This window comes from Nonomuraea sp. NPDC048892, from assembly GCF_040649735.1.
Lineage (GTDB): Bacteria > Actinomycetota > Actinomycetes > Streptosporangiales > Streptosporangiaceae > Nonomuraea > Nonomuraea maheshkhaliensis.
In genome coordinates, this window is the sequence record NZ_JBEZFZ010000010.1 from 56,394 (window position 1) to 110,723 (window position 54,330).

Sequence of the window (54,330 nt, forward strand, 5' to 3'; positions counted from 1 at the left end):
AGGGCGCCTTCCGCCTCGCCGAAGTCTACGGATAGGCCCCTTCTGCCCAGCGGATCCGTCACTGTGCCCACGACCTTGGTGGTCGGCAGGCCGGCCAGGACGCGGATGATCGCGGCACGCTGGGCGGGGCTGAGCGGCATGCCCAGGAGGTTCACGGTGGTAGGCAGAAACGTCTCGAACGGCTGCGTGAAGCCGCGGCCGTTCCAGATCTCGTGGTAGGCGCGGAGCTGCTTCGTGAGCTCGGCCGGATCGGTGGGGATCGCCGCCAGCTCAGCCATGGTGAACTCGCTGATCGTCGTGTCGGGATAGGTTCCCGCGGAGTCCAACCTCAAGGTGTACCTGCAGTCCTTCGGCTCGTCGGCGACCGGAATCGAACCGCACGGCCCGCTGGTCTCGCAGTGCCCCTTGACCCGGGCGGGAGCTCCCGCCCGCCTGCCAGGCGCGCTCGTCCTCGGCCGTGACCGGGCGGGCACTGACCTGCCGCCACACCTGCGTGAGCACCAGATCAGCGGGGTCGCGCGGCAGCCGGGTCTCGCGGCGGCCGACCACCATGACCCGGTAGCCGCCGGTAGACAGGTGGTTACCGTCGATCCTCACATCGCGCCAGTAGGCGCCGCCCTCTGCGGGGAGCTTCTCGATCCTGTCGGCCAGGTCGAACAGTTCCTGATTGGTCCTCGGCGGACTGAGCACGGCAGGGGCCGATGCCAGGTTCGTCACCAGCGCGAAGACCAGGGCCACGATCGCGGCCGTGGCCAGCGGCGCCCACAAGGCCCACAGGCGGGGCGGTCTCGGGCGCAATGGCCTGCGCGAGGGTTCTCCTGGCGCCTCTGCGGTGGCCATCGACAGCTTCGATCGCCGACTGCAGTCGGCGGCGCGCTCGATGCAAGCGGATGAAGAAGGCGGTCTTGGTGCAGCCGAGTACCTTGGCCGCTTCTGTGGTGGACAGGCCATGCCAGGTGGTCAGGGTCAGGATCTCTTTGTCGGCTTCGGACAAGCCGACCAGGGCACGGAGTACGGCGACTCGCTCGGTGGCGTGTTCACCCACGTCGGTGCGCGGTGAAGCGCTCATGGGGGTTCGGCAAGCCGGTTCCTTCGGTTGGGGGACAAACGTTCATTGAGCAAGTGGTCCGAAGGAAGGCCTTCTTACATCCCGATTCCGCATCTTCCCAGCAGTTCGACCTCGGGCCCCTGCGCGGACCCGACCCCGAGCGGGGCCGGCTGAACAGTTGCATGGCGACCAATACGTTTGTATAGACTCTTGGACGTGCGACCAATTTCTGAAGAGGACCTGACGACGCGCGCCCGCATCCGCGACGCTGCGATGGCGCTGTTCGCCGAGCAGGGGGTCAAGGCCACCACCATCCGTGGGATCGCCGAGGCCGCAAAAGTCTCGCCCGGCCTGGTGCAACACCACTTCGGCACCAAGGAAGCGCTGAGACAGGCTTGTGACGAGTACGTCCTCGGCTACCTGCGCGAGCAGGCCACCGTAGGCGTCACCGACCACAACCTGGAGAAGCCCGAATTCATCGAGAACGTCCATCGAACCGCGCCGCCCCTGATGAAATACCTCGGCCGCGCGCTCGTGGACGGTTCCCCCGCAGCCGCCGCCATGTTCGACGAACTCGTCCGTGTGACGGAGGAGCATCTCGCCGACGACGACCGCTCGGAGGCCGACCATCGAGCCCGCGCGACCGTGCTGACCGCGATGAAGCTCGGCATCACGGTGCTGCACGAGCACGTCTCCCGCGCGCTGGGCACGGACCTGTACGCCTCACAGGGCGCAGTACGCGTCGGCAAGGCCCAGCTCGATCTGATCAGACCGGAATTCCTCGGCCGCGAGCTGTTCGACCAGGCGCGGACGGGCCTCCAGAAGTTCGAGGAACAACGATGAACGCCGCAGTGCACGTGGGCGGTCTGGTCAAGAGCTTCGGCCGGGCCAAGGCCCTGGACGGGCTCGACCTCACCGTCAAGACGGGCGAGGTGCACGGCTTCCTCGGGCCCAACGGCGCCGGCAAGACCACCACCATCCGTATCCTGCTCGGCCAGATGCGCGCCGACGGCGGCCAGGTCGCGTTACTCGGCGGCGACCCCTGGCGCGACGCCACCGAACTGCACCGAAGGCTTGCCTACGTGCCCGGCGACGTCACCCTGTGGCCCTCGCTGACCGGCGGCGAGGTCATCGACCTGATGGGCAGGGCCCGCGGCGGCCTGGACCCCGGGCGGCGCGCCGAGCTGCTGGAGCGCTTCGAGCTCGACCCGCGCAAGAAGTGCCGTACCTACTCCAAGGGCAACCGGCAGAAGGTGGCGCTGGTGGCCGCGTTCGCCTCCGACGCCGAACTGCTGATCCTCGACGAGCCGACCTCGGGTCTGGACCCGCTCATGGAGGCGGTCTTCAACGAGTGCGTCATGCGGGAGAAGCGCAGCGGCCGCACCGTGCTGCTGTCCAGCCACATCCTGTCGGAGGTGGAGACGCTGTGCGACCGCGTCAGCATCATCCGCGCCGGCCGTACCGTCGAGTCCGGCAGCCTGGCCGACCTGCGCCACCTCACCCGCACGTCGGTGACCGCCGAGCTGATCGGGCCCGCTCCCGGGCTGGCCACCCTGCCCGGCGTACACGATCTGAGCGTGGACGGCGCGCGGCTGCGCTGCCAGGTCGACGGTGACGCGCTCACCGCCGTGCTCGCCGAGCTCGCCAGAGCGGGCGTACGTACGTTGACCACGCAGCCGCCGACGCTGGAGGAACTGTTCCTGCGCCACTACGAGGGAGCCGCCAGATGACCGGCACCATGACCGGCACAGGGACACTGATCCGGCTCATCCTGCGCAGGGACCGCGTGCTGCTGCCGGTGTGGATCGTGATCAGCGCACTGCTGCCGGCGGGCATCGCCTCCGCCACCACCGACCTGTACGCCGACCAGGCCGCCCGCGACTCCTTCGCGACCGCCTCGGCGGGCAACCCGGCGCAGCTGGCCATGCGCGGCCCCATCTACGACGCGAGCGTGGGCGGCCTGACCGCCTGGACGCTCGGCGCCTCCCTCGCGCTGTTCGGCGGGCTCGTCAGCATCCTGCTGGTGATCAGGCACACCCGGGCCGAGGAGGAGACCGGCCGACGCGAGCTGCTGGCCTCGGGTGTCATCGGCCGTCATGCCCCGCTGGCCGCCGCGCTCGTGGTCGTGCTGGCCGCCAACCTGCTCCTGGGCCTGCTGTCGGTGCCCGCCCTGGTCGCGGACGGCCTGCCTGCGGGTTCCTCGCTGCTGTTCGGGCTGTCCACCGCCGGGGGCGGCTGGGCGTTCGCGGCCGTGGCCGCCGTCACCGGGCAGCTCACCGCCTCCTCCGGAACGGCGCGCGGCATCGCGATCGCGGTCGGCGGCCTGCTGTTCGCGCTGCGCTCGCTAGCCGACGCCGGTCATGTCGGCTGGCTGGCTTGGGTGTCGCCGTTCGGCTGGGTCCGGCTGACCAGACCCTACGCCGGGGACCAGTGGTGGGTGCTGGGGCTGATCGCGGTGTTCGTCGCCGCCCTGACGGCGGTCGCGTTCGCGCTGTCCATACGGCGTGACGTGGCCGGCGGCCTGATTCCCGTCCGCCCCGGACCCGCCGGCGGAACCCTGCCGGGCGCGTTCAGCCTGGCCGCTCGCCTGCACCGCAGCACGCTCGCGGGCTTCGCGATCGGATTCGGAGCGCTGGGCGCCCTGCTCGGCGTGGCGGCACGCGGGCTGAACACCCAGTTGGACACGCCGCAGTTCCGTGAGCTGGCCGCGACCCTCGGCGGCGCCGAGGCCCGGCTCTCGGACGTGTTCTTCACCTTCGTGATGTACGTGCTCAGCCAGCTCGTCGCGGGAGCGGCACTGGTGTCGGCGCTGCGCGCCCGTACGGAGGAGGCGGCGGGCCGGGCCGAACTGCTGTTGTCCACCCCTGTCGGCCGGCTGCGCTGGGCGCTGAGCCACCTGGTACTCGCCGTCGTGAGCCCGGTGCTGCTGCTGACCGTGCTGGGCGCGGCGGCGGGATTCACCTTCGACGGCGACGTGGCCCGCGTCACCGGGGCCACGCTGGCCTACCTGCCCGCGGTCTGGACCATGACCGGGATCGCGACGCTGATGTTCGGCCTGCTGCCACGGCTGGCGGCGGCCGTGAGCTGGACCGCGCTCGGCCTCTTCCTGGTCGTGGACCTGCTGGCGGAGTTCAAGCTGGCCACCGGGATCGTTCTGGGCCTTTCGCCGTTCGTACATGTGCCGGCGATGTTGCTGAGCGGCGCCTCGTCACCGGTTGCGTCGCTGCTGGGGCTGACCATAGTAGCCATCACCCTGACCACGGCGGGGCTGGCGTTCCTGCGCCGCCGCGACCTGATGCCCTCCGCCTAGGCGGTGAAGCCGCCGTCGATGGCGAGGGTGGCGCCGGTGATGAAGGCGCCCTCTGGTCCGACGAGGTGGGGAACCAGGGCGGAGACCTCTTCCGGCGTGCCGATCCTGGGCAGTGCCAGCCATTTGGTCATGGCCTGGGCGGCGGGACCGTCGGCGCTCATGCTGTCGTCGGCCGTGGGGCCGGGTTGCACGTTGTTCACGGTGATGCCGCGTGGCCCGAGGTCCCTGGCCAGGCCGCGCACCAGGCCGGCGACGGCCACCTTGGTCATGCCGTAGGCGGCGGCCCCGGCGAAGGGTGCCCGCGCGGCGTTCACGCTGCCGATCGTCACGATGCGCCCGCCGTCGCCCATGTGGGGCAACGCGGCCCGGATGGTGTACACGACGCCGCGTACGTTCACGTCGATCATCCGGTCGATGTCTTCGGCGGGGAGGGTGTCGATGCCTCCCGCGCGGGCCACGCCCGCGTTGGCCACCACGACGTCGAGCCGCCCCAACGTCTGCACGATGTACTCGGCCGCCCTGGCCATGGCGGAGGCGTCGGCGCTGTCGGCCTCCAGGCAGAGCGCGTGGCCCTGGTGCGCGGCGACTTCGCCGACGACCTGCTCCGCCCGGTCACGCCTTACCGCTCTCCATGTCATGACCCCGATTCGATAGGTAACGAACACATCGATGATCATCGAACTGTACGATAGCCTTCGAAATGAGGGCAAAGCGACGTATCCGAGGAGCACCGTGGTGATCGACGAGACCCATCCAGCCGCTGCCGACCTGCGGCTGCCGAAGGTCCTCGCGGCCCTGGCCGACCCGGCGAGACTGCTGGCCGTGCGTGCCCTGGACCGGGTGGGGGAATCGCCCTGCACCCGGCTCCAGCAGGCGGCCGGCCTGACGATCAGCCGGTCCACCTTCTCCCACCACCAGCGGGTGCTGCGCGAGGCCGGGGTGATCCAGGTCAGGGTGCGCGGCTCCCAGCGCATCCTGAGCCTGCGCCGCGACGACCTGGACGCGTGCTTCCCCGGCCTGCTGGACGCCGTGCTCGACACCGCCCCCGGACTCATCGAGACCTGACCCGGACGATTACGAGAGATCGAAGGGGGCGGGGGAGTGGCCTTCCCAGATCTGGCGGGAGGCTTGTTCGGGGTAGGGCAGAGTCTTCGACTCGGTGTCCAGGACGCGGGTGAGGTGCTCGCCGGGCCGGTGGGCGGACCAGCCCGCGTCGCCGGTGGTGACGAAGCGGACCCATGCCTCCTGGAGTTCGCGGGAGAGCGCGACGGCCTCGGGATTGGGCTCCTCGCCGATGAGCTGGGTGGCGACGGGGCTGTCCAGCGTGCCGAACGCCAGGGGCACGTCGAGGCTGTGGCAGGCGCCCAGGATGCCGCCGAGGGCCGGGGCGACCCAGCGCAGTTCGAACAGGTACGAGGTGCCGCCGGCTGCGGCGTTCGCCTCGGCCAGCTGCTGTGACGGCATGCGGAAGAGAGCGTCGGAGTACACCGTCTCCACCAGCTCCTCCGGGCCTGCCTGCGGGAACGCGGCACGGTAGGCCCTGGCGCCGTCCGGCTGCGGGGCGAGCAGTTCCAGGGCTGCGTGGGCGTCATCCTCGGTGAAGGTGCCGTACCGTCCGCTCATGACACTGAAGTACCGGAATTCGTCCCGGGCGTGGCCGACGAGCAGTTCGGTCCCGCTCGCGCGCGCGCCGGCCAGCGCGGGCCAGGGCGTTTCCGGGAGGACCTCGCCGTCGACGACGGGGCACAGCGCGGTGCCGGCCTCCGTGAGGCGTCCCCAGCTCTCCCGGTGCGCGTGGAGGCCGGCGTTGAAGGAGGTGAGTTCGGCGGCCAGGTGCCATGGGTCGATGTCGCGCAGGGCCTCGGCGGTGGGGGCGGCCGCGCCGAGCCGGTCCGCGAACGCGGCGGTGACCTGCCGTGCCAGCGCGGGGGTGCTGTGCAGCCCCGGCACCGAATGGGCCATGGCCCGCCGGAACAGTCCGCGCGCGGACTTCATCGTCAGCAGGGCGGCGACCGACCCCGCCCCGGCGGACACCCCGGCCACGGTGACCCGGCCGGGGTCGCCTCCGAAGGCGGCGATGTTGCGCTGCACCCACTCCAGCGCCGCGATCTGGTCGAGGAATCCGCGGTTGGGCGGCGCGTCGTCGAGGAACGCGAAACCCTCCGCGCCCACGCGGCAGTTGATGGTCACCACGACGAGTCCCGCGTCGGCCAGCGCTGCCGGGTCGAACATCGGGTCGCTCGACGCCGCCGAGAGGTAGCCGCCCACGGGGATCCACACCAGCACCGGCAGTCCCGCCGCGCCGGGATCCGGAGTGCCGACGTTGAGCGTCAGCCAGTCGGTGCCCTGCGGGGGCACGTCGATCGGCAGGGACAGCGGCACCACGGGGCCGAACTCGACCGCCTGCCTCGTCCCCTCCCAGCGGTGCGGCGGCGCGGGCGCGGCGAAGCGGAGCGCGCCGACCGGGGGCTGGGCGTAGGGGATGCCGCGGAACACCACGTGCCCCTGCCGCCGGCGCCCCTGCACCACGCCTTCCGTGGTCCGTACCTTCGGCTGTTCGGACATGACGATTCCTTCCCTCGAGTGAACCCAAGGATTATAAGTCAGATGTATTATGTCAACTGTATTGGAACAGTTCCGGGGGTAGGGAGTCGGCGATGCCGAAACAGGTGGATCACCGCGAACGCCGCGAAGCGATCGCCCGCGCACTGTGGCGGGTGGTGGAGCAGCGCGGTGTCACACAGCTGACGATGCGCGTGGTGGCGCAGGAGGCGGGCATGTCACTCGGGCAGCTGCAGCACTACTTCGCCTCCCGGACCGCCATGCTCTCCTTCGCCATGGACTTCGCGTCCGAGCAGACCTCGGTGCGCGTACAGCAGGGGCTCGAAAAGCTCGGTGACCGTCCGCACCCCCGTGACGTGCTGCGACTGACGCTCGCGGAAATGCTCCCCCTGCATGCCGACGCCCGCGCGACCAGCCGGATGAGCGCCGCCTACGTCCTGGAGGCGCTGCACGACGAGGCCGTGCACGAGCAGGCGCGCCGCGGCCTCGTCCAGGGGCGGGCCCTCGTCGAGCAGTTGGTCCGCCAGGCGATCGCCGACGGGCACATCGACTCCGGCCGCGACCCGGCGACCGAGACCAACCTGCTCCTCGCCCTCACCGGCTTCACCTCCCTGATCGAACTCGACGTGATCGAGCCCCAGGACGCGCTCGCCGCGATCGACGTACATCTGGACCGGCTGTTCAGGAGTGCGTGACCTGTCCCCGGACACGGGGCAGGTGCAAACAAGATCCGGCGTGGGTGGGCCGGCTCATGGGTTGGGTCGGGCAGCCGGCGTAGCCAGGTGATGCGTGCGTCGAGCATGGGATAGAACAGCATCTGGCCGAGCGCCGACGGCCCCTGCCGGCCTCGGGCGAGCAGGCGCGTGCTTGAAGTCGTTGGTCCGCCTCCGTGCACGGTCACGTCGCGCCCGGGGATACCAGCCCGGTCTCGTACGCGAGCACGACGGCCTGGACCCGGTCCCTGAGCCCGAGCTTGGCCAGGATGCGGGCCACGTGGGTCTTCACCGTCGCCGGGCTGAGGGTCAGCCGTTCGGCGAGCTCGACGTTGCTCAGCCCGGTGGCCAGCAGCCGCAGCACCTCCAGCTCCCGCGCGGTCAGCTCCGACAGGTCAGGGTGCGGGGCCGGAGGACCGGCGTCGTCCCGGCGGGCGAAGCGCTCGACCAGGCGCCGGGTGATGGCCGGGGCGAGCAGGGCGTCGCCGGTGCGCACCAGGGTCACCGCGGCCACCAGGTGCTCGGGGGTTACGTCCTTGAGCAGGAAGCCACTGGCCCCGGCGGCGAGCGCGGTGTAGACGTAGTGGTCGAGGTCGTAGGTGGTCAGGATGAGTACGCGGGTGCCGCCGGCCGCGTCGTCGGCGAGGATGCGCCGGGTGGCCTCGATGCCGTCCATGCGCGGCATCCTGATGTCCATGAGGACGACGTCCGGCCTGGTACGCCGGGCCGCCTCCACCGCCTCGGCGCCGTCTGCCGCCTCGGCCGTCACCTCGACGCCATCAGCGGCCAGGATCAGCCGGAACCCGGTGCGTACCAGGGCCTGATCGTCGGCGATGATCACGCGGAGAGGGTGGCTCATGAGGCTCGCCACAGTACACGGGCCAAGATTCGGTAGCCTCCCGCAGGGGTGTGTTCCGCGTTCAGGGTGCCGCCGTAGACGGCCAGCCGTTCGCGCAGCCCGATCAGCCCGCGCCCGCCCGGGTGCGACGGGCCGCGCCGCGCACCGCCGGTGTCGGTGACCTCGATCTCCAGCCGGTCGCCCTCGTGGCGGATCGAGACGGACGCCGCCGCGCCCGCCGCATGCTTGATCGTGTTCGTCAGGGCCTCCTGGACCACGCGGTAGGCGGCCAGATCGACTCCGGCGGGCAGCGGGCCGGTCGGCAACGACAGCTCGACGTCGACCGGAATCCCGGCGGCCCGAACCCGGGTGACCAGCGCGTCGAGCTGATCGAGCCCGGGTTGCGGACCGGGGGGCCCGCTCTCCTTGACCTCGTTCTCCATCCCCCCGTGGCCCATGGCCTCGTTCTCGGTGGCCAGCAGGCCCATGACGTGACGGAGTTCGGACATGGCCGCCCGGCCGCCCGCCTCGATCGCGAGCAGCGCCCGCTTCGACTCCGCGGGCTCTGCGTCCATGACCTTGCGCGCCGCCCCGGCCTGGATCACCATCACGCTCACGTTGTGGGTCACGATGTCGTGCAGTTCGGCGGCGATCCTGGCTCGCTCCTCGTCGACGGCCGCGCGCATGGCCTCCGCCTGGGCCCGCTGGAGCGCGTCGATGCGATCCCGGCCGGCCCGCAGCCGCCCCTGCCAGAAGCGGACGGCCACCGCCAGCACTCCCGCCCCCGCCAGCACGACGGTGGGGCCCAGCCAGGACGGCAGCGCGGGGACGACGTCCTGGAAGACCACACCGGTCAGCACGGCCGCCGCCGCCAGCCCGCCCGCCGCCGCCAGCCGGTGACGGCTGTAGGCGAGCGTGCCGTAGGCGGCCACGGCGCACGCGAGCACGGTGATCCACGTCGCGGCCTCTTGGGTGGCCAGCGCGGCGAGCACGACCGTCCAGAAGACGGCCAGCGGGTACCGGCGCCGCACCGCCAGTGGCAACGCGGTCAGGACCACCAGCAGCGGGTGCGGCCCCTGTTCTGAGCCGGACCGCGGGCTCGGCTGGGCCGGGCTCACCGGCCGGGCGGGTGGATCGGGACGCAGCCGCAGGGACACGGCCGTCGGCCCCTGCCGTCCCTCGGTGGACGCGTCGTGCAGATCGGCCACCGCGGCCACCGCGAGCACGGTCAGCAGCAGCGCGAGCACGACGTCGACCACCAGCGCTCCGCGTGACGGCCGGGCGCGCGCCTCCTCCGGACGCAACACCTCCCGCACGTACTGCCGCCACATCCGCCACCTTCGTTCCACCGTCATCGGGACATTGTCACGGCTGCGCGACCGGCCACGCATCCGTCCCGATGACGGCAGCGCCGTCCGCCGGGACTACATCGCAGTGATGACACCGGGCTCGGATCGTTCCTCGGAGCTACCCAGATTCGGTACGACGGGCGACGCGCCCGCCGCATGACCGCGCCTAGCGTCGTCCCGTCCGCGGACGACCGCGGCCTCCCGAGAACAGGCGACACACTGATGCATCTTGCGAGAACGACGGCCCTCGCCCTGGCCGGGCTACTCACCCTCACGGCCCCCACTCCCGCCGCCGCTGCGGCGCCGGCGGCACCGCGGCTGCCCGCGCCGACGGGCCCCTACGCGGTCGGCGTCACCTCCCTCCATCTGAAGGACGCCTCCCGGAGTGACCCATGGGTTCCGGCGGCGAAGTCGAGGGAGCTGATGATCTCCCTGTGGTACCCAGCGGCCGGGACGCGAGGCAGGCACCAGGCCCCGTACGTGACGCCGAAGGAGTCCGAACTGCTGATCAAGGACGCGGAACTGCCCGTCGCGCCAGACACGTTGAGCAAGGTGCGGGCCAACGCCTTCACCGACGCCGTGCCTGCAGGCCGCAAGCACGGCCTGCCCCTGGTGGTGCTCTCCTCCGGCCTCGGCTCCCCGCGCAGCTCACTCACCAGCCTGGCCGAGGACCTGGCCAGCAGGGGCAACGTGGTGGTCGGGATCGACCACACCTACGAGAGCGTCGCCACGGCCTTCCCCGACGGGCGGGTCACCACGTGCGTCGCCTGCGGGAACAAGGACCCGGACTTCGGGGAGCAGGTGGTCCGCAGCCGCGCGGCGGATGTCTCCTTCGTCCTCGACCAGCTCACCGGCGCAAAGCCGAAATGGCGGGGAGCCGCGCTGATCGACCGGTCGCGCATCGGGATGGCCGGTCAGTCCGTCGGCGGCGCGAGCAGCATTGCGGCCATGGTGCGCGACAAGCGCATCCGCGCCGGGGTCAACCTGGACGGCACCACCTTCGCCCCGATCCCTGAGCGCGGCCTGGCCCGGCCGTTCCTGTTCATGGGATCGCCGACGATGCACAGCCCCGGCGGCAAGGACGGGAGCTGGGGACGCGACTGGAAGCAACTGACCGGCTGGAAGCGGTGGTTGGTGGTGACCGGAGCCGAGCACGCGTCCTTCACCGACGTCCCGCTGCTGGCCGAACAGCTCGGCATCGATCTCGGCTTCGCCATGACCGGAGCCCGCTCCGTGGAGATCACCCGCACCTACGTCGCCGCCTTCTTCACCCGCCACCTCACGGGGAAGCCGCAGCCCCTGCTGGACAAGCCGTCCGCCCACTATCCCGAGGTGACGTTCGGCGGCCAGGCCTGATTTATCCAAGCCGGGGCCGCCGGGGTGGTCGATGGAGCGGCTGGTCAGCGCCCGCAGCTTGGTGAGGCGGGTGGCGGACCGTGTTGCGGTGGCGAAACATCGCCTTGACCGCGGCGGACGCCAAGCCGGCTACTCCGCCATTTTGAGGTGGCGGTCCAGGTCGTCGAGGGTCAGTGGCTGCCGGCGCAGCGGCTCGGAGGCGTCCAGCGCCGTGGCGTGGAGGCTGCCGAGGAGCAGCTCCAGCTGCTGGTCGGTGATCAGCTCGTTGAGCTCGGCGCCGATGACGGGTAGCGGGCGGGACAGTTTGATGACGCCGAGCCAGATGTCGATGGGGTTGATGCCTTGGCGAAGCTGCCCGTCCCGCTGGGCGGCACGGGTGAGTCGTTCCATCTGCTCGTAGAGCTGGTTGCGTCGCGCCTTCAGCGCTCCCCCCTCACCGCGCGCGTCCTGCTCCAGGCCGGGGAGCAGCACCGGCATGATGACGTTGAGCCGCAACTCCACCAGGCGGCGTATGAGCTGCGTGAGCGCGCCCCAGGCGTCGGGGTGCGCGGCGGTGGCGCGGTCCAGTTCCTCGCCGACCAGGGTCAGGTTGTCCAGGGCGACCTGCCGGACAAGTGTGTGGCGGTCGGGGAAGCGGCGGTAAAGGGTGGCGATGCCGATGCCGGCGCGGCGGGCGATCTCCTCCAGCGGCGCGTGGATGCCCTGTTCGAGGAAGACTTCGCGGGCCGTGATGATGATCTGCTCGCGGTTACGGCGGGCGTCCGCCCGCAGCCGGGTCGTGTTCTCGGTCAACCGGTACCCATCTCCTTGGAATGCGGAGGGAAGTCCTTCGGTTGTGCTAGCTTATCGTCCACAGCAATCGAAGGGTTTTCCTCCACTTATTGAGGAGAGGCTGATGTCCGAGACCCCCACTCCTGACAGCCGGAGCTTCCCGCTCCAGCGGCAGTGCCCGTTCGCCCCACCGCCGGAGTACGACCGGCTGCGCGTCGAGGAACCCGTCTCCAAGGTGCGGCTACCCACCGGCGGCGCCGCCTGGCTGGTGACCCGGTATGAGGATGTCCGGACCGTGCTGAGCAGCCCGGCGTTCAGCGCCGACGGCACCCGCCCCGGCTTCCCCACGCTCCTGCCGGGGCAGACGCAGGTCCTGCGGCGCCCGCCGTTCATCCGTATGGACCCGCCGCAACACAGCTTCTACCGGCGTATGCTCATCCAGGAGTTCACCCTCAAGCGCGTCAAGACGATGCGGCCCGGCATTCAGGCCACCGTCGACCGGCTGCTCGACGACCTGCTAGCCATGACCCCGCCGGTGGACCTGGTCGAGGCGTTCGCGCTCCCCATGTCCTCGCTGGTGATCTGCCAGTTGCTCGGCGTGCCCTACGACGACCACGACTTCTTCCAGAGCAGGAGCAAGGTCGGCGTGTCAGGGCAGAGCACCGCGGAGCAGTTCGCGGCCGCGCTGGGTGAACTGCGCGCCTACATGGATGGCCTGATCACCCGCAAGCAGCAGGAGCCCGGCGACGACCTGCTGAGCAAGCTGGTCACCGAGCACCTGGAGCCCGCCGGCGAACTCCGCCGCGATGAGCTGCTCATGATGTGCCTGATGCTGCTCAACGCGGGCCACGAGACCACCGCGAACATGATCTCGCTGGGCACCGTGACGCTTCTGGAGCACCCCGGCCGGCTCGCCGCCCTGCGCGAGAACCCCGAACTCCTCCCCGACACCATCGAAGAACTGCTGCGCTACCTCAGCATCGCCGACCTGGTCACCACCCGGATCGCGGCCGAGGACACCGAGCTCAGTGGCACCCGGATCCGTGCGGGCGAGGGAGTCTTCGCCCTGCTGGCCGCGGCCGACTGGGATCCCGCGGTGTTCCCCGAGCCCGAACGGCTCGACGTTCACCGCGGCAACCGGCACCACGTCGCCTTCGGCTACGGCGTGCACCAGTGCCTCGGGCAGAATCTCGCCCGGGCCGAACTGGAGATCGCGTTCGCCACCCTCTTCGAGCGCATCCCCACCCTGCGGGTCGCCGTGCCGGTGGACGAACTGCCCTACAAGCACGGCAATCTCGCGTACGGCATCCACGAGCTACCCGTCACCTGGTAGGTGGAGCATGCGGATCACCGCCGACACCAGCGTCTGCGTCAGCGCGGGCATGTGCGCGCTCACCGCGCCGGGGGTCTTCGACCAGGGCGACGACGACGGACTGGTCGCGGTACTCCTACCGGACCCTCCCGAGGAGCAGCGCGAGGCCGCGGCCGAGGCCGTCCGGCTGTGCCCCAGCGGGGCGCTCGACATCAGACCTCGTTTTCGATGACTCGACTCAACGAATCGACGAACAACAGAAGGGGACGAGTATGTCTGGTCTGCGGGAAAAGGTAGTGATCGTGACAGGTGGCGCCCGCGGGATCGGTGCAGCCGTGGCCACCCGCATGGCTCGGGACGGAGCCACGGTGGTGGTCAGCGACCTGCTCGACGGACAGGGCGCGAAAACCGCCTCCAAGATCCAGAGCCTGTTCCTCCGCCACGATGTGACCAGCCAGGATGACTGGAAGAGCGTGGTGGAGGCGACCGTCGAGCGCTACGGCCGGGTGGACGGCCTGGTCAACAACGCCGGGATCGCCGCGGGACTGCGCCATGACCATTCTCAGCGCCAACCGCTGTTCCTGGGCCGTACCACGTTCGTCGCCCGCTATCTACGAGACCGCGACCTGCAGCGGGAGATCGAGGAAGGGCTGAACGTGGTCGAGGCGTGGAACCGCGCCAACGCGGTGATCTGCTACAGCCGCGGTGGTGCGATCTCCACCAACCGGCGCGATGAGGTGGAGATGACCGCGCTGTGTCTTCGGATCTTGCAGGCCTCGCTCGTCATGGTGAATGTCCTGATGCTTCAAGACGTCCTCGCCGAGCCCGAGTGGGCCGCCTGCTCACCCCGGTCGATCGGCTCGGCCTGACCCCGCTGTTCTGGCTGCATGTCCGCCCTTACGGCGAGGTGCGCCTCGACCTGAACGCCCGGCTGAGTATCGGCGACCTCGGTTCGCCCGGAACCGGCACGTGACCCTCGACGCTCGGGTCTACTGATCGGTGGCAAGCTTGGCGACCGCGGCCTTCAGGTCGCCGTGGGTGGGCAGGGTATAACGGCGGGTGGTGTCCAGGCAGGCGTGCCCCATAAATTCGGCGACCACGACGATGTCGACGCCCTGGCGCAGCAGGTTGGTGGCGAAGGTGTGGCGCAGGGTGTGCGCGGAGGCGGTGGGCGCGCCGTTGTCGTCGACCAGGTCGGCCTCGGCTGCGAGCTCGTCGAGCAGCTGGTCGACGGCGCGGGCTGAGAGCCGGCCGCCGCGGTAGCGGTTGAGGAACAGCGCCGGGCCGCCCGAGCCCGGCCACTGGCTCCGCTCGGTCTTCCACTCCTTGACGGTCTCGCGCACGGTGGTGTCCAGCAGGGGCACCTCGCGGGAGGTCTCGCCCTTGCCGTTGCGGACGATGACCTTGCCCTTGCGTGCTGATAGCGGCACGTCGTCGACGTCCAGGGCGACCAGCTCGGCGACGCGCAGCCCGGAGTAGAACAGCAGCCGGCCGATGGCGCGGTCGCGGGCGACCCGCCGGGTCTCCACGGCGCGCAGGAAGCGCCGCTGCTCGCGGGCGTCGAGAGCCTGGGGGGCGAGCTTGGGTGGGGTGTCGCGGCGGACCTGGACCGGGCCCAGGCCGCGGTGGCTGTAGAAGTGGTCGAGCGCGGCCAGGTGGGCGTTGACGGTGTTGGCCTTCCGCTTGGCCACCGTCTTCAGGTACGTCTTGTAGTCGCGCACGGCGAAGTCGCGGCTATGAGCGTCGCTCAGCGGGTCTGCGTTGTCGAGGGCGGCGGCGTCCAGCCAGGCGAGGAAGGCGCGGACCCGGGAGGCGTAGGCGCGGCGGGTGTCAGCGTCCAGCGGGGCGCGCTCGAGCGCCGCGGCGTAGTCGTCGTGCTCCGTGGTGAACGCGGCCGGTACCTCCTGGCGTCGCCCCACCGTCGCCCCTCTCCCTGATATCAGAAGTGATTTCGGGCTCCAATCCTAGCGCCACTCTTGCGATATCAGAAGTTCCGACCGAGCAGTATCAGCTGTTTGTGGAAAGAGGAGCTTTGCGGACATCCCCCGTCGCTCTTCCGGCAAAGATATGCAGAAAGGGGGACGCGCGATCGGTACGACCCCCGCGATCCTTCCGGCATGAACATGATTGCCTCATTCGTCATCGGCGCGGTCACCGCCATCGCCCCGGTCACGACCACGCCGCTGTCGTGGCAGGACTGCGGAGACGGTCTGCAGTGCGAGCAGATCCAGGTGCCGGCCGACTGGGCCCGTGGATCAGGGCCGAAGGTCACGATCAGCCTCGCCAAGCTGCCCGCCCAGGATCAGGCCGGCAAGAAGGGCGTGGTGTTGGTCAACACCGGTGGCCCTGGCGAGCAGATAACGCTTCTCCGCCAAGGAAAGAAGTACTTCGCAGATCTGACCAAATGGTTCGACGTGGTGATTTTCGACCCGCGGGGGTTCGGCAAGTCCACTGCCATCAACTGCCCTATCCCCGCACCGTTCGCCACCGAATGGGCGTTTCCGAGCAAGTCGGCCTACGACGCGTACGCTGCGAAGAATCGCACGTTCGGGCAAGCGTGCGCCAAGGAAGCCGGGCCGCTGTCGGGAAACCTCAACTCCTGGCAGATCGCACACGACATGGAGGCGATCAGAAAGGCCCTGGGCCAGGCCAAACTGACCTACGTGGGCAACTCGCACGGCACCGTGCTCGGGCAGGCCTACGCTGAGTTGTTCCCCCGCAAGGTCGGCCGGATGTACCTCGACAGCGTGTGGGACCACACCACACCCGACCTGCATGAGTGGCTTCGCCGGCGCGCCCAGGCCCTGGAAGCCAATGCCGAACGCTTCGCCGCCTGGTGTCAGAGCACCACGACCTGCGCGCTGCACGGCAAGGACCCCATGGCCGTCTGGGACAAGGTGATGGCCAAGGCCCGCCGCGAGCCCATCCCCGCGCCCGAGGCCGGTCCCGAGGTGCGCATCAGCGACACCCAGATCGCCTCCCGAGCCAACTTCACCTACGAGGCCACCTGGGAGCGCCTGGCCGCCGGACTCGCGCGGGCGCAGGCCGGTGACGCCTCGTTCTTCGCCAAGGTGGAAGGAGCGCCGGACCCCAACCTGTCGCGCGTCATCCTCTGCGCGGATCTGCCCTACCCCGGCTACGACAAGCTCAAGAAGCTGGAGACCACGCTACGTCGCGATACGCCCCACATCGGATGGCGGATGGTGTGGCCGATGGCCAACCATTGCGCGGGCCTGCCCCCGACCAGGACATACGCGCCCCATCCCATCAAGGCGCCGGGCCTGCCGTCTGTGCTCATCGCCAACGGCGAACACGACGACAACAGTCCGGCCGCCGACGGCCGCCGGCTGGCCGACCAGCTTCCCCGCGCCCGCTACCTGAAGGCTGTGGGAGGACATGCCCTCTACTTCTCCGGCCACCCGTGCGTACGCGAGCACGTGCACCGCTACCTGACCACGGGCAAGATGCCGCCGCGCGGCGCCTCCTGCGGACCGGCGAAGTAGCGTAGCCGACGTGTACGTCAGAGAGGGGTTGCTCGTGCTCGCGGCCACGGCCGTGCTCGCCGGGTTCGCCATGCTCGACGGCGGGCCGCCGCGACCCGGGCTGCCCCTCCTGGCGGGCGCCAGCCTCGCCGCAGCCCTGCCTTTGACGCTGCGCGCACGCTTCCCGCTGCCGGGAGCGCTGCTGTCGGCAGCGATAGCTTTGCTCGGCCTGGTGATACCGGGCTGGCCTGGCCGACTGGTGACCATGGTCATGTTCGGCTCGGCGGCCTTCCACGTGCCGCGCCGCCCATGGCTGGTTATGAGCCTGTCCATAGTCTGGACCACCGGCTACGGCCTGCTCATCCCGCAGGCCTACAAGGGCCTGTCCGTGGTCACCGACCTGGTCATCATGGGCGTGGCTCCGGTCGCCGTCGGCCACGCCCTCCGGCTGCACGGTGAGCGGGTCGCGCAGGCGGCGCGGCTCGACCACGCCGAGGCCAGGCGCGCCATGGCTGAGGACCGCGCCGCACTCGCCCGCGACGTCCACGACAGCGTCGGCCACCACCTCACCGCGGTCCACATGCAGGCCACCGCCACCCGCCGTGCCCTGCGCGGCCAGGCGCCGACCGCCGACAGAGCACTGGGTACCATCGCCGAGCTGTCCTCTGCCGCGCTGAAAGAGGTACGCGCCTTGCTCGACACCCTGCGCGAGGTGCCCGCCGGCCCGGGCTTGGAAGAGATCGAGGACCTGGCCGCGCGGCTCTCCACTCCGCACCTGCGGATCTCGGTCCACCGCGTCGGCCCCGGCACTCCGCTGCCATCCGGCATGGGTCATACGGTCTACCGCGTCGTGCAGGAGGCGCTCACCAACGCCGCCCGCCATTCGGGTGCCACCAAGGTGGAGGTGCGAGTGCGGCGCAGCCGGACCGCGGTGACGATGTCGATCACAGACAACGGCTGCGGCCTTGCCGGAGCGGAGGGGCGAGGCATCAGGGGCATGCGCGAACGCGTACACCAACATGGGGGAACGTTCACGGCAGGCCCGGTCCCGCAGCACGGCTGGCTGGTGGAGGCCATCGTGCCGATCGCGAAGGGGTCGGCATCACCGAAGGGTCAGGGACAGCCCTCCAGCGCTGCGGGGAATCCGACGTGAGCGACCGGGATGACGGATGGTTCGACATCGACAGTCCGGCATCACGGTGTACATCGCATGCCGGTCCGGCCGACCTGGATGAGGAGGGCGCTGTGATCGTTCGGGTGGTGATCGCCGATGACCAACCGGCCGTACGCGAAGCACTACGCGTGACGCTGGACGGCGAGCCCGACATCGAGGTGGTCAGTGAGGCGGCCGATGGAGCCGAGGCTGTGCACCAGGCGCTGTGGCGGCGTCCTGACGTGGTGGTGATGGATCTGCGCATGCCGTATGTCGACGGGATCTCCGCGATCCGGCAACTCGCCGACGTGGAGACACCACCGAGGGTGCTCGCGCTCACCACTTTCGACACCGACGAGTACCTGTTCGGCGCGCTCCAGTCGGGCGCTGCGGGATTCCTGCTCAAGGACAGCGACCCTGAGCTGCTGCTGCAGGCGGTGCGGGCGCTACACCGCGGGCACGGGCTGGTGGACCCGCAGGTCACCACCCGGCTGATCCACCGCTTCGCGAGACTGTCGCCCGGGCCCGCCACGGACGCGCAACAACGGCTCACCACTCGTGAGCTCGAGGTACTTCGGCAACTGGCCCGAGGGCTGAGCAACGCGGAGATAGCCCAAGCCCTGACCATCGAGGAGGGGACAGCCAAGACCCACGTCGCCAGCCTCCTGCGTAAGCTCGGGCTGCCCACTCGGGTGCGCGCCGTCATCTATGCCTACGAGCACGGACTGGCCCCGCGCGACTCAGACACCTGACCCCTCAACGAGGTGCTCCTGCCGCGCATCTGCTATGCCACCCAGACGGCGTGAGCTTGTCACCTGAAGAGTGATACCCCCGACGGCGTCGCCTACGAAGTCCCAGCTCAGGCTTGGTTTGGCGGCTCATCGCATATTTTTTTAACGGCACCCCGACTTGCCCGAATGAACGGGCTACCGGCACCCACCCCCCGCGACCGGAAGATCCTCAATGAATCTGGCCTGATCAGTACTGCCAGATGACGTTGCGACGGTGTCGCGCGGGGTGGACTTCGAGATCATCGAAAGCGTCGACGGCAAGAGGGCCATCGGTTGTGGCGTTGACCCTCTGGCGGATGGCTTCGAGCCTGAGGCGCAGGCGTTGGCGTGCCTGGCGCTCCTCGATGCCGGCCCACTCTGACACCGACTGGTCCCGCGGGGCGGCCCTGGCCCGGGAGTAGACGTCGACTTTGCGGCGAAGAGACGTCGGGAGCGGCCGGTGACCGGCCCGTCGTGCCTGTCGCAGGCATGCGGCACTGTAACGGAGATCAACTAGCGTCACTGATCGCCATGGGAGTCCCCTCAGGTCACCCCTGTCGAGAGTCGGACGATCAATGTGATGGGCAGTGTGGGGCATGAGGCTCTCTGGGTTGCACCGCCAGGTATTTCCTGGCGCACTACTGGAAGCCGGTCGGTCCCGTTGATCGCTGGTGAGTCATGGCGGGACCATAGCACCGCGGACGTCGAGGTAGGCGCTCCAGCCGCTTCCTCGCAGGTCGGAGCCGGATGATCTTGTTGGGCGCGTAAGGCACGTTGACGCTCATCCGTTCCCCTGATAATCGGTGGTGGCGTGGCCTGTGTCGAAGGTTCGCCGCCCGCCTTCGAGGTGCTCGGCTCGTTGCGGGTGTGGATGGATGGCCAGGAGCGTGCGGTGTCCCAGCCGGCGGTGCGTCGGCTGCTGGGCGCGTTGCTGCTCACGCCGGGCCGGCTGGTGGATCGGGCGCGGTTGATCGCGTTTGTCTGGGGGCCGTCGGGGTGCGAGCCTGCGGCGTTGTACAGCGCTGTGTACCGGCTGCGGGAGTGGCTGAGGCCGACCGGCATCGCGATCGTGCGGGAAGGCGATGGCTACCGTATCCAGGCGCCGCCGGAGCAGGTGGACGCGTCCTGCTTCCGTCTCGCCGTCGCCGGCGCGCGCGAGGAAGCAGATCCGGATCGCCGGACGGATGTGCTGTTGGCGGCGCTCGATTTGTGGCGTGGGCCGGTGCTGGCCGCGGACCTGGAGTGGCCCCACGAGCTACCTGCGGTCGCGGAACTGCAGCAGGCCAGGATCGATAGTGCGCGGGACCTGGCGGAGGCCGCCATGGGTTGCGGGCGTGCCGCCGATGCCGTCGACCCTCTGCGGCGGCTGGCCGAGGCGCTGCCCTACGACGAGTCCATCCACACCCAGCTGATCACGCTGCTCGGGCACGCCGACCGGCGTGCCGAAGGGTTGCGCCGCTATGAGCAGATCCGGCGCCACCTGGCCGACGACCTCGGGGTGGACCCGGGCCCGGGGCTGCGCCGGGCACATCTGGCCCTGCTCGGCGACGATCTGCCGGCGCCTGGCCCGCCGCCGTCGCCGGTCTGCCTGCTGCGTCGTGCTGGACAACGTCGCCGACACGGTCCAGATCCAGCCGCTGCTGCCTACCGGCCCCTCTTGCGCGGCCCTGCTGACCAGCCGGTCCAATCTGGCGGCGCTGTACGGCATGACCCGCATCAAGCTGCCCGTCATGCCGCTGCCGGAGGCGGTCGCGTTGCTGGGGCGCCTGATCGGCGGCGCCCGTACGGAGGCCGAGCCCGATCAGGTGCGGCGGCTCATCGAGGGGTGCGGCCGGCTGCCGCTGGCATTGCGGATCGCCGGGGCGCGGCTGGCCGCCCGCCCGCACTGGACTGTGGCGCGCCTGGCGGACCAGCTCGAACGGGCCCATCGTCCGCTCGATCACCTGGCCCTGGGCGCGATGGAGGTGCGTGCTGTCCTGGCCGTCGGCTACCGCGCGCTCGATGCGCCCGAGCGCCGCCTGTTCCGGCTGCTCGGCCTGCTGGAGGCGCCTGATATCGCGGCCTGGGTCGCCGCCGCGCTCCTGGACGGACCGCTGGCCGAGGCCGAGGAAGCGCTGGAGCGTCTGGCGGACGCGCAGTTACTGGAGGCGGTACGGTCCCCGGCGGGCGAGCAGGTCCGCTACCGCCCGCACGATCTGGTCCGCGCGTTCGCCCGGGAACGCGCCGAGGCCGAAGAATCGCCGGCGAGCCGAGAAGCCGCGCTGCTGCGCGCCCTGGGCGGCTGGCTGGCGCTGACCGAGGACGCCTACGACGCGCTGTGGGGTGGCGGCTATATCGCGCTGCATGGACAGGCTGCACGGTGGCGGGCGCGGGAGGGCGTCGGCCTGATGGCCGACCCGCTGGGCTGGTACGACAGCGAGCGGGTCAACATCGTGGCGGCGGTCGAGCAGGCCGCGCGGATCGGAGCCGTCGAGTTGTGCTGGGATCTGGCCGGTTCGGCTGTGCCCTTGTTCGAGGCCCGTTCGCATCACGATGAGTGGCGGCAGACGCACGCCGTCGCTCTGGCGGTGGCGCTGCACGCGGGTGATGACCGGGGCGCGGCGCTGACGAGCGCGAACGAGGCAATGCTGGACAGCCACCACCGGGGCGACTATGAGCGTGCCCGCGCGAAGCTGGCCACGGCCATGAAGCTGTGCGAGCGGACCGGTAACCGAGGCGGCTGGGTTCTGGCGCACACATTGGAGGCCCGGATCGATCTGATGCAGGGCTGTTTCGATGGCGTCCTGGCCCGGTACGAGCGGACCCTGGCCCACATGCGGGAGGTGGAGGACCGCGGAGGCCAGTTCCTGTCGCTGGGCGACATCGGCGAGTTGCACCTCGTCCAGGGCCGCCCGGATCTGGCTCTGCCCGTCATGGAGCAGGCCTTCGAACTGGCCCACACCGCCCCCGTGTTCGGCCCGCACCTGCGTGCCAGGTCGCTGTGGTTCGTCGGGGAGGCCCGGCTGGCGATGGGTGACCTCGACGGTGCCGAGGACGTTCTGGCCGAGGCCCGCCGGCATGCGGAACAGGTGCGTACTCCCCGGTTGCTGGTGTTCGTGCTGCACGGCCTCGGGCTGATTCGGCTGCTTCGCGACCGCCTGCCGGAGGCCGAGCCGCTGCTGAGCCGCGCCCTCACCTTGTCCGTGGACATCGGCGAGCCGGTGGCCCAAGTGCGCGTTCTGCGGACTCTGGGCAAGCTCCATCGCCGCCGAGGCGACGTCGACCGGGCCGCCCATTGCTTCACCGAGGCCTTGGCAGTGAGCCAGAGCATGCGGGCACTGCTGTGGGAGGTACGTGTGCTCAACGACTTCGCGGCCCTGCACGAGGAGACGGGCGATGTCGAGGCCGCGGCGGCCGAACGGCTCCCGGTCCAGGCCCTGATGCAGCGGAGCGACCACTACGCCGCTGGGTGAGATCCTGGTCAGTTCTTGGTGAGTCCGGCTTGCCAGCATCGTCCATGCACACCTCGACGTGCGAACGCCGGATTGGTCAGGTGAGGGCTTCGGTCGCCGGCGTACCAGCGTCGCGAGCATGTCGGCGTGCGCACGTGCGGCTTTTCGTTCCGACCGTGACGACCATCCAGGAGAGCACCATGCATCCAGACCTCTACCTGTGGGTCGAACGCGTGCGAGCCCGTGAGCTGTGGGAGGAGGCCGACCGGCAGCGCAGGGCGCGTCTGGTCGCCCGCGCGTCGGTCATCAGCGCCATCGCCGAGCGGCTCGGATGGGTGCTGGTGAGGACGGGCCTTCGGCTGGTGGACCGCCACGCCTGCGGGCCGCAAGGGTCCGGCCTCGGAAGCCCGCAGCCCGATTCCAGGCGGATCTTCCGCCGTGGCGCGGCGACGTAGGCGCCGGACCAGCACCGCGCCGCCTTCGCCCCGGCCCTCGCCTGCCTGAACGACCACGTACGGGATTTGGCGAGTGCGAGCGGCCCGTGGCAGGCTCATGCCGCATGATCGATGATTTCGCGAAAGACCACCTGCACGGCAGACTGCGGCGGGACCGCAAGGTGCTGGTCTGGAAGCTCGACGGGCTGTCCGAGTACGACGCCCGCCGGCCCCTGACGGCGACCGGGACCAACCTCCTCGGCCTGGTCAAACACGTGGCCAATGTCGAGGCCAGGTACTTCGGCGAGGTCTTCGGCCGCCCTTCCCCCGAACCGCTGCCCCGGTGGCAGGACTCCGACGGCAGCGAGTTGTGGGCGGCCGAGGACGAGACCCGTGATCAGATCATCGAGTTCTACCGGCGTACGTGGGAACACTCCGACGCGACGATCAGCGAGCTGCCCCTCGACGCCCCCGGCCATGTCCCGTGGTGGCCGGAGCCTCACAACGACACGAACCTGTTCGCCGTCCTGGTCCATGTCCTCGGCGAGTCCATCCGGCATGCCGGGCACGCCGACATCCTGCGCGAGGGCCTCGACGGCCGGACCGGGCTGCGTCCCGAGCACGACACGCGGATCGACGAGGAAGCTCGTGCGGCTTACCGCGCGAAGATCGAGCAGGCCGCCAGGACGGCCGCGCCGATCACGGCCTAGTCACAGACCCTACGCGGCCGGCCCCATCCGTCCAGGTAAGAGCTACTTGCCCGTTCTCGGGAGCACCATCCTGGACGCGTCGACCAGGAAAAGGCCGGCGACCCCGACGATCGGGAGCAGGGTGAGCTGCCAGAGGCCGGCGCCGTCCCAGCCGAGCGAGCCCACCAGGCGGGCGAACAGCAGCCCGGAGAAGGCGGCGGCGACGTAGTACGTGAGGATGAACAGCCCGGCGCCGCGCCCGACGTGGTGCGGACGGACGGCCCGCTGCATGGCCGTGCTGCAGTTGGTGAACAGGAAACCGCTGGCGAACGTGCCCATCAGGAACGACAGCAGGTACTGGGTGGGTGCCGAGGTGGCGATCTGGTACATCAGGTACGCGGTGACGCCGGTGGCGACCATGGCGAACATCAGCAGGCGGGCCTGGTTGAACCGGTCGCCGAGCCAGCCGGCCGGCAGGGCCATCATGGCGCCGAGGCCGCCCATGGACACGGCGAACGCGGCCTGGTCGGGCGCGAAGCCGAGCGCCTCGCGCAGGAACGTCGGGTAGAGGCCGAGGTAGCCGTAGAAGACCAGGCCGGAGACGGCGCAGGCGATGCCGATGCCGAGCGTGTTGCGGTTGTACGGGGAGGCCGGCACGTGCTCGTACGACTCCCCGGTCGTCTCCGCGGCGGTGCCGGTGACCGCCTCGGTCATCCGGCGTGAGACCGTCGCCGCGATGAGCAGGCTCATGAGCAGGCCGGCGGCGGCGAACAGGAAGAACGGCGCCCGCCAGGTCCCCCAGCTGTCGGCCAGCCCGTTGCCGAAGAGCGGGCCGAGGAAGACGCCGAGGCCGAAGGCCACGCCGACGACGCCGGCGGCCAGCGCGCGGCGGTGGAAGAAGAACGCGCCGATCACGGCGTACAGGGCGGTGGCTTGGATGCCCTCGCCGACGCCGGAGACCAGCCGGTAGATGCTCATGTCGACGAATCCCACGGCTAGTGGGATGGCGAGGGTGCCGAGCGAGTAGATGAGCACGCTGACCACGACGATGGTCTTGCGGGAGAGCCGGTCGGCCAGGTAGCCGGCCGGCGGCCCGGCGAGGGCGAGGCCGAGGGTGAAGCCGGTGGCCAGCAGCCCGCCCTGTTCGAGGGAGAAGCCGAGCTCGTTCCGGATCTCGGGCAGGAGGGGGTAGAAGATCTGCCGGTCCATCGCGTTGAGCATGTACGAGGCGCACAGGACCGCGAAGCCGATCGCGATGGAGGCCTTCGTCAGTTGGTCGGAGTCGGAGCTCGTAGGGGCGCTCCCGCCCTCGGTGGCGCTGCTCATCAAGTGGCTCCTCTGTGGCGCAGGGGGTGAACCCTTGTCCGGCTCAGCTCTATCGGACAATCGTCCGTAGAGCGGTCGGCATTGGGTTGGCCTCAGAATGATGCGTGGTGAGGCACCTGTCAAGGGGGTGTTGGGGCTTGTGAGGGGCACAAAGGGCACTGGGGCGGACGGATGTCCGCTCAGCGGCACACCCAGGGGTGGAAGGGGCCTGACCTGGCGCCGCGCGGGAGGGAACCGGCTGGTCCCGCCCGCGCGGCCGGAGCGGCTGTGTCAGACCAGGCGGGCCGTGACCGTGATCGTCGCTCTTACCCGCGGAAGCCCCAGCACCTTGTCCGTGGTCGGACGCGGTGTCCGAGTGGGTGCTGCCAAGGGCGGTGACGATGACCGCCAGTCTGGGCAGGGCGTGGTCGAGCGCGAATTGCAGGACGCGGCGGCGGCGAGGGACAGCAGCCGAGGCTTGACGGACGTGATTCTTCAAGCAGTTTCGGAACATCTTTCGGTGGCAAAGTACGCACTACTCATGTGACGTCGATTACCCGAAGTCTTTTCGCTGGAGACGCGCGACAGAATTCCGATGTCTCTCCTGGACGGCTGAGCTGTCAGGTGCGCGACAGGGGCAGGCCCTCGTGGTTGAGATAGGCCACCATGCGATACGCGCCGAGTTCGTCGCGGTGCAGCAGGTAGGAGGAGACCAGCCGGACGGGGGCGCCGCCGCCGGCGCGGGGCGCCGTCCACGTGGTGCGTACGAGCACGTAATGGTCGTCGAGCCGCTCCGGGGTCAGCGAGTCGGGCACCGCCGGGCCGACGCCCGCCTCGGCGAACATCTTCGCCCGCCGGGGCAGCGCCTGGAGAAAGGTCTGACGGGAAACGGGCCTGGCGCCTGAGGCGTCACCGGCCAGAAACGACTCGGCGAAGCAGCCGGTCAGGGTTTCCGTGTCGATGCCGTCGCCGGCCTGGGTGAACACGTCGAAGAAGCGGTTCAGGTCGGGCTGGGTTTCCGGCATCGGGTGATCCCTTTTCGCGAGTTGTGCACGGGAAAGCACTCGGCTCGTCGGCCGGGAACGCCGATGCTAAAGACAACTCACGAATTACGCCACTCATCATAGTGCGCGGAAATCAATTCCGGATCATTATTGAGTTACGCCCTCGTATCGTCGGCAACGGCATCTCGGCTCGCGGGGGAGAGCCGCCGGCGCCGGTCCAGCCGCAGGACCGCGCCCGCGCTGATCAGCCCGGCGGCGGTCAGCAGCAGCCAGGGCAGAGCGGTCCAGCCGGAGGCGCGGGCCGCGTCGAGCATGGCGCCCGACAGCAGGTTGCCCAGCAGGATCCCGACGCCGGACAGCAGGTTGTACAGGCCGTAGTAGGTGCCGATCAGCCGATCTCCGGCCATGTCGGCGATGGTGGCCATCTCGAACGGGAACGCGGCCAGCGTGCCGGCGGTGAGCAGCACCGTGCACAGCACCACGGCCGGCATCGTCCACCCGTCCGGCAGTCGCAGAGCGGCCACGGCGGCCAGGGGCAGGAACGCGGCCCCCATGAACGCCAGCCCGCGACTGATCGCCTGGCCGCGGCTCCACCGCTTCGAGCACCAGGCGGTCAGCCGCACCTGCCCGGCGATGCCGAGCAGCGCCGAGATCACGTACAGCGCCGTCACTCCCGCCTGGCCGCCGCCGGAGCGCTGCACCTCCAGCGGCAGGGTCAGATACAGCTGGTACGACAGCGCGTACGAGGCGATCATCGCCGCCGCGAAGGAGACGAACGCCCGATCCCCGAACGCCTGCCGCCACTCGCGCAGCACCGGCGGCCTGTCGCCGGCGGGAACCCGGCGCGGCGGCAGATACAGGCCCTGCAGCACCGTCAGAATCGCGAAGATCGCCGCAGCCGACAGGCACACGGCGGCGAACCCGGCATTGAGCAGGACGATGCCGATGACCGGGCCGAGCAGGATGCCGCCCTGGTAGAAGACGTTGAAGACGGAGAACGCCGCCACCTTCCGCTCGCCCGCCGCGACGGCCAGGTACGCGCGGGCGGCCGGGTTGAACAGCGCCCCGGCGAACCCGGTCACGGCGGCGGCCACGATCAGCAGCGGCAGCGAGGTGGTCAGCCCGAACAGGGCGAACCCGGCCGTCCGCAGCGCGCACCCGGCCATGATCATCGGTTTGTAGCCGATCCGGTCGGCCATCGTGCCGCCGATCAGGAACATGCCCTGCTGGCTCAGGTTCCGCAGGCCCAGCACCAGCCCGATGGTCCAGGCCGCCAGCCCGGCGCCGGACGACAGGTGCTGGGCCAGGTAGGGCATGAGCATGTAGAAGCCGAGGTTGATGCCCGCCTGGTTGACCTGCAGGAGCTGGATGGGCCGGTCGAAGGAGCGGAACTCGCGCAGCGTGCCCCTCATCGGGTGCCCGCCAGTGGGTCGGTCACGGTGGCGCAGCGGGTCCAGCGGTGCACTTCGCGTTCGTGCGGCGCCGCCAGCACGTCCGGTTCCCGCGCCGGTACGGTGCCCAGCAGGCCGTGAGCGCGACAGTAGTCGTCGTCGAAGATGGTGTTCCAGTACCGCCACGGCCCGTCGGGGAAGATCGCGACGATGGTCTCGCCGGGAGCGGCGCGGGCGAGCCAGCGGGCCACCAGGGTGACCGCGCCGGTGCTCCAGCCGCCCGAGACGTAGTGCCGTTCGGCCAGCATGCGGCAGGCCCAGACCGCCTCGGCGGGGCTGACCCAGTGCACCTCGCTGAAGGCGGCGTAGTCGACGTTGCGCGGATGGATGCTGGAGCCGAGGCCGCGCATCAGGCGCGTCCGCGCGGGCTGGCCGAAGATGGTGGAGCCGACGGTGTCGACGCCGACCAGCCGCAGGCCGGGGAAGTGCCGGCGCAGCTCGGCGTGGAGGCCGGCGCTGTGCCCTCCGGTGCCGACCGAGCACACCAGCGTGTCGATGTGGGGGAGCCGGCCCATCAGCTCGTGCGCGAGCCCCGCGTAGGCGCCGGCGTTGTCGGGGTTGTTGTACTGGTCGGGGCAGTAGGAGCCGGGGATGCCGGCCAGCAGGTGCTGGACGCGTTCGCGGCGGGCCTGCTGCCAGCCGCCGGCCGGGTGCGGTTCGGTGACGGTCTCCACGCGGGCGCCGTACGAGGTGAGCAGCCGGCCCATCAGCGGCTCCATGCCGGGATCGCTCACGAGCACGACCGGATGGCCGAAGACGATCCCGGCCAGGGCCAGGCCGAGCCCCAGCGTTCCGCTGGTCGATTCGACGATGGTGGCGCCGGGCCGCAACTCGCCGCGGGCCCTGGCCTGACGCACCATGTGCAGGGCGGGCCGGTCCTTGATGCCGCCGGGATTGAAGCCCTCGAGTTTCGCCCAGAAACCGCCGATCCCCGATTCGGAAGCCACCGGAAGCTGAACCAGTGGCGTATTTCCGACGGTGAGGGAAAGCACGGGATATCCGAGCGAGGAAACCTCGTGCGGGCGCGCGAAAACAACCTGTTGTGACATGGAAAAGATCCCCGAGTGATACCCGCGATTCGTGCGGGGTGAGGCCGGTGATGGACGACGAAAAAGCGGTCGTCCGGCCTATATGCGCATCACACAGAGATTTCCCAGAGCATAAGCATCCCTCGCCATGGGCGGCAGCCCTGCGCGAGGCCGGGGCGGCGGAGCCGTGGCCTCCTGCACGGCCAAGGGGCCGGGTGCGGCGGCGGGGCCGATCGCCGAGCAGCCCTGTTCGGTCCCGTGCTGGTGGCCCGGTGGCAGGTTACGGTGCATGCAGGCGGCGCCGTGGGCCTCGCCCGCCGGCTCTCCGGCCCGCACGCTGTGGCCGGCGGACTCCGCCAGCTCCACCGCCGCGCACGCGCCGCCATGGGCGAACACCACGCCGACCACCATGACGATCACGAACACCAGATGCGCCAGCAGCCGGCCGGCGCCGATATCGGCCGGACGGCTGGAACGGATCTTTCGGGTCGTGAGCATCACCGGTGATAATGCCCCCGGCGCGGCAGGACGCGCCCGGTGACGGCAAAGGTTCCAGCAAAGCTCGTTCCTGTATTCGGTCTATTAGCGGCGTCGGTCGCGAGCATGGCTTGTGCGCCCGTCCGGCGACATGTGAATGATGAGCCATCGCCGGCGCCCTTTCCATTCAAAGGTGTCGCTCGCCGATTTCCACCCCGGTCGCCTGCCCATTCCGGAGTTCTCATGATCCTGTCCAGACGATCGGTCATCGCCGGGCTCGGCGCCCTGACGGCCCTTCCCCGCGCTGCGGCCGCCGCGGCGCCGACCGTGCCCGCCGTAGTGACTCCCGGGGAACTGGCTCAGGACGAGCGCTTCTGGGCCACGGTCGCCGGCCGGTTCCAGGTGAGCCCGGACTTCGTCAACCTGGAGAACGGCTACTACGGGATCATGCCCGAGCCGGTCCGCCAGGCATACCACCGCAATGTGGACCACCTCAACGAGCGCAGCTCCCACCTGCTGCGCACGTCGTACAAGCCGCGGGCCGACACGATCCGCGACCGGCTCGCCGCCCTGCTCGACGCCGGCCGGAACGAGATCGCGCTGACCCGCGGCGGCACCGAGGCCCTGCAGTGCCTGATCTCCGGCTACAACCGCCTGCGCCCCGGAGACGGCGTCATGTATGCCGACCTCGACTACCACAGCGGCCAGTACGCCATGAACTGGCTCACATCCCGCCGCGGCGTGCACGTCGTCTCCATCGTCATCCCCGAGCCCGCGACCCGCCAGGCCGTGCTGGACACCTACGAACGCGCCCTGCGCGACCACCCCACGGTGAAGCTGCTCCTGCTCAGCCACATGAACAACCGCACCGGCCTCGTCGTCCCCGTCCGCGAGATCGTCGCCATGGCCCGGCGCCGCGGCGTCGACGTGATCGTGGACGCCGCGCACTCCTGGGGCCAGCTCGACTTCACCCTCGCCGACCTCGACGCGGACTTCGCGGTGTTCTCCCTGCACAAGTGGATGGGCGTGCCGCTCGGAGCCGGGTTCCTCTACATCCGCGAGCCCCGCCTGGCCGACATCGACCTCGCCTACGCCGACGAGACCTACCCGGCCACCGACATCCGTTCCCGCGTGCACCCCGGCACCATGAACGTCGCCCCCTTCCTCACCGTGGACGCCGCCCTCGACTTCCACGACGCCCTGGGCGCCCAGAACAAGCAGGCCCGCCTGCGGTTCCTGCGCGACCGCTGGGTCCACCGCCTGCGCGAGCTCGGCGGCTTCGACATCCTCACCCCGGACGAGCACGGCATGTACGGCGCCATCACCGCCTTCCGCATGCACGGCCGGACCACCGAAGCCGGCAACCTCGCCCTCGCCGACGAGCTCATGACCCGTCACCGCATCTTCACCGTCGCCCGCAAGGGCATGATCGGCGGCGATGCCGTCCGCGTCACCCCGGCCCTGTTCACCTCCGCGGCCGACGTCGACCGCCTCACGGCGGCTCTGCGGGACATCTCACGGCGCTCTTGACACGTGGATCGGATATCCCACTATCTTGCTCATATGAACAGTTCTTCAGATGAGAGGTTGTTGACGGTGGACGGCTGCACCGTCCGGGTGGTGGACGCCGACCGGGTCATCGCCGTCTCGGAACGGATGCCCTCCGCGGCGGACCTCACCGACACCGCCGACGTCTTCGGTCTGCTGTCCGACCCCAACCGGCTGCGGCTGCTGGTGGCGCTGCTGGACGGCGAGTTGTGCGTGTGCGACCTGGCGGCGGTGACCGGGCAGAGCGAGTCGGCCGTCTCCCACGCCCTTCGGCTGCTGCGCGCGCACCGCATCGTGGCCGCCCGCCGCAGCGGCCGGATGGCGTACTACCGGCTGGAGGATCCGCACGTACGGATGCTGCTCGACCTCGCGCTCGCCCACACCGAGCACACCGAGGCCATCCACCCCGAACGCGAGGGGGCCACCTGATGGGCGCCGGGCACGGGCACGGCCACGCGGCCGGCAGGCATCGGTGGCGGCTGGCGGTCTCCTTCGCCCTGATCGGCGGCTTCTTCGTGGTCGAGCTGGTCTTCGGCCTGCTGTCGGGCTCGCTGGCGCTGCTGTCGGATGCCGGGCACATGGCCGCCGACGTGGTCACCCTCGGCGCCGCGCTGGTCGCCACCAAGATCGCCACCCGCCCCGACACCACCGGCCGCCGCAGCTACGGGTCCTACCGGGCCGAGGTGTTCGCCTCGCTGCTGGCCGTCGTGCTGATGCTGGGCGTCGCGCTCTATGTCGTGGCCGAGGCCATCGGCCGCATCGGCGGCCCCGCCGAAGTGTCGTCCGGGCCGATGCTGATCGTCGGCGCCCTCGGTCTGATCGTCAACGTGATCGCGCTGCTCCTGCTGCGCGCGGGGGCCGGGGAGAGCCTCAACGTCAAGGGCGCCTACCTGGAGGTGGTGGCCGACACCGCGGGTTCCGTGGGGGTGATCGCGGCCGGCTGGCTGGTCGCGGCGACCGGGCAGGCGTTCTGGGACACCGTGATCGCCCTGGCCATCGGCGCGTTCGTCGCCGTACGGGCGATCTCGCTCGGCCGCCAGGTGTTCGCCGTGCTCGGCCAGCACGTGCCCGAGAACGTCGACGCGGCCGCGGTCGCCGCCGACCTGGCCGCCATCGAGGGCGTACGCGACGTGCACGACCTGCACCTGTGGACGCTCACCTCCGGCATGAACGTGGCCACCGCCCACCTGGTCACCGCCGACGCCGGCGATCACCACGCCGTGCTGGACCAGGCCCGCGACCTGCTGCGCCGCCGCCACGGCGTCGCCCACGCCACGCTGCAGGTCGAGCCCGCCGACCACCACGGCTGCGACGAACTGAACTGGTGACCCGCCGGCCCGCCGCGATCGCTTCGGTCGTTCCCGCCTGGCGGGCCGCGGGGGCGCCTGCCAGCTGCCTCGCCCGTCGCCTTCTCGCCTCCACGGGCACGACAGATAGCCTGTTCGGCAGGGCTTTGACGGGTGCCGGGCCCCGGCGAGTGAGGGAGACGATGTCGGCGACGCGACTGCTGGTCCTTGGCGTGGTGCGGCTGCACGGTCAGGCACACGGCTATCTGGTGGGCTCCGAACTGGAGTCGTGGGAGGCCGGGCAATGGGCAGGGCTCAGGTCGGGCTCGATCTACCACGCGCTGCGTCAGCTGGCCAAGGAAGGTCTTCTGGACACCAGCGAGGTGCACGAATGGCCGGGGCGCGTCGATTACGCCATCAACGACAAGGGCGAGGCGGAGTTCCTCGGGCTGCTCAGAAGCGCCTTAAGGGTTCCCGATCGGCGTCCGGAGCTGTTCAACGCAGCCCTTGTGCTGCTACCCGCGCTGCCCGAGGAGGAAGTGATCGCGCTGCTCAAGGAGCGGGTGCGCGCTTTGGAGGGCGAGCGGGCGCAGATCATGGTCACGGCCCAGGAGGGAAAGCGCTCAAGGAAGGTGACAGAGTTGTTCGCCCTGCGCGCGGCGCAGGCGGCGGGCGAAGCGGCATGGATCCGTGACTTGATCGGGCGGTTGGAACGCGGCGAGGAGCCGGTCTGATCGGCCGGAGACCGGTTTGACGGTACGACGGTGGATGAGTCATAGTTCGATACCCAAATTTGGTTACCCAAATTTGGGTATCGAAGGAGTCTTATGCGCATCACGACAGCGGTACTTCTGGCGCTCGTCTCGGTCCCCGTAACCTCGATCCCGGTAGCGGCGAACGCCGCCCCCGCCTGCCGGACAGTCAGCGCCAAGGTGGCGATGACCTCCAGCGGCTCCGCCGACCAGCGCATCGCCGGCACTTTGTGCCTGCCGCGCGGCCATGCCGCCACCGTTCAGCTGCTCATCCCCGGCGGCTTCTATGGCCAGGCCTACTGGCGGATGCGCGGCGACCGGCAGCGCCCCTCCTACGTGGAGACGATGACCGCCGCCGGGTACGCCACGCTGGCCATTGACCGTCTCGGTACCGGGGCGAGCTCCTACCCGCCGAGCACCCAGTTCAGGCAGGACACCCACCAGATCGTCATCCGCCGGCTCATCCGGCAGTTGCGCGAGGGCCGTCTAGGCGGGGGCCGGTTCGCCAAGGTCGTTCTGGTCGGCCACTCGCTGGGCTCGACCCTCGCCCGCACTGTGGCCGCCGCACATCCAGCGGAGGTGGACGGCGTCATCCTGACCGGCGAGTCGAGCGTGCCGAACGAGGCCGCTTTCGAGCAGATGGGCGCGGGAATCTACCGCGCCGCCGACGATCCCCGCTTCGCCGGGCGCGGGCTCGACGACGGCTACCTCACCACCCGGCCCGGCCTGCGGGCCACCTGGTTCTACCACGGGCCCAACTCCGACTCCAAGGTCATCGCCGCCGACGAGGCCACCAAGACGACGGACGTCTTCCCTCCCGGCGACTCTTACACCCCGCCCTCGATCAACAAGAACATCCAGAACCCCGTACTGATCGTCATCGGTGAGCACGACAAGCTGCTGGCTGGAGCCCGCTCCTCCGCCGCGCTGCACGCCCAGGAGGCGCCCTTCTACAGTCCTCGCGCCAAGCTGGAGACCGTCGTGGTCCCCGGCACCGGGCACGTACTCAATGGCCACCGCACCGCGCCCCGCTGGTTCGTCCAGGCACGCGAGTGGGCTGACCGGTGCGTGGGCGGAGCGGCGTGATGAGCCAAGAGCCGATCGACAGCCCGACCGGGTGGGTGGCCAGGCACGTCAAGAGCTACGCCGAGTCCGGCGGCACTCGCGGTCACCTCTTCCACGGCGCCCCTACGCTGCTGATCACGACGATCGGCCGCCGCTCAGGACTACCCCGGCGCACCGCCCTCATCTACGGCCGCGACGGCGACCGCTACCTTCAATAGGGTTCCGGCATGATCGAATCGCCTCCATTCGAACTGGTCGACGGCTTGCTCGGCCGCCGTATCGACGACCCGGGCCTGATCGAACTGCACCGGACCTACCCCCTGAAGCCCCTTCCCGCGTTCACCGACCGGGGGCCATCGTCCCGACCGGCTCGGACGCGCACGGGTTCGAGCTCACCTACCAGGCGACCGCGCGTGCCCGGCTGCTATCCCTCGATCCGGGTACGGGGGCGCGGTCCGCTGCTCGGCTATCTCACCAAGGTGTGGGTCAGGGAGCAGTACCGCTTGCCGATGGGGGACGGCCTCAGCACGGCGCTGCCCGAGCCCGAAGCGCGCACGCGGGCACTGGAGAGCAGCGTTCAGGAGTACGGGAACATCGTCCACGTCCTGCGCCGCGACGAGCGCAGCACCCTGGAGGCGCGCTACCACGAGGACGGCCGCTTCATCTGGTTTCTCCTCACACTCAACGAGCGGGACGAGGACGACCCCGAACTGCTGAAGTCGGCGGAAACGGTCCTGGCCGCCGCGCCGGCACGGGAGTACCCGTCCTGGCCGGAGCCCGGTGCCGGCGAACCCTTCGCCGCGGCCCTGCGGGCGCTGCGCGACCACCAGGGCGCGCATGGGTTCGGTGAGATCGACTTCGAGGTGTCCGACCGATTCACCTTCGGCGGGCCGCACGCCTGGACCGGCAACCCCGCGGCCGAACGAGAGTTCCACGTGTTCGGCCACAACGGCGGCGGCGGTCTCGTGGCCTTCTGGCTGGTCCGCCAGGGACGTCCGATCGAGGAGCAGCCCGTCGTCTTCCTCGACGGCGAGGGCGCCATGGGGCCGGTCGCGGCGGACCTGTGTGACCTGCTCCACCTGCTCGCGGGTGGCATCGGACCCTACGAGGCCATCACGTTCGGCCCCTCCTACTGGGACGCCGACCCACGGCCCGCGATCGCCCGCATTGCCGAGGAGCACCTCGGACGGCGCGGAGCGCGTACACCTCAGGAGATCATCGACGACGCGGACAACGAGTACTCCGACCTCATGGACCGCGTCGACGCGCTCAGCGGGTACTGAGGTCCGAGCGCGCGTGCGGCTCGCCGATCGAGGATCTTGGGCCTTGCTCCACTCCGGCGAACCCCGGGGCGCCGGGATCACTCATGTCAGAAGCCTCGTGGAGGCCGTATTCCATCCCCTGGCCCCAGACGCTCCGGCGGGCTGATCTTCGTCCGAGAGAAGGAAGAACGATGACCCGCTCAAAACGGTCACCGTCGGCGTCGCTGTCGCGGTGGCGAGCGTCATTCTCGCGCAACCGGCCTTGGCGGCGAGTTTTCAACGAGATGTCGGAGACGGGATCGTCCGCTACGCCGACCCCGCCAACGAGTTGTGTGTCCGGGCCGATGACACCACAGGGACAGCGGGTTGGAGGTGACCCTGACCCGCCCGGGTGCGATCGGAAAGCCCATCGTCATCAGAGACGACAACATCCGACACCCCGGCGCCACCTGCGCGGTGCTCCCCGCCTTCGACAACGTCACCTCCCGGGCCGTCCACGAGAGCTACTGGAGCGGGCGAGACACCGTCCTGCGCGGGACGTTCACCTTCCAGACCTGACGCTCACGCAGGGCCCCCGCACCATCCATCGCTGCTCTTCGTCGTGATCCGCCACGAGGCGATACCTCGCACATCTCCCCCCGCCGGCCACGCGCAAGCAGGTCCTCTGGGTTCACATGGACGGAACCACCGGGCACAGCGCTTGGAAGTCGGACAGCAACGGCTGCGGCACCGACGGCACCAACTTCGGAACCATCACCCTTACCAGCACCAAGCGCATGAGGAGCGCCTACCTATCGCTGCGTGTCTACGCCCGATCAGGCGGAATCCGGGCTATCCACATCAGCCGGGAGGTAGATAACGAGTTCACCTGAGCCGATGGGGCCCGCGGCATGCTCAAGGGTGCCGCCGGCCTGGACGCCTACCTCTGCACGCGCGAACCCTGAGGCCGAGCCACGTCCACCGCGGGAACCGGCGTGGCCACGGAAGGAAGCCAGGCCCGAGTGCCGGGGCATTTCGGCACTCAGCCTCCTCGAAGGCCGCTGGGGCCGGCGGCTGCTGCACGCGGCCACCGACCCCGGCCTGACCACCCACGGTTGGCGATGGCCACTGGAAGCGCGGGATTCTTCACGAAGATGGGGATGGCCGCGTAGCCAGCGCCCGGGCCTTAGTCGCCGAGCGCGAGCCGGATTCCGAAGGCGGCGATCACGGTCCCGGCGACCCGGTCCAGCAGCCGCCTGGCCCGTTCCGTACGGAGCCATCCGCGCAGTCCGCGGGCGAAGGCGACCAGAGCCGTCGACCAGAGCAGCCCGAGCGCGACGTGCACCGAGGCGAGCAGGATCCCCATCGCCAGGTGGCTGGTCTGTGCCGGGATGAACTGCGGCAGCACGGCGACGTAGAAGACGCCCACCTTCGGATTGAGCAGGTTCGTCGTCAGGCCCTGCCGGAAGCCGCGGAACATCGTGTCTCTTCCCGAGGTGACCGGGTGCCCGTCCGCAAGGGTCGTCGGCTCTCCGTCCGCCGCCTTTCTGCGGAAGGTGCCGGCCAGCATCCGGGCGCCCATCCAGACCAGGTACGCCGCGCCGGCCCAGCGCAGCGCCTCGTACGCGATGTGCGAGGCGGTGAGCAGGGCCGTCACGCCGAGCGAGGTGAGCGCACCCCACATCAGGGTGCCGGTCTGGATCCCCAGGACCACGCCCCACGCACTGCGGTGGCGTCCGAGGGCCGCGGTCCGGAGGATCAGGGCGGTGTCCAGCCCCGGGGTGAGGGTGAGAAGGCCGACAATGAGCGCGAATTGCCATATGGAGGTGGTAACTGCCACGGCAGGCAGCCTACCCGGGGGCCGGCGGTGTCACGCGTACAGCAGAGAGACGTCGATGCTGGAGATGTAGTTGATCGCCATGTAGACGGCCCAGTTGCAGCCGGCGGTCGACGTTCCGGTGGACGACTGGCCCTTGTAGATGCCGTAGGCCCTGTTGGCGTTGAACCAGGGGCCCCCGCTGTCACCCGGGTAGCACTTCAGGTTGGCACCGGACACCCGGATCCAGGTGGCCGCGCAGGTGGGGCCGTCGCAGGCGTTGCGCCAGGTCGGGCGGTAGGAGATGGTGCTGACCCGGCCACAGCTGTAGCCGGTGGACTTCCCCCGGTGACAGACGTAGTCGCCGTTCTGGCCGCTCCGCACCACGCGCCCGGTGACCGGCCGCGTCGCCTCGGTGCTGGCGGCATGGAACCTCGCGTAGGCGACCATGTTGGGACGGGTGTGCCACTGTACGTCGCTGGTGGCGTTGCGTTCCTGCCTCCGGAAGGAGGTCGTCACCCAGGTGCTGGAACCGTAGAGGCGGTACCGCTGCGTGTTGCCGCAGTGCCCGGCGGTGAGGATGCCTTTCTCACCTGCGCCGTTCCTGACGGAGAATCCGCTGGTGCACGTGTCCATCCGCAGTCCGCCCCGCTGGCCGTCCTCGGCGGACTGCGGCGTGAGCCTGATCTCGGCGGAGCGGATCTCCGCGGGCAGGGAGGCGGGCAGCGTCGCCCGCAGCGAGGTGATCACCTCCTCCCGCGAGCGGTCGCCGGTGGCCGCGCCGACCATGTCCAGCACGAATCGCTCGTTGGTCGAGTCGTAGAAGACGCCGTCGACCGCGCCGTGCGTGTCGAGGGTGTTCCCCGTCGAGTCGATGATCTTCTCGGCTTGGGCGAGGCTGTATCGCGCACCCGCTTGGAGGGTGACCCCCGGCACGCCCTTCACGATCTGCGCGGCCTGCTCGGGGACCGTGTCACCGGTGAAACGGACGCGCAGGCCGAAGTCGCCCTCGTGTTCGACCGTCGATCCGGCGAACGTGTCGGGATGGGCCGCTTCGATCTCCTCCACCAGGGCGCCGAAGTCGTTCTGCGCCGTGAGCCTGGCACGCGCCTGCTCTGTCGTGACCCCGAACTCCTTGGCGTAGGACTCGGCGTCCACGGCGAGACCGTCCTCGGTCCCACCGGCCTCGGGGTCGGGGTCCCCGGGGTCGTCGTCGACCACGGCGACGGACGCCGCCTGCACCGGGACCGGCGCCAGTAGTCCGCCCATGGATAAGAGGAGTACGGCCAGCACTCCCGGCACCCGCTTGCTGATCCCCATCTTCGTCCCTTCCTCGTCCGCCTGTCATGGTGATCATCGGCGGGCTGGATTAATGATCGTTCCACGCGTCGGCAGCAGCGTGGAATACGTCGGGAATACGCCCGGTCTATCCGGCATCGAGAGATGACTTCGGGCGGAGCCCCTTTGCCGGGGGCGCCTGTCTTTGCAGTGATGCTGAAGGAGTCGGGGGGTAACGGCGATCAGCGGCCAGATGCGCCGGCAACCCAGCTGATCGTCAGATTGCACGATCGCCCTGGACGCCTCATCACGGACCGCTACAGGCGAAGAAGCCCCAGGTCGCTACGCTAATTTCGGCACTCAGCCTCCTCGAAGGCCCAGCCGTACGTCATCGGCAGCCAGTTGAAGTCGTGATCCGGTCCGACGAGGTCGGCCAGCTCGATCAGCTTCATCAGCTCCACCACCGCGGCGAGCGGCTTGGCCACGCGCCACGCGTTCCGCATCCGTTCCTGAGGGACGGTGGCGAAGCTCCAGTCACGCAGCAGGATCCCGTCGTCGCGTACGACCACGTTGCCCGGGTGGAAGTCGCGGTGCACGATCGTCGCCGGAACGGCCGCCTCGTCCAGGCGTTCGGCGCACTCGACCAGGTAGGGGGCCAGGGCCTGCAGCCGGTCGGCTTCCTCGCCGCTCAGCGCCCGATTCAGGTTCTTCGGCAGTGCGGGCGCCCGCCAGATGTCGTCGCTGGCCAGGATCGACCGTACGCCGTCCGCCACCGCGACCGGAGTGAGCGGGACGCACCCCACGGCGATCAGCTCGTCGACGCGGTCGATGGTCGCCTTCTGCACCGTGACCAGCCGGGTCAGGCACGCGCGCCGCCGCCGCGGCGGACATGCTCCAGTGCTTGACCTGACGGCTCGGACCGAGACGTACGAGACCGGCCCTGATCTCTTTGTCGATGTAGGACTCGGCCTGCTCGAACCAGCCTGCCGTGAACCAGCCGGAGACGGGCGGCCGGGATCGCGCCGCCCGGCGGTCGAGGAACGGGCTCTGCCCGCTCACCGCATCGTGCCCGAGCCAGGCGAACCCCTCGGCGCAGACCGGCCGTGCCCCGCCCGCCGCCGGCAGCACCGCCGTCGTGAAGTCCAACGGCTCCAGGGGCACCGTGGCGAACGCGATCGGTCAGCTCGCTGTCCATCGGCGGCCACCTGGCGTCGAACCGCATCCGCGGCAGCGCCGGTGTGCCGCCGGCCAGGTCGCACAGCACGGAGCCCTCCTGGTCGAGGATGGCCAGCACGGCTTCCACCGGAGTCGCTCGCCCAAGATCGATGGGCCCCTGCGGCGGCGTTCAGGCCGTCAGGCGGCCTCGTGGGTGGGATCGGGCTCGGGTGCCACGCGTAGGTGGCCGGGCCGGGGACGGGCCTGTTCGTCGGGGAAGACCCATCTGCGCAGCGCCCAGAAGCGGAAGACCATGGCGATCAGGGTGCCGATGACCTGGGCGCTCATGAAGTCGGCGATCTCCTGGGTGAGCAGGCTCACCGCCGGGGTGTCCAGGCCGAAGACGTACCGGGAGATCCAGAGTGGCGCGGAGCTGAGCACCAGGCCGATGGCGCTGACCAGGAAGAACAGCGCCGCCTCGTGTCGGCGCTCGCGGCCGCCCCTGGTCCGGAACGACCATTCGCGGTTGAGGACGTAGGACACGATCGTCGCCACGAGCACCGCGATGATCTTCGCGGTCACCGGCTTCGGCTCCAGGAAGGTCAGCTTGAGCCCGTAGAACACCGCGTTGTCCACTAAGAAGGTGGTTCCGCCCACCACGGCGAACTTGAGCAGTTCGCGGTGCTTCAGTACGAATGCGCGCAGCGGTTGCGGTGATCTGGCGAGGAGCGCCTTTGCTATTCGGAGCACCCTCGATCTTCCCACCGCTCGAACACTCCGCCGACCGCCACGGTCAGTGTAAGACCCTTGAGCATGACTTGCGTCACATCGCTTGCCTCTGACGTCAATGTCAGGTTCTACGGTGGCGAGCATGCAGATCAACGGAGCACATGTGCTGGTCACCGGAGCCAATCGTGGCTTGGGCCGGCAGTTCGTTCTTTCCCTTCTTGAGCGCGGCGCCGGCAAGGTGTACGCGAGCGCGCGCCGCCCCGAGCTCGTCGACGTGCCGGGAGCCGTGCCGTTGCGACTCGACATCACCGACCCTGACTCCATCGCCGAGGCGGCGGCAGCGACGCAGGACGTCAAGATCGTCATCAACAACGCCGGCATCTCCACCGGGGCGAACCTGGTCACCGGGGACCTGGACCTGGTCCGCCGCGAGATGGACACCCACTTCTACGGCACCCTCAACGTGATCCGCGCCTTCGCGCCCCAGCTGGCCGACGGCGCGATCATCAACGTGCTGTCCGCGGTCTCGTGGCTCGCCGTCGACGGCGGGGGCGCCTACCACGCCGCCAAGGCCGCCGAGTGGGCGCTCACCAACAACGCCCGCCTGGAACTGGCCGGTCAGCGCACCCTGGTGACCGCCCTGCACCTGGGCGCCGCCGACACCGACATGATGGCCTGGTACACCGGCGACAAGACCGCCCCTGAAGTGATCGTCAAGGCCGCCCTCGACGGCGTCGAGGAGCACCGGACCGAGATCCTGGCCGACGAGTGGAGCCGTCAGGTGAAGGCCTGGCTTGCGGAGGACTCCGACGTCATGTACAGCAAGGCCGCCGCCGCCCTCTCCACCGCCTGACCGTTCCACCTGCGGCTCCGCTCTCGCGAACGCCGCTTGGGCTCACCCGCACCGGCGGCAGCCACGTTCCGCCGCCGGTGCGGGTGAGCCGGCCCACGTCATCGGTCTCCGGTCAGTTGAAGCAGTCCTGCGCGTGCAGCGCCATGCCGTACTCGCTGACCTTGCCGCGCGTGACGGTGAAGTTGTAGTACGCCTTCTTGTTGCCGGGGACCGTGATCACGTAGAAGCCGTGGAAGTCCTTCTTGATGCGCGGGTACGCGGCCTTCAACTGCTTGGTCGTGGAGCCGATCGTGATGCCCTGCGGGGTCTTCATCCCCTTCGCGGCATAGATGGCGGCCACGCCCACGCGCGGCGAGATGTAGACGCCCACCGAGTTCTTCGGCGTCGCATGCTTCTTCAGGTCCCAGCCGGAGCAGCCCCCGCCGCCCGGTGCCTTCTGGACCACGTCCCCGGTGGCCCTTGCCTGCTTGACGGTCATCCCGAGTTTGACGGCCCCGTAACCGTACGGCCCCAGCGTCGGCTTCGCCTGGGCGACCGCCGTACCGGCTCCGGAGACCAGCAGCGAGCCGGCGAGGAGCGATGCCCCGATCATCGTCTTCATCATGCCTGCTTTGACGCCAAGGCACCGGTAAAGGTTCTGAGTCACGATCATCCATTTGATCCTCATTAGCCCCTTGCGTCAGCCAGCGCTCGCCGCCAGCCGTTCGCTGTCATAAACGCTTGTCATGGGCTGAACAGCTCCACACTCGGCACCGGCTCTGCGAACGATCATGCCGCAGAGCCTCCTGTCCGGTAAGCGCCGGATCGAGGGTGGTGGGCGGCTATGGTTGCTCCGCATGACGCACACCGAGATCGACATCAGCGCGGACTTCGTCCGGGAGTTGCTGCGTGATCAGCACCCCGACCTGGCCGATCGTCCCCTGAGGCTGGGCGCGCGTGGCTGGGACAACCAGTTGTGGCGGCTGGGCGACGACCTGGCCGTCAGGTTGCCCTGGGCGACGGAGGGCGCTGATGAGCTGCTGCTCAAGGAGCACATCTGGATGCCCGTTCTCGCTCCGCGCCTGCCGCTGCCGGTTCCCGTTCCGCAGCGTCTCGGTGAGCCGTCCGAACTTTTTCCGCGGCGGTGGATCGTCACCACCTGGGTGCCGGGGGAGCCCGCCGACCGTGCCCCCGTCAAGCGTGGCAACGGGTCGGCCGACGCCCTGGGCGCCTTTCTGACCGCGCTGCACCAGCCCGCCCCCGATGAGGTGGACACCGGCGGCCGGGGTCGCGGCGGGCCCATGGCCGGCTCTTCGGAGTGGGTGGCCAAGCAGCTCGCCGACGCCGTCGAACGGGAGCTGATCTCCGGCCAGGACGCGGACGACGTACGCGCGGTCTGGGACGACGCCGCCACCGCGCCCGGCTGGGCGGGCCCGCCGCTCTGGCTGCACGGCGACCTGCACGCGGCCAACGTCGTCACCGCGGACGGCGCCCTGTGCGGCGTGATCGACTTCGGCGACCTGTTCGCCGGCGATCCGGCCTGCGACCTGTCCGCGGCCTGGACGCTGCTGCCGGACGGCGCCGCCGATCGCTGCTTCGCCGCCTACGGGCATGCCCTGGACGCCGCGACTCTGCGCCGCGCCCGCGGCTGGGTCGTGATTCGCGGCCTGGCCGGGCTGCACATCGGCGACGCCGGCGTGCACGGCCGCCCTGGCGGCAAGGCCACGTGGGGACCGGCCGGCCGGGCGGCGCTGCGGCGCGTCCTCGCGGCGGCGCACCGCTGACGGTTCATTCGAGCGGCAGGGCGTGCCGTCCGGCGATCTCGCGGATCCGCTCCAGCGGGTACGGCGTCGTCCTGCTCTCACTCTGGCGAGCGTGGTAGTAGTCGTTCAGTACGGTGACCAGCGGGCTGCGCCGCGACAGCAGGGCCGCGACCCCGTCGGGCACGCCGGCCGGCCGCGTTCCCGCCGCCCACTCCCGCACCAGTTCGCGGCATTTCGGCCAGTCGGCGCCGTGGAAGGAGCCGGCCAGCCAGTTCACCAGGTACGCCAGCGTAAAGGTGCGGTCGTAGGTGAGATGCCGCTGGTAGAAGGCCGATTCCTCCGCCGACAGGTCGAACCGGGTGGACACGGCCTGCCCGAAGTCGGTCAGGTAGAGGCGGCGCCCGTCGGTGAGCACGTTTGCGAAGTGCGCGTCGAAGTGCAGCAGGCCGTTCGCGTTCATGAAGGACACGACCTCGCGCAGCCGCCGGTCCGCCAGGGCGCAGGCTTGGTCGGCGTCGCCCGCGCGTATCCGCTCGTCCAGCCACCGGTTCAGGTCGGTGGGGAAGTACTCAAGGAAGAGCGTGAGGCTCGCCGGCGCCTCGGCCAGCGCTTCGAGGCGGCGGCGTACGCCGGGGGCGCCCTCCCAGAACGTGACCGCCCGATCCACGTCGGCCAGGTCGCCGTAGAGCGGGGCGGGCTCCGCGCTGGGCAGCACCCGCCAGTGGTAGAGCAGCGGGAAGCCGGGAAAGCGGCCGGCCAGCACCCACTCGGTGGTCATCGTGTGCGCGGCCAGCTCGCGCCAGGCGCCGAAGCCGGGCGAGCCGATGCCGTACTGGCAGAAGGGCGGCAGACCGAACAGGTTGGCCGTCGAGTGCGGATGGCGCAGCTCGGGCTCGGTGAGGGGGACACGTTTGACGAAGACCGGGGTGCCGCCGACGTCGAGCCGCGCGGACGCCCCGCCGATGCCGGTGCCGAGCGGCACGGCCTCGCGCTCCAGCAACTCGGCCAGCGTGCGGTCGTCGTGGCGGGCCAGGGTCGTGGAGACGTCGCCGTGGGTGGTCAGCCGTGTGTCGGTCACCATGATCACCCTAGTGCTCGTCGCTCACCCGGGCGGCTGAGCCGCTCGTGCGTGAACGTCATAGGGCAGTGAAGAGTGCCAACGCGACGTTGTTCGCCCTTGTCACCTCGGTCTTCAGCTATGCGCTCATGCAGACGATGGTCGTCCCCGCGGTCGGCCTGCTTCAGCACTTCTTCTACCTGGCCCTGCCCGCGTATGCCCAGCTCAAGCCGGGGCCGGCCGGGATCGGCTTCGGCGCGACGGTCACCGTGTCCGGCCTGCTGATGCTGCCAGGAGCGCTGATCCTCCTGCCCACGGGCACGGCGGTGGGCAAGCTGGCCGAGCGGTTCGGCCCGCGCCGGCCCGCGGTCCTCGGGTTCGCGGTCGCCGTCGCGGGTTCCGCGCTGCTCGCCCTCGCTCACGCCTCGATGTGGGAGCACCTGATCTTCTACACCGTGGTGGGCGCGGGATCGGGCCTGGTCATGGCCTCGCTGCCCAAGCTAATCGGCGACCTGGTCCCGCTCGCCAGGACCGGCGTCGCGGCCGCTCCCTTCGCGGTACGGCATGCGCACGGGAGGGAACCTGAGCGTGTTCAGCAAGCAAGAGCTTGACCACCTGACCAGCGGGCCTTCAGCGGAGCAGGAGATCGATGGCCACCTTGAGTCGTTCCAGGTAGGCCTCCCGTGAGCTGACCTGGTGCTTGAGGCCGATGGACGTGCTGATCATCGTCTGGGCGAGAGCCACCTCCCGGTCCGACTCGGTGGCGATCGCGTCCGTGATCAGCTCCTCGAAGCGTCGCCGCGGGGTCTCGATGACCTCACCGAGCAGGTCGGGATTGTCGTCGATGACTATCGCGACGTCGCTCGTCAACGGGCCGACGTAGCGGCCCGCCCAGTTGTCGAACGCCTCGACGAGACGGTCCCGAAGGGGCTTGCCGGGGTCGGCCAGGACTGCTTCGACCGCCGCGAGGTCGCGGTCCAGTGCCTGGCCGACCGCGGCGCGGAACAGGGTCTCCTTGGAGGAGAAGAGGAAATAGAGGCCGGGCCGGGAGATGCGCGCCGCCCGGGCCACCTCCTCCATCGAGGTCTTCCGGTAGCCGAAGCGGGCGAACGTGAGCATGGCGGAGTCCAGGACCGTGGCCCGGCGGCCGGTGTCGGCGGGCCACGGCGACGGGTGATCGACTTCGGGGCTGCTCATGGGACGAGCATACGAGCGGTAGACTTACTAAACAAATATTGTCTGATCTGTATAGTTGCGGCGGTGAGCACCCATCAACCACTCATCACCACGCCCTTCACCTCCACCAGCACCGCGGCCGACGTGCTGCGCGGCGTCGACCTGAGCGGCGTCCGCGCGATCGTGACCGGAGCCTCCTCCGGGATCGGGGCCGAGACGGCCCGCGCGCTGGCCGGCGCCGGAGCGGAAGTGACGCTCGCCGTCCGGAACATCACCGCGGGCGAAGCCGTCGCCGGGACGATCGCGGGGCCGGCCCGGGTCGCCCGGCTCGACCTCGCCGACCGGGTCAGTGTCACGCGCTTCACCGATGCCTGGCACGGCCCGCTGCACCTGCTGATCAACAACGCGGGCGTGGTCACCGGCGGCCTCGAACGCACGCGGGAGGGGTGGGAGCTGCAGTTCGCGACGAACCATCTCGGCCACTTCGCCCTGGCCGTCGGCCTGCACGACGCCCTCGCCCTGGGAGCGATCGATCGTGGCGGGGCCCGGATCGTGGCGGTCAGTTCGACCGCGCACATGCGTTCCGGCATCGACTTCGGCGACCTCCACTTCGAACGCCGCCGCTACGACCCGCAGCTCGCCTACGCCCAGTCGAAGACGGCGAACTCCCTGTTCGCCGTCGAGGCGACCCGCCGGTGGGCGTCCGACGGCATCGTCGCCAACACGGTGAACCCCGGCGGCGTCGCGACCGGACTGCAGCGGAACTTCACCCCACAGCAGAAGGCGTCACTCGACGCGGCCGAGGCCGCCGGGATCTTCACCTACAAAACGGTCGAGCAGGGAGCCGCCACCAGCATCGTCGCGGCCGTCGCCCCGGAGTTCGCCCACTCCGGCGGCCACTATCTCGACGACGCGCAGGAGGCGTACACGGTGCCGAACGACGCCGACCTGGCGCAGCACCCGCACGGGGTGAAGGAATGGGCCCTCGACCCCGCCACCGCCAAGCACCTCTGGACGGTCTCCACCGAACTGCTCGACACCGCTTGAGGCGAGCTCGTCCGAGAAGACGGCAAGGGGTTGATGTCGCGAGGCAGGCTCAGGAGGGGGCATTGCACCGCGGGTTGAGGCTTTTCGCCTGCCGTGCCCAGACGGGGAGGTGCGGTGAGAGGCGAAAGTCTCCGGGACTCGTTCAACGACAGGCTTGACGTCATGAATGTCTGTGACGACAACCAGTCAGGCGTGAAGGACACCTCGACCTCCACCGCCGTCTCGTGGCGGGAACTGCTCAGCCGGGAGCACGCCGGCGCGGCGATCGTGCCGGCCGTCGGGGTGCTGGTCGGCGCGGTCAACATCTACCTGGCCGCCAGCCTGCTGCCGACCGCGGTGGCCGACCTCGGCGGAGCCGGCTTCTACGCGGGGAACATGACAATTCACCTCGTCGCGATGGTGATCGCGACGATGCTGGTCAGCCGCTTCCTGGCTCGCTGGGGGAACGTCGGCGCCTATCTGCTCGGCTTCGGGGTGTTCCTGGCTGGTTCGCTGGTCTGCGCGGTGAGCCCGGTGATGGCGGTGCTGCTGGCCGGCCGCGGCGTCCAAGGGCTGGGGGCGGGGTTGCTGTCCGGGCTGGACTTCGCGGCCGTCCGATCGGCGCTGCCGCAGCGGTTGTGGACGCGCGGCAATGCGCTGATGTCGGCGATGTACGGCGTGGGCAACTTCGTCGGGCCCGCGCTCGGCGGGCTGTTCGCGCAGTTCGGCGGCTGGCGACTGGCGTTCGTCGCGATGGCGGTGATCGCGGCGGTGTGCGGCGTGCTCGTGCCCCGGGCGCTGCCACGCGGCGGACACGGCGCGACGCGGGCACCGGTTCCGGTCGTGTCGCTGCTGCTGGTCACCGCGGCCACCGTCGCGGTCAGCGTGGCCGGGGTGCTGTCCGGTGCCGTGGCCATGGCGGCCGGTCTCGCGGTGGCACTGCTGCTGATGGCCCTCTTCGTCGCCCATGAACGGCGGGACGCGCGGCGGGTCTTTCCGCGCAGCACCTACCGGCCGGGGTCGCCGTTGAAGTGGCTGTACCTGACGCTGGCGCTGCTGGCCTTCGGCGTCGCGGTGGAGTCGTTCCTGCCGCTGTTCGGACAGCGGCTGGGCGGGCTGGCCCCGGTCGTGGCCGGGTTCTTCGGCGCGGCCATCTCGCTGGGCTGGTCGGCCACCCAGCTCGTCAGCTCCGCGGCGGTCGAGGAACGCACGATCGGCCGGTTGCGCGTGCTCGGCCCGCTGCTGCTCGCGCTCGGCTTTCTGGTTCTCGGGCTGATGCAGCGGCAGGACGCGCCGGTGTGGCTGGTGCTGGGCTGGGTGCCGGTGCTGTTCGTCGCCGGGGCGGGCATCGGGCTGGCCTATCCGCACCTGTCGGTGGCGGTGATGTCCAGTACCCGGGACCCGGAGGAAGGCGCACGGGCGGCCGCCGCGATCGCCACGGTGACGAGCCTGGCGATCGCCTTCGGCACGGCGGTCGCCGGCGCCCTGGTCAACCTGGGTGGCGCCTCGATGCTTGACGCGGCCCGGTACGTGCTCTTCGGGTTCGCGATCGTCTGTGCGGTCGGGGCCGTCACCGCGCGTGCGGCGGCACGTACCGGCTCCCGATGATTGAGACCAGAGCCGGGGCGAAAAGTGCCCCTGGTCAGAGGCGCGTGCCGGCGGGGGAGTCGGGGATGAGGTAGTCGCCGCCGCACGCCTCGGCGAGCGACGGGCCGAACAGGGCGGCCGGGGTGTGGGCGCCCGGCCTGCCCTCGCCGGCCAGCAGGCGGCGGGCCACCTCGGCCGCCACCGCCGCGGTGAAGGACATCGCCTCGCCGGCACGCAGCCAGCCCTCGCGGGTGACCCCGTCCGGCCAGTGCACGACCGCGTGGCCCCAGGAGTGCTCCCGCGGCTGCTCCTTGGGCTTGGTGGTGAGCGCGGCCAGCCGCCGCCGGGCGAACTCGCGTACCGGACCGATCGCGAGCAGGGCGGTCGCGGCCGGGAGGATCGCGCGGGCGACCGGTGAGGACGGCGCCTCGCTCGACGCCGAGACGACGTCCGGGGCGCCGCTCGCACGCTGGGCCGCCATCAGCTCGCCGAGCGGCATGCCCGCCGCGACGACCGTCGAGCCGTCGGGCAGCGTCAGCTCGACCGGGTCGGCGCCGAGGCGGGCCGGCGCCAGGCGGCCGCCCCGGTAACGGCGCCCCTGGTAGCGGGCGCCTCCCTCCACGCCGGGCAGGCCCTCGACGAGGGAGCCGGCCAGCGCCTCGCCCGTGACGCCGCCTTCGAGGGCAATCGAGGGGATCATGGCGGTCCGTACCCGGTCGGGAGTTCCGCGCCCTTCGCACAACTTGACGACCACGCTCTCGGTCGCGGCGACGCCGAATCCGGCGCCGGTGACGACCGTACGGCCGGCGGCCGTGGCCTGATCGCCCAGCCCCAGTGTGGTCGCGAACGAGGCCAGGTCGTTGGCCAGGTCCAGGTAGTGGCCGGCCGGCAGACAGGCACGCACCAGGGGCTCGGCGGTCCGGGTGAACGGGCCGACCGTGTTGACGACCACGGCCGGACGCTGCCGCCGGATCTCCGCCGCCATCGCCTCGACATCTCCGGCCACGACCGTGCGTCCCGCGCCGGCCACCTCGGCCAGCCGGTCAGCGTCCCGCCCGACCAGTGTGGGCTCGATGCCCTTCCGGCGGAGTTCCGCCGCGATCGCCCGGCCGGTACGCCCAGCGCCGCCCAAGATCCAGACTTCGCTCATTCCGCCACTCTCCCTAGTGATGACATTGCGTGTCATCACTGTAGTCGTCATGACGTGTCGTGTCATCACTACACTTGATCGGGTGAGCAGATGGGCACCGGACGCACGGGAGCGTCTCCAGCGGGCGGCCATGGAACTCTTCGCCGAGCAGGGCTTCGCCGCGACCACCGTCCCCGAGATCACCGCCAGGGCGGGCCTGACCACCCGCACCTTTCACCGGCATTTCGCCGACAAACGCGAGGTTCTCTTCGCCGACGACGCCCGGGTGCCCGAGTTCGTGGCGGTGCTGATGGAGAGCTTTCCGCCGTCCGCCGAGCCGATCACGCTGATCGTGGAGGGTCTGCGCCTGCTCATCGAGGAGCGTTTCGAGGGGCGCAAGGAAGCCCTGCGCGCCCGGCGCGACCTGGTCCGATCCGACGACGGGCTGCGGGAACGGGACCTGCGCAAGCGGGCGGTCATGGCCGAGGCGCTGCGGAGTGGGTTCCTGTCCAGGGGGATCGAGCCCACGCGGGCGGCGCTGCTGGCCGAGACCGGAGTGACCCTCATGTACGTGTCGGTGGCCGAGTGGCTGGACCGGGAGGATGATCGCAAGCTCTACGACGTCCTGCTCACGACGCTGGAGAAGATGCGCGCCGAGCTGGCCCCGTAGAGTCTCCCTCCGCACGCGAAACCGACCGGCAAGGATGGCTGCCCCCTTGAGAACGCCGCCCGACATGTCCCGAAGTGCCCGCGTCCGCCGCCACGACGAGGTCGCGAGCACGTTGGCGTCGTACGGTGACCGGCGGCTCGGCGAGGAGCTGGAACGGGCGCGGCCCCTGGGCGCGGGGATCGGCGGCACGTCGGTGCTGCTTGACGTCGGCGGCGTGCCCGTCTTCGCCAAGCGGATCCCGCTGACCGACCTGGAGCGCCGCGCGGGCAACGAACGGTCCACCGCGAACCTGTTCGGCGTGCCCGCGTTCTGCCAGTACGGGCTCACCGCCATCGGCAGCGCCGGCTTCGGCGCCTGGCGTGAACTCGCGGCCGGCGCGATGACGACCGAGTGGGTCCTGAACGGGCGCAGCGCGGCCTTTCCGCTGCTCTATCACTGGCGGGTGCTGCCGGGTGCGCCGCCACCGGCCGACGAGCACGCCGACGTCGAGGCGGCCGTGCGTTATTGGGAGGGTTCAGCGGCCGTACGGGAACGCCTGCACGCCCTCGCATCTGCCCCGGCCTCGATCGTGCTGTTCCAGGAGTTCATTCCGCAGCGCCTCGACACCTGGCTCGCCGCTCAGCTCGCCGCCGGCCGGGACGCCGCGACGGCGGCGGGCGCCATGATCGAGTCGTGCCTGCTCGCCGACGTGACCTTCATGAACGGCGCGGGGCTGATGCACTTCGATGGCCACTTCGCCAACATGCTCACCGACGGCGAACGCCTGTATCTCGCGGACTTCGGGCTGGCGACCTCCTCCCGCTTCGACCTGTCCGAGCAGGAGATCGACTTCCTGGGACGCAACCGCACCCACGACGCGGGGTATGCGCTGATGCGGCTGGTCAACTGGCTCGTCACCGCCTTCTGCGGGGTGACGGCGCCGCCGGAGCGCAACGACTTCGTGCGCGCGTGCGCGGCCGGCGCGGATCCGGCCGGCGCCCCGCCGAGCCTGGCCAGGGCGATCAGCCGGTACGCGCCCGTGGCGGCGCTCATGAACGACTTCTACTGGAACCTGTACGGCACCAGCAGGACGACGCCGTTCCCGGACGATCGGATCGAACACGCCCTGGAGGTGGCGACCGGCGTCGTCAGGACCCCGGGGCCGGAGGGCGGGGCGCCTGCTGGGAGTGGTGGTCCAGCAGGCGGGTGAGCAACCGCACGAACTGGTCGCGTTCGGCGGGCGACAGGGGAGCGAGCAGCTCGTCCTGCAGATCGTCCAGGATCTGGTCGAGGCGGCGCAGTTGCCGGCGGCCCTGAGCGGTGATCGTGATGACGTTGCGGCGGCGGTCGTCGGGGTCAAGGGCCCGCTCGACGAAGCCGCGCTCGGCCAGTTCGTTGAGTACGCCGACCATGTCGCTGCGGTAGATGCCGGTGCGCCGGCTCAGCGTCGCCTGGCTGCCCGGGCCGAACTCCTGCAACGAGGCGAGCACGGCGTAGTGCCATTTGCGGGCGTCGATCCGGGCCAGGCCGTCGTTCGTCAGCCGGTCCGACTGCGCGGCCACGCCTGACAGCAGCCGACCGGCCAGCCGGCGCAGCCGTTCCGGCGTCTTCGTCTCGCTGTCGGGCGGCATGTGCGCCGCGTCGGCTCCGCTGCTCATGGCGACGATCTTACCTGGTTGTGTTAGTCCGACTAACGATGTACGTTCGTTCGGACGATAAACGTTAGTTGTAAGAACGTTAGCTCCACGAACGAAGGATTGCCTCTCATGCCCACGATCGACGTTCTCGGCACGACGATGCACTACGAGGAGCGCGGCAGCGGCCCCGCCATCGTCTTCCTGCACGGCAACCCGTCCTCCTCGCACATGTGGCGCAAGGTGCTGCCGCTGGTCGGGGACGGACGGTTGATCGCCCCCGACCTGATCGGCATGGGCCGCTCGGGCAAGCCCGCCTGCGACTACCGGTTCGCCGACCACGCCCGCCACCTCGACGCGTTCTTCGACGCGCTCGGCCTGGAGGAGGTCGTGCTCGTCGGCCACGACTGGGGCGGTTCGCTCGCCTTCGACTGGGCGGCGGGGCATCCTGATCGGGTGCGCGGTGTGGCCTTCTTCGAGGCGATCGTGCGTCCCGTCGCCTCGGCCGAGCTGTCCGAGCAGGCCCGCGCCCGTACGGTGAAGTTGCGCGGTGCCGAGGGCGAGTCCCTGATGCTCGACTCGACCTTCCTCATCGACACCGCCTACACCGGCGGCGTGCTGAACCCGCTCAGCGAGGAAGAACTCACCCCTTACCGGGCGCCGTACCCGACCCGGGAGAGCCGCCGTCCGCTGATGAACTGGGCCCGCTCGATCCCGGTCGACGGCGACCCCGCCGACGTGGCCGCCAGGATCGACGCGTACGGGGCCTGGCTGGCCCGCAGCCAGGACGTCCCCAAGCTGCTGCTGACCTTCGACTCCTCACCCACGCTGCTGGTGACCCCGGAACTCGCCGCGTGGTGCAAGGACAACATCGCCGGACTCCAGGTCGAACACGTCGGTCCGGCCGGTCACCACGCCGGCGAGGACCAGCCCGAGCAGATCGCTGCCGCCGTCTCCGCCTGGCTGGACCGGCAGCACCTCCGATGAGGCCGCAGGCTTGACCCTGACGTAGGGTCAACCTCTCAGCATGGGTGCATGACCGAGCAGAACAGCGCGACCGAGATCGCGCGGGCGTATGACGGAAATCGGGGAGACGACGGGGGTATGCGGCGCTTCACGATCGAGCACGACGGCGTCACCATCCCGATGTCGCGCGGCGGCCGGGGGCGGCCGCTGGTCCTGTGCCCGGGGCTGAGCTCGACCCAGGCGAGCCTGCGCGAGCTGGCCGGGCTGCTGCGGCGCGACCACGACGTGACGACCTTCGACCTGCGCGGACACGGCCTCGCCCCGGCCGCGAGCCGGTACTCGTTCGACGACTTCCTGGGCGATCTCACCGCGGTGATGGCCGCGGTGAAGGCCGAGACTGGGGGCCGCGACCTGCCGGGGCGCCGCGAACCGGCGGCGGAGCCCGTGCTGGTCGGCTACTCGCTGGGTGCCGACCTGGCCGTGCACTACGCGTCCGAGCATCCTGACGTCGTCGCCGGGCTGGTGCTCATCGACGGGGCGAACCCGGTGCCGGAGCCGTTCGTCACCGAGGCCGTCCTGCCGGAGTTCCGCATGATGTGGGCGGAGCAGGCGGCGCTGCAGGAGGCCGAGCGGGGCACCGAGCGTCAGGTGCTGCTCACCGCGGAGCAGCTCGCCGACCTGAACATCGAGATCGACGAGGTACGGTCCGGTCTCCTCGACCGGTACCGGAAGATCGACCGGCCCATCAGCATGATCATGTCGACGTCGATGGCCGGTGACGACGCGGGCGAGCACGCGCGGCGGTTCAACCGGAACTGGCGGACCGGCGTCGAACGGCTCGTCCGCGAGCGGCCGGACATCACCACGACCTGGCTCGAAGCGGACCACCAGCTGGTCTTCACCCATGCCGAGGAGATCGCCCGCCTCATCGGGAACGCGCCGGAGCAGCCGGGAGGATGATGCCATGCTGACCATCGGCGAGCTGGCGTCGTACGCCGGAGTGACGGTGCGCGCGGTGCGGCACTATCACGCCAAGGGGCTGCTGCCGGAGCCGGACCGGGACCACTCCGGCTACCGCAGGTACGACGCCGGCGCGGTGGTCGAGCTGATCAGGATCAGGACGCTGGCCGAGGCGGGAGTGCCCCTGGCCCGGGTACGTGAGCTGCTGCGGGCCGGCGAGGAGGAGTTCGCCGCGGCCGTCGCGGACATCGACCGGCGGCTGCGAGACGAGATCAGGGAACGGCAGCGGCACCGCGAACAGATCGCCCGGCTCTCCTCCGGGGACGGCCTGGCGCTGCCGCCCGAGGTGGTCGCGTATCTCGACCGGCTCAGGGAGCTCGGGGTGGACGAGCGGATCGTCCGGGCCGAGCGGGACGGCTGGATCCCGCTGGCCGCGCGCTCGCCCGAGCGGGTCGGGGAGTGGATGGCGCGCAAGCACGAGCAACTCGCCGACCCGCGCCTCGTCGCCTTCTACCTCACCCTGAGCCAGGCCCTCGACCGGCCGGAGTCCCCGGACCCGGCCCGCGACCAGGCCGAACTCCCGGTCAGCACGGAGACCCCGAGCCGGGCCGACGACGACCCGCGGCTGGTCGAGCTCGCCGACGAGCTGGCCGCCTACATCACGCGGATGGCCGACGAGCAGGGCGAGGACTATGTGGACGACAACGACATGGAGCCACCGCTCATCCCCCTGATGGACACGCTGGCCTTCGACACCATCCCGCCCGCACGCCGGCTGACCGAACTGCTGAGAGAGCGCGGCTGGACGGGCTGGACCAAGCTCGAACGCCTGCCCCCACCACAGCCCGAGTAGGTCAACGGCGCACCTGATAACGCAGGTGCAGCACCCGATCGCCCTGAATCACCACATCAGGATCCTCCAGCAGGTGCTGCGCCCGGACCGACCCGAAGTATCGCTTACCGGACCCGAACACGACGGGAACGACGTCCATGCGCACCTCGTCGACCAGGCCCGCCGCCAGCACCTGGCCACCGACGTCACCCGCCGCGACCTCGACCAGGCGCTCACCCGCGAGCTCCCGCGCCTTGGCCACGGCCGCCTCGACGCCGTCGACGAAGTGGAACGGCGCCCCGGGGTCCCAGCCTTCGGGCATCGGCCGGTGCGTCACGACGACCACGTGCTCGATCCCGCCCGGCGGCTTCCCGTCCCAGCCGTCCGTCAGGTCGAAGACGTGGCGGCCGACGATCGTGACGCCGATCTGGTCCCAGTACGGCCGCGTGTAGTCGTAGGACGTCTGAGACACCTTCAGCCCGCCGCTCTCGTCCAGCGGGACGTCACCGCTGGTCAACCAGTCGAACAGCGGTCCTGGCTGGTCGTTCTCGTCCGCGACGAAGCCGTCCACGGACACCGAGCTGTACATGACCACCTTGCCCACGGGGCCCTCCTCTGCTTCGAGGTGCCCCAAATTAGCGGTCGTGAGCTGCGAGTTCTTGTAAGAAATCAATCGGCCGGCAGCGACCAGCCGTCCAGCACGTGGCCGGGATGCTCGCGCAGGAACCGCCGCCGGACCTCGACGTACCGAGTCGGGGTGAGCCCGGTGAACGCCCGGAACTCGTGCCCGAAGTGCGCCTGGTCGAAGTAGCCCGCGCGCCCGGCGAGGTCGCTCCAGTCGATCGGTCCCGCGGGGTCGATCGCGAAGACGGTGGCGGTGAAGCGGTAGGTACGGGCCAGCCGCTTCGGCGTGACGCCGACGAGCTCCTTGAACCGCTGCGCCAGATGAGTGCTGCTGACCCCGGCGGCCATGCTCAGGTCGCCGATCGCCACCGCCCCGCCGGCCGCCGCGATGACGCTGCTCGTACGGCGGACCAGCCCCAGCCCGGCGGTCTCGGTGAGCCGCCGCCGCAGCTCGCCCTCCAGCAGCGCCAGCATCGCGGCAGGCCCGTCCGCCAGCGCCAGCCGCTCGCGCAGCTCGGCGACGGCGGGCCGGCCCCAGACCTGCTCCAACGTCACCGGCCGGTCACACAGCTCGGCCGCGGGCATCCCCAGGAACGCCGCCGGGCCCCATGGCTTGAAGTGCACCCCCACCGACCTGGTGCCCGGCGGATAGCCGAACGTGAAGGCGCGGCTCGGGGCGGTGATCACGCAGCCGTCGGCGTATTCGCCCGTCCCGGCAGGGGCGCTGATGTGGAACGGCGGC

At 70.3% G+C, this 54,330-nt stretch carries 60 protein-coding genes and 2 pseudogenes (2 of these 62 running past the window's edge); 37 read left to right on the forward strand and 25 right to left on the reverse strand.

Annotated features, from left to right (window positions below):
* The 3 genes and pseudogenes from AB0C28_RS30075 to AB0C28_RS30085 form a co-directional block, all read right to left on the reverse strand.
* Positions 1-326, reverse strand: the 5' portion of a protein-coding gene (locus tag AB0C28_RS30075) for a hypothetical protein (RefSeq protein ID WP_357857088.1). The gene continues 217 nt to the left of window position 1, outside the view; only the first 326 of its 543 coding nucleotides appear in the window; the start codon lies at positions 324-326; its stop codon lies off the left edge, out of view.
* Complete coding sequence (locus tag AB0C28_RS30080) at positions 271-738, reverse strand: hypothetical protein (RefSeq protein ID WP_358079575.1); 468 nt, start codon at positions 736-738, stop codon at positions 271-273. The genes AB0C28_RS30075 and AB0C28_RS30080 overlap by 56 nt, the downstream gene beginning before the upstream one ends.
* A 184-nt stretch (positions 739-922) precedes the next feature.
* Positions 923-1,069 (reverse strand): annotated as a pseudogene (locus AB0C28_RS30085) (RNA polymerase); the annotation flags it as partial.
* A 195-nt stretch (positions 1,070-1,264) separates the two neighbouring features.
* Here AB0C28_RS30085 and AB0C28_RS30090 point away from each other — a divergent pair.
* Genes AB0C28_RS30090 through AB0C28_RS30100 form a run of 3 tightly spaced genes read left to right on the forward strand, consistent with a single transcriptional unit; the run spans position 1,265 to position 4,358 of the window.
* Positions 1,265-1,891, forward strand: a complete 627-nt coding sequence (locus AB0C28_RS30090; protein ID WP_357857091.1) for a TetR/AcrR family transcriptional regulator — start codon at positions 1,265-1,267, stop codon at positions 1,889-1,891.
* Positions 1,888-2,778: an ABC transporter ATP-binding protein gene (locus AB0C28_RS30095; protein WP_358079216.1), complete on the forward strand. Its 891-nt coding sequence runs from the start codon at positions 1,888-1,890 to the stop codon at positions 2,776-2,778. The genes AB0C28_RS30090 and AB0C28_RS30095 overlap by 4 nt, the downstream gene beginning before the upstream one ends.
* Positions 2,775-4,358, forward strand: coding sequence for a hypothetical protein (locus AB0C28_RS30100; protein ID WP_358079219.1), 1,584 nt, complete (start codon positions 2,775-2,777; stop codon positions 4,356-4,358). The genes AB0C28_RS30095 and AB0C28_RS30100 overlap by 4 nt, the downstream gene beginning before the upstream one ends.
* Here the strand turns inward: AB0C28_RS30100 and AB0C28_RS30105 are convergent.
* The gene (locus AB0C28_RS30105) at positions 4,355-4,996 is read right to left on the reverse strand and encodes an SDR family oxidoreductase (RefSeq protein WP_358079222.1); all 642 of its coding nucleotides are present in this window, start codon (positions 4,994-4,996) and stop codon (positions 4,355-4,357) included. The genes AB0C28_RS30100 and AB0C28_RS30105 overlap by 4 nt on opposite strands.
* 97 nt (positions 4,997-5,093) lie before the next feature.
* Between AB0C28_RS30105 and AB0C28_RS30110 the strand changes: the two genes are divergently transcribed.
* Positions 5,094-5,423: an ArsR family transcriptional regulator gene (locus tag AB0C28_RS30110; protein ID WP_358079225.1), complete on the forward strand. Its 330-nt coding sequence runs from the start codon at positions 5,094-5,096 to the stop codon at positions 5,421-5,423.
* A gap of 9 nt (positions 5,424-5,432) precedes the next feature.
* On the opposite strand, the gene AB0C28_RS30115 is transcribed toward AB0C28_RS30110, so the two are convergent.
* Positions 5,433-6,923 carry a carboxylesterase family protein gene (locus tag AB0C28_RS30115; RefSeq protein WP_358079228.1) on the reverse strand — a complete coding sequence of 497 codons (1,491 nt, stop codon included), beginning with the start codon at positions 6,921-6,923 and terminating at the stop codon, positions 5,433-5,435.
* A 92-nt stretch (positions 6,924-7,015) separates the two neighbouring features.
* Here AB0C28_RS30115 and AB0C28_RS30120 point away from each other — a divergent pair, with 92 nt between their 5' ends.
* Positions 7,016-7,615 carry a TetR family transcriptional regulator C-terminal domain-containing protein gene (locus AB0C28_RS30120; RefSeq protein ID WP_357857109.1) on the forward strand — a complete coding sequence of 200 codons (600 nt, stop codon included), beginning with the start codon at positions 7,016-7,018 and terminating at the stop codon, positions 7,613-7,615.
* 202 nt (positions 7,616-7,817) lie between these two features.
* On the opposite strand, the gene AB0C28_RS30125 is transcribed toward AB0C28_RS30120, so the two are convergent.
* Positions 7,818-8,492 (reverse strand): response regulator transcription factor, encoded by a 675-nt coding sequence (locus AB0C28_RS30125; protein ID WP_358079231.1) that lies wholly within the window; start codon positions 8,490-8,492, stop codon positions 7,818-7,820.
* Positions 8,489-9,826 (reverse strand): histidine kinase, encoded by a 1,338-nt coding sequence (locus AB0C28_RS30130; RefSeq protein WP_358079233.1) that lies wholly within the window; start codon positions 9,824-9,826, stop codon positions 8,489-8,491. Before AB0C28_RS30130 ends, AB0C28_RS30125 begins: the two co-directional genes overlap by 4 nt.
* A 216-nt stretch (positions 9,827-10,042) precedes the next feature.
* Between AB0C28_RS30130 and AB0C28_RS30135 the strand changes: the two genes are divergently transcribed.
* Positions 10,043-11,176 carry an alpha/beta hydrolase gene (locus tag AB0C28_RS30135; RefSeq protein WP_357857118.1) on the forward strand — a complete coding sequence of 378 codons (1,134 nt, stop codon included), beginning with the start codon at positions 10,043-10,045 and terminating at the stop codon, positions 11,174-11,176.
* Positions 11,177-11,305: 129 nt separating this feature from the next.
* On the opposite strand, the gene AB0C28_RS30140 is transcribed toward AB0C28_RS30135, so the two are convergent.
* Positions 11,306-11,968 carry a helix-turn-helix domain-containing protein gene (locus AB0C28_RS30140; RefSeq protein ID WP_357857121.1) on the reverse strand — a complete coding sequence of 221 codons (663 nt, stop codon included), beginning with the start codon at positions 11,966-11,968 and terminating at the stop codon, positions 11,306-11,308.
* A 103-nt stretch (positions 11,969-12,071) separates the two neighbouring features.
* On the opposite strand from AB0C28_RS30140, the gene AB0C28_RS30145 reads away from it, so the two are divergent.
* Genes AB0C28_RS30145 through AB0C28_RS30155 form a run of 3 tightly spaced genes read left to right on the forward strand, consistent with a single transcriptional unit; the run spans position 12,072 to position 14,128 of the window.
* Positions 12,072-13,280, forward strand: a complete 1,209-nt coding sequence (locus AB0C28_RS30145) for a cytochrome P450 (protein ID WP_357857124.1) — start codon at positions 12,072-12,074, stop codon at positions 13,278-13,280.
* Between the two features lie 7 nt (positions 13,281-13,287).
* Positions 13,288-13,491 carry a (4Fe-4S)-binding protein gene (locus tag AB0C28_RS30150; protein WP_358079236.1) on the forward strand — a complete coding sequence of 68 codons (204 nt, stop codon included), beginning with the start codon at positions 13,288-13,290 and terminating at the stop codon, positions 13,489-13,491.
* A 40-nt stretch (positions 13,492-13,531) separates the two neighbouring features.
* Positions 13,532-14,128, forward strand: a complete 597-nt coding sequence (locus AB0C28_RS30155) for an SDR family NAD(P)-dependent oxidoreductase (protein WP_358079239.1) — start codon at positions 13,532-13,534, stop codon at positions 14,126-14,128.
* A gap of 120 nt (positions 14,129-14,248) precedes the next feature.
* Here AB0C28_RS30155 and AB0C28_RS30160 read toward each other — a convergent pair whose 3' ends face one another.
* On the reverse strand, positions 14,249-15,178 hold the full coding sequence (locus AB0C28_RS30160) for a tyrosine-type recombinase/integrase (RefSeq protein WP_358079242.1): 930 nt from the start codon (positions 15,176-15,178) through the stop codon (positions 14,249-14,251).
* A gap of 96 nt (positions 15,179-15,274) precedes the next feature.
* Between AB0C28_RS30160 and AB0C28_RS30165 the strand changes: the two genes are divergently transcribed.
* The 8 genes and pseudogenes from AB0C28_RS30165 (at position 15,275) to AB0C28_RS30200 (ending at position 23,239) form a co-directional block, all read left to right on the forward strand.
* Positions 15,275-16,762, forward strand: a complete 1,488-nt coding sequence (locus AB0C28_RS30165; protein WP_358079245.1) for an alpha/beta fold hydrolase — start codon at positions 15,275-15,277, stop codon at positions 16,760-16,762.
* A gap of 10 nt (positions 16,763-16,772) precedes the next feature.
* On the forward strand, positions 16,773-17,894 hold the full coding sequence (locus AB0C28_RS30170) for a sensor histidine kinase (RefSeq protein ID WP_357861606.1): 1,122 nt from the start codon (positions 16,773-16,775) through the stop codon (positions 17,892-17,894).
* A complete protein-coding gene (locus tag AB0C28_RS30175; RefSeq protein ID WP_358079248.1) occupies positions 17,891-18,646 on the forward strand; it encodes a response regulator transcription factor in 756 nt (251 codons plus the stop codon). Before AB0C28_RS30170 ends, AB0C28_RS30175 begins: the two co-directional genes overlap by 4 nt.
* A gap of 265 nt (positions 18,647-18,911) precedes the next feature.
* Entirely contained in the window at positions 18,912-19,046 is a 135-nt protein-coding gene (locus AB0C28_RS30180) for a hypothetical protein (RefSeq protein WP_357861602.1), read from the forward strand.
* Between the two features lie 489 nt (positions 19,047-19,535).
* A pseudogene (locus AB0C28_RS30185) lies at positions 19,536-20,147 on the forward strand (BTAD domain-containing putative transcriptional regulator); the annotation flags it as partial.
* Between the two features lie 115 nt (positions 20,148-20,262).
* Positions 20,263-22,116, forward strand: a complete 1,854-nt coding sequence (locus AB0C28_RS30190) for a tetratricopeptide repeat protein (RefSeq protein ID WP_358079251.1) — start codon at positions 20,263-20,265, stop codon at positions 22,114-22,116.
* A 155-nt stretch (positions 22,117-22,271) separates the two neighbouring features.
* Positions 22,272-22,550, forward strand: coding sequence for a hypothetical protein (locus AB0C28_RS30195; protein WP_358079254.1), 279 nt, complete (start codon positions 22,272-22,274; stop codon positions 22,548-22,550).
* A gap of 104 nt (positions 22,551-22,654) precedes the next feature.
* On the forward strand, positions 22,655-23,239 hold the full coding sequence (locus AB0C28_RS30200) for a DinB family protein (protein WP_357861596.1): 585 nt from the start codon (positions 22,655-22,657) through the stop codon (positions 23,237-23,239).
* A gap of 42 nt (positions 23,240-23,281) precedes the next feature.
* Here the strand turns inward: AB0C28_RS30200 and AB0C28_RS30205 are convergent, their stop codons facing one another.
* On the reverse strand, positions 23,282-24,544 hold the full coding sequence (locus tag AB0C28_RS30205) for an MFS transporter (RefSeq protein WP_357861595.1): 1,263 nt from the start codon (positions 24,542-24,544) through the stop codon (positions 23,282-23,284).
* Between the two features lie 286 nt (positions 24,545-24,830).
* On the opposite strand from AB0C28_RS30205, the gene AB0C28_RS30210 reads away from it, so the two are divergent.
* The gene (locus AB0C28_RS30210) at positions 24,831-25,070 is read left to right on the forward strand and encodes a hypothetical protein (protein ID WP_358079257.1); all 240 of its coding nucleotides are present in this window, start codon (positions 24,831-24,833) and stop codon (positions 25,068-25,070) included.
* Positions 25,071-25,143: 73 nt separating this feature from the next.
* On the opposite strand, the gene AB0C28_RS30215 is transcribed toward AB0C28_RS30210, so the two are convergent.
* The 4 genes from AB0C28_RS30215 to AB0C28_RS30230 all read right to left on the reverse strand — a co-directional run bounded on the left by AB0C28_RS30215 (position 25,144) and on the right by AB0C28_RS30230 (position 28,504).
* Positions 25,144-25,548: a hypothetical protein gene (locus AB0C28_RS30215; RefSeq protein ID WP_358079260.1), complete on the reverse strand. Its 405-nt coding sequence runs from the start codon at positions 25,546-25,548 to the stop codon at positions 25,144-25,146.
* A 134-nt stretch (positions 25,549-25,682) separates the two neighbouring features.
* Positions 25,683-26,939 carry an MFS transporter gene (locus AB0C28_RS30220; protein ID WP_358079262.1) on the reverse strand — a complete coding sequence of 419 codons (1,257 nt, stop codon included), beginning with the start codon at positions 26,937-26,939 and terminating at the stop codon, positions 25,683-25,685.
* Complete coding sequence (locus AB0C28_RS30225; RefSeq protein WP_357861587.1) at positions 26,936-28,027, reverse strand: PLP-dependent cysteine synthase family protein; 1,092 nt, start codon at positions 28,025-28,027, stop codon at positions 26,936-26,938. Before AB0C28_RS30225 ends, AB0C28_RS30220 begins: the two co-directional genes overlap by 4 nt.
* 78 nt (positions 28,028-28,105) lie before the next feature.
* Positions 28,106-28,504 carry a hypothetical protein gene (locus AB0C28_RS30230; RefSeq protein WP_357861585.1) on the reverse strand — a complete coding sequence of 133 codons (399 nt, stop codon included), beginning with the start codon at positions 28,502-28,504 and terminating at the stop codon, positions 28,106-28,108.
* A 222-nt stretch (positions 28,505-28,726) separates the two neighbouring features.
* Between AB0C28_RS30230 and AB0C28_RS30235 the strand changes: the two genes are divergently transcribed.
* The 9 genes from AB0C28_RS30235 (at position 28,727) to AB0C28_RS30275 (ending at position 35,268) form a co-directional block, all read left to right on the forward strand.
* Positions 28,727-30,013, forward strand: coding sequence for an aminotransferase class V-fold PLP-dependent enzyme (locus tag AB0C28_RS30235; protein ID WP_358079265.1), 1,287 nt, complete (start codon positions 28,727-28,729; stop codon positions 30,011-30,013).
* 33 nt (positions 30,014-30,046) lie between these two features.
* Positions 30,047-30,460 carry a metalloregulator ArsR/SmtB family transcription factor gene (locus AB0C28_RS30240; RefSeq protein ID WP_357861581.1) on the forward strand — a complete coding sequence of 138 codons (414 nt, stop codon included), beginning with the start codon at positions 30,047-30,049 and terminating at the stop codon, positions 30,458-30,460.
* Entirely contained in the window at positions 30,460-31,359 is a 900-nt protein-coding gene (locus AB0C28_RS30245; RefSeq protein WP_357861579.1) for a cation diffusion facilitator family transporter, read from the forward strand. The genes AB0C28_RS30240 and AB0C28_RS30245 overlap by 1 nt, the downstream gene beginning before the upstream one ends.
* Before the next feature lie 161 nt (positions 31,360-31,520).
* Positions 31,521-32,051 carry a PadR family transcriptional regulator gene (locus AB0C28_RS30250; protein WP_357861577.1) on the forward strand — a complete coding sequence of 177 codons (531 nt, stop codon included), beginning with the start codon at positions 31,521-31,523 and terminating at the stop codon, positions 32,049-32,051.
* 93 nt (positions 32,052-32,144) lie between these two features.
* Positions 32,145-33,155, forward strand: coding sequence for an alpha/beta fold hydrolase (locus tag AB0C28_RS30255; protein ID WP_358079268.1), 1,011 nt, complete (start codon positions 32,145-32,147; stop codon positions 33,153-33,155).
* Positions 33,155-33,352 (forward strand): nitroreductase/quinone reductase family protein, encoded by a 198-nt coding sequence (locus AB0C28_RS30260; protein WP_358079271.1) that lies wholly within the window; start codon positions 33,155-33,157, stop codon positions 33,350-33,352. The genes AB0C28_RS30255 and AB0C28_RS30260 overlap by 1 nt, the downstream gene beginning before the upstream one ends.
* 9 nt (positions 33,353-33,361) lie before the next feature.
* The gene (locus tag AB0C28_RS30265; protein ID WP_358079274.1) at positions 33,362-34,417 is read left to right on the forward strand and encodes a hypothetical protein; all 1,056 of its coding nucleotides are present in this window, start codon (positions 33,362-33,364) and stop codon (positions 34,415-34,417) included.
* Positions 34,418-34,762: 345 nt separating this feature from the next.
* Entirely contained in the window at positions 34,763-34,954 is a 192-nt protein-coding gene (locus AB0C28_RS30270; RefSeq protein WP_358079277.1) for a hypothetical protein, read from the forward strand.
* Between the two features lie 116 nt (positions 34,955-35,070).
* On the forward strand, positions 35,071-35,268 hold the full coding sequence (locus tag AB0C28_RS30275) for a hypothetical protein (protein ID WP_357861567.1): 198 nt from the start codon (positions 35,071-35,073) through the stop codon (positions 35,266-35,268).
* 293 nt (positions 35,269-35,561) lie between these two features.
* Here AB0C28_RS30275 and AB0C28_RS30280 read toward each other — a convergent pair whose 3' ends face one another.
* From AB0C28_RS30280 to AB0C28_RS30295, 4 genes are all read right to left on the reverse strand, one after another.
* The gene (locus tag AB0C28_RS30280; protein WP_358079280.1) at positions 35,562-36,215 is read right to left on the reverse strand and encodes a LysE family translocator; all 654 of its coding nucleotides are present in this window, start codon (positions 36,213-36,215) and stop codon (positions 35,562-35,564) included.
* A 30-nt stretch (positions 36,216-36,245) separates the two neighbouring features.
* Positions 36,246-37,511, reverse strand: coding sequence for a S1 family peptidase (locus tag AB0C28_RS30285; RefSeq protein ID WP_357861563.1), 1,266 nt, complete (start codon positions 37,509-37,511; stop codon positions 36,246-36,248).
* A gap of 305 nt (positions 37,512-37,816) precedes the next feature.
* The gene (locus tag AB0C28_RS30290) at positions 37,817-38,314 is read right to left on the reverse strand and encodes a phosphotransferase (protein WP_358079282.1); all 498 of its coding nucleotides are present in this window, start codon (positions 38,312-38,314) and stop codon (positions 37,817-37,819) included.
* Between the two features lie 508 nt (positions 38,315-38,822).
* On the reverse strand, positions 38,823-39,374 hold the full coding sequence (locus AB0C28_RS30295; protein WP_357861557.1) for a GtrA family protein: 552 nt from the start codon (positions 39,372-39,374) through the stop codon (positions 38,823-38,825).
* 121 nt (positions 39,375-39,495) lie between these two features.
* Between AB0C28_RS30295 and AB0C28_RS30300 the strand changes: the two genes are divergently transcribed.
* The gene (locus AB0C28_RS30300; protein ID WP_357861555.1) at positions 39,496-40,206 is read left to right on the forward strand and encodes an SDR family oxidoreductase; all 711 of its coding nucleotides are present in this window, start codon (positions 39,496-39,498) and stop codon (positions 40,204-40,206) included.
* A gap of 112 nt (positions 40,207-40,318) precedes the next feature.
* Here the strand turns inward: AB0C28_RS30300 and AB0C28_RS30305 are convergent, their stop codons facing one another.
* Positions 40,319-40,798, reverse strand: a complete 480-nt coding sequence (locus AB0C28_RS30305; RefSeq protein WP_358079285.1) for a hypothetical protein — start codon at positions 40,796-40,798, stop codon at positions 40,319-40,321.
* A gap of 244 nt (positions 40,799-41,042) precedes the next feature.
* Here AB0C28_RS30305 and AB0C28_RS30310 point away from each other — a divergent pair, with 244 nt between their 5' ends.
* Positions 41,043-41,969 carry an aminoglycoside phosphotransferase family protein gene (locus AB0C28_RS30310; RefSeq protein WP_358079288.1) on the forward strand — a complete coding sequence of 309 codons (927 nt, stop codon included), beginning with the start codon at positions 41,043-41,045 and terminating at the stop codon, positions 41,967-41,969.
* 4 nt (positions 41,970-41,973) lie between these two features.
* Here the strand turns inward: AB0C28_RS30310 and AB0C28_RS30315 are convergent, their stop codons facing one another.
* The gene (locus AB0C28_RS30315) at positions 41,974-43,029 is read right to left on the reverse strand and encodes a protein kinase family protein (RefSeq protein ID WP_358079290.1); all 1,056 of its coding nucleotides are present in this window, start codon (positions 43,027-43,029) and stop codon (positions 41,974-41,976) included.
* A gap of 65 nt (positions 43,030-43,094) precedes the next feature.
* Between AB0C28_RS30315 and AB0C28_RS30320 the strand changes: the two genes are divergently transcribed.
* Complete coding sequence (locus AB0C28_RS30320; protein WP_357861547.1) at positions 43,095-43,616, forward strand: MFS transporter; 522 nt, start codon at positions 43,095-43,097, stop codon at positions 43,614-43,616.
* 19 nt (positions 43,617-43,635) lie between these two features.
* Here AB0C28_RS30320 and AB0C28_RS30325 read toward each other — a convergent pair whose 3' ends face one another.
* Positions 43,636-44,202, reverse strand: a complete 567-nt coding sequence (locus AB0C28_RS30325; protein WP_358079293.1) for a TetR/AcrR family transcriptional regulator — start codon at positions 44,200-44,202, stop codon at positions 43,636-43,638.
* Positions 44,203-44,265: 63 nt separating this feature from the next.
* Here AB0C28_RS30325 and AB0C28_RS30330 point away from each other — a divergent pair, with 63 nt between their 5' ends.
* On the forward strand, positions 44,266-45,228 hold the full coding sequence (locus AB0C28_RS30330) for an SDR family NAD(P)-dependent oxidoreductase (protein ID WP_358079296.1): 963 nt from the start codon (positions 44,266-44,268) through the stop codon (positions 45,226-45,228).
* A gap of 162 nt (positions 45,229-45,390) precedes the next feature.
* The gene (locus AB0C28_RS30335) at positions 45,391-46,815 is read left to right on the forward strand and encodes an MFS transporter (RefSeq protein ID WP_358079299.1); all 1,425 of its coding nucleotides are present in this window, start codon (positions 45,391-45,393) and stop codon (positions 46,813-46,815) included.
* A gap of 34 nt (positions 46,816-46,849) precedes the next feature.
* Here AB0C28_RS30335 and AB0C28_RS30340 read toward each other — a convergent pair whose 3' ends face one another.
* Positions 46,850-47,944, reverse strand: coding sequence for an NAD(P)H-binding protein (locus tag AB0C28_RS30340; protein ID WP_358079302.1), 1,095 nt, complete (start codon positions 47,942-47,944; stop codon positions 46,850-46,852).
* 82 nt (positions 47,945-48,026) lie between these two features.
* On the opposite strand from AB0C28_RS30340, the gene AB0C28_RS30345 reads away from it, so the two are divergent.
* A complete protein-coding gene (locus AB0C28_RS30345; protein ID WP_357861538.1) occupies positions 48,027-48,593 on the forward strand; it encodes a helix-turn-helix domain-containing protein in 567 nt (188 codons plus the stop codon).
* Between the two features lie 64 nt (positions 48,594-48,657).
* Entirely contained in the window at positions 48,658-49,782 is a 1,125-nt protein-coding gene (locus AB0C28_RS30350; RefSeq protein ID WP_358079305.1) for a serine/threonine protein phosphatase, read from the forward strand.
* Here AB0C28_RS30350 and AB0C28_RS30355 read toward each other — a convergent pair.
* The gene (locus AB0C28_RS30355) at positions 49,721-50,230 is read right to left on the reverse strand and encodes a MarR family winged helix-turn-helix transcriptional regulator (protein ID WP_358079308.1); all 510 of its coding nucleotides are present in this window, start codon (positions 50,228-50,230) and stop codon (positions 49,721-49,723) included. The genes AB0C28_RS30350 and AB0C28_RS30355 overlap by 62 nt on opposite strands.
* Positions 50,231-50,338: 108 nt before the next feature.
* Between AB0C28_RS30355 and AB0C28_RS30360 the strand changes: the two genes are divergently transcribed.
* The 3 genes from AB0C28_RS30360 to AB0C28_RS30370 are packed head-to-tail and all read left to right on the forward strand — an operon-like array spanning position 50,339 to position 52,985.
* Positions 50,339-51,193 (forward strand): haloalkane dehalogenase, encoded by an 855-nt coding sequence (locus AB0C28_RS30360; RefSeq protein ID WP_358079310.1) that lies wholly within the window; start codon positions 50,339-50,341, stop codon positions 51,191-51,193.
* A gap of 48 nt (positions 51,194-51,241) precedes the next feature.
* On the forward strand, positions 51,242-52,132 hold the full coding sequence (locus AB0C28_RS30365) for an alpha/beta hydrolase (RefSeq protein WP_358079312.1): 891 nt from the start codon (positions 51,242-51,244) through the stop codon (positions 52,130-52,132).
* Between the two features lie 4 nt (positions 52,133-52,136).
* Positions 52,137-52,985, forward strand: a complete 849-nt coding sequence (locus tag AB0C28_RS30370; RefSeq protein WP_357861528.1) for a MerR family transcriptional regulator — start codon at positions 52,137-52,139, stop codon at positions 52,983-52,985.
* A 1-nt stretch (position 52,986) separates the two neighbouring features.
* On the opposite strand, the gene AB0C28_RS30375 is transcribed toward AB0C28_RS30370, so the two are convergent.
* Together AB0C28_RS30375 and AB0C28_RS30380 are read right to left on the reverse strand one after the other, a co-directional pair.
* Positions 52,987-53,568 (reverse strand): dihydrofolate reductase family protein, encoded by a 582-nt coding sequence (locus AB0C28_RS30375; RefSeq protein ID WP_358079314.1) that lies wholly within the window; start codon positions 53,566-53,568, stop codon positions 52,987-52,989.
* A gap of 65 nt (positions 53,569-53,633) precedes the next feature.
* Positions 53,634-54,330: the 3' portion of a helix-turn-helix domain-containing protein gene (locus AB0C28_RS30380; RefSeq protein ID WP_357861524.1), read on the reverse strand. The gene runs 137 nt beyond the window's last position; only the last 697 of its 834 coding nucleotides appear in the window; its start codon lies beyond the right edge, outside the window; the stop codon is at positions 53,634-53,636.

Bases quoted from the DNA above. Each gene is read 5' to 3' on its own strand.
- AB0C28_RS30095 (WP_358079216.1), top strand. From the start codon at position 1,888: ATGAACGCCGCAGTGCACGTGGGCGGTCTGGTCAAGAGCTTCGGCCGG.
- AB0C28_RS30100 (WP_358079219.1), top strand. From the start codon at position 2,775: ATGACCGGCACCATGACCGGCACAGGGACACTGATCCGGCTCATCCTG.
- AB0C28_RS30105 (WP_358079222.1), bottom strand. From the start codon at position 4,996: ATGACATGGAGAGCGGTAAGGCGTGACCGGGCGGAGCAGGTCGTCGGC.
- AB0C28_RS30115 (WP_358079228.1), bottom strand. From the start codon at position 6,923: ATGTCCGAACAGCCGAAGGTACGGACCACGGAAGGCGTGGTGCAGGGG.
- AB0C28_RS30120 (WP_357857109.1), top strand. From the start codon at position 7,016: ATGCCGAAACAGGTGGATCACCGCGAACGCCGCGAAGCGATCGCCCGC.
- AB0C28_RS30125 (WP_358079231.1), bottom strand. From the start codon at position 8,492: ATGAGCCACCCTCTCCGCGTGATCATCGCCGACGATCAGGCCCTGGTA.
- AB0C28_RS30130 (WP_358079233.1), bottom strand. From the start codon at position 9,826: ATGACGGTGGAACGAAGGTGGCGGATGTGGCGGCAGTACGTGCGGGAG.
- AB0C28_RS30135 (WP_357857118.1), top strand. From the start codon at position 10,043: ATGCATCTTGCGAGAACGACGGCCCTCGCCCTGGCCGGGCTACTCACC.
- AB0C28_RS30145 (WP_357857124.1), top strand. From the start codon at position 12,072: ATGTCCGAGACCCCCACTCCTGACAGCCGGAGCTTCCCGCTCCAGCGG.
- AB0C28_RS30150 (WP_358079236.1), top strand. From the start codon at position 13,288: ATGCGGATCACCGCCGACACCAGCGTCTGCGTCAGCGCGGGCATGTGC.
- AB0C28_RS30155 (WP_358079239.1), top strand. From the start codon at position 13,532: ATGTCTGGTCTGCGGGAAAAGGTAGTGATCGTGACAGGTGGCGCCCGC.
- AB0C28_RS30200 (WP_357861596.1), top strand. From the start codon at position 22,655: ATGATCGATGATTTCGCGAAAGACCACCTGCACGGCAGACTGCGGCGG.
- AB0C28_RS30205 (WP_357861595.1), bottom strand. From the start codon at position 24,544: ATGAGCAGCGCCACCGAGGGCGGGAGCGCCCCTACGAGCTCCGACTCC.
- AB0C28_RS30215 (WP_358079260.1), bottom strand. From the start codon at position 25,548: ATGCCGGAAACCCAGCCCGACCTGAACCGCTTCTTCGACGTGTTCACC.
- AB0C28_RS30220 (WP_358079262.1), bottom strand. From the start codon at position 26,939: ATGAGGGGCACGCTGCGCGAGTTCCGCTCCTTCGACCGGCCCATCCAG.
- AB0C28_RS30225 (WP_357861587.1), bottom strand. From the start codon at position 28,027: ATGTCACAACAGGTTGTTTTCGCGCGCCCGCACGAGGTTTCCTCGCTC.
- AB0C28_RS30230 (WP_357861585.1), bottom strand. From the start codon at position 28,504: ATGCTCACGACCCGAAAGATCCGTTCCAGCCGTCCGGCCGATATCGGC.
- AB0C28_RS30235 (WP_358079265.1), top strand. From the start codon at position 28,727: ATGATCCTGTCCAGACGATCGGTCATCGCCGGGCTCGGCGCCCTGACG.
- AB0C28_RS30240 (WP_357861581.1), top strand. From the start codon at position 30,047: ATGAACAGTTCTTCAGATGAGAGGTTGTTGACGGTGGACGGCTGCACC.
- AB0C28_RS30245 (WP_357861579.1), top strand. From the start codon at position 30,460: ATGGGCGCCGGGCACGGGCACGGCCACGCGGCCGGCAGGCATCGGTGG.
- AB0C28_RS30250 (WP_357861577.1), top strand. From the start codon at position 31,521: ATGTCGGCGACGCGACTGCTGGTCCTTGGCGTGGTGCGGCTGCACGGT.
- AB0C28_RS30255 (WP_358079268.1), top strand. From the start codon at position 32,145: ATGCGCATCACGACAGCGGTACTTCTGGCGCTCGTCTCGGTCCCCGTA.
- AB0C28_RS30260 (WP_358079271.1), top strand. From the start codon at position 33,155: ATGAGCCAAGAGCCGATCGACAGCCCGACCGGGTGGGTGGCCAGGCAC.
- AB0C28_RS30265 (WP_358079274.1), top strand. From the start codon at position 33,362: ATGATCGAATCGCCTCCATTCGAACTGGTCGACGGCTTGCTCGGCCGC.
- AB0C28_RS30275 (WP_357861567.1), top strand. From the start codon at position 35,071: ATGGACGGAACCACCGGGCACAGCGCTTGGAAGTCGGACAGCAACGGC.
- AB0C28_RS30285 (WP_357861563.1), bottom strand. From the start codon at position 37,511: ATGGGGATCAGCAAGCGGGTGCCGGGAGTGCTGGCCGTACTCCTCTTA.
- AB0C28_RS30300 (WP_357861555.1), top strand. From the start codon at position 39,496: ATGCAGATCAACGGAGCACATGTGCTGGTCACCGGAGCCAATCGTGGC.
- AB0C28_RS30305 (WP_358079285.1), bottom strand. From the start codon at position 40,798: ATGATCGGGGCATCGCTCCTCGCCGGCTCGCTGCTGGTCTCCGGAGCC.
- AB0C28_RS30310 (WP_358079288.1), top strand. From the start codon at position 41,043: ATGACGCACACCGAGATCGACATCAGCGCGGACTTCGTCCGGGAGTTG.
- AB0C28_RS30315 (WP_358079290.1), bottom strand. From the start codon at position 43,029: ATGGTGACCGACACACGGCTGACCACCCACGGCGACGTCTCCACGACC.
- AB0C28_RS30325 (WP_358079293.1), bottom strand. From the start codon at position 44,202: ATGAGCAGCCCCGAAGTCGATCACCCGTCGCCGTGGCCCGCCGACACC.
- AB0C28_RS30335 (WP_358079299.1), top strand. From the start codon at position 45,391: ATGAATGTCTGTGACGACAACCAGTCAGGCGTGAAGGACACCTCGACC.
- AB0C28_RS30340 (WP_358079302.1), bottom strand. From the start codon at position 47,944: ATGAGCGAAGTCTGGATCTTGGGCGGCGCTGGGCGTACCGGCCGGGCG.
- AB0C28_RS30350 (WP_358079305.1), top strand. From the start codon at position 48,658: ATGTCCCGAAGTGCCCGCGTCCGCCGCCACGACGAGGTCGCGAGCACG.
- AB0C28_RS30355 (WP_358079308.1), bottom strand. From the start codon at position 50,230: ATGAGCAGCGGAGCCGACGCGGCGCACATGCCGCCCGACAGCGAGACG.
- AB0C28_RS30360 (WP_358079310.1), top strand. From the start codon at position 50,339: ATGCCCACGATCGACGTTCTCGGCACGACGATGCACTACGAGGAGCGC.
- AB0C28_RS30365 (WP_358079312.1), top strand. From the start codon at position 51,242: ATGACCGAGCAGAACAGCGCGACCGAGATCGCGCGGGCGTATGACGGA.
- AB0C28_RS30370 (WP_357861528.1), top strand. From the start codon at position 52,137: ATGCTGACCATCGGCGAGCTGGCGTCGTACGCCGGAGTGACGGTGCGC.